Origin of the sequence: uncultured Novosphingobium sp., from assembly GCF_964277725.1 — a bacterium.
In the GTDB taxonomy this organism is placed as follows: Bacteria; Pseudomonadota; Alphaproteobacteria; order Sphingomonadales; family Sphingomonadaceae; genus Novosphingobium; species Novosphingobium fluoreni.
Genome location: NZ_CAXYKL010000202.1, coordinates 1 through 48,236 on the forward strand (window position 1 = coordinate 1; position 48,236 = coordinate 48,236).

At 64.8% G+C, this 48,236-nt stretch carries 46 protein-coding genes and 1 tRNA gene; 25 read left to right on the forward strand and 22 right to left on the reverse strand.

The features are described from left to right. Window positions 1-112: 112 nt before the first annotated feature. Window positions 113-203, reverse strand: a tRNA-Ser gene (locus ACHWRX_RS11425). Between the two features lie 74 nt (window positions 204-277). Between ACHWRX_RS11425 and ACHWRX_RS11430 the strand changes: the two genes are divergently transcribed. After that, window positions 278-1,456 (forward strand): peptidylprolyl isomerase, encoded by a 1,179-nt coding sequence (locus ACHWRX_RS11430; RefSeq protein WP_394659309.1) that lies wholly within the window; start codon window positions 278-280, stop codon window positions 1,454-1,456. Between the two features lie 116 nt (window positions 1,457-1,572). On the opposite strand, the gene ACHWRX_RS11435 is transcribed toward ACHWRX_RS11430, so the two are convergent. From ACHWRX_RS11435 to hemF, 3 genes are all read right to left on the reverse strand, one after another. Then, on the reverse strand, window positions 1,573-3,684 hold the full coding sequence (locus ACHWRX_RS11435; RefSeq protein ID WP_394659338.1) for a RelA/SpoT family protein: 2,112 nt from the start codon (window positions 3,682-3,684) through the stop codon (window positions 1,573-1,575). Window positions 3,685-3,767: 83 nt separating this feature from the next. Beyond that, window positions 3,768-5,222: a S41 family peptidase gene (locus ACHWRX_RS11440; RefSeq protein ID WP_394659310.1), complete on the reverse strand. Its 1,455-nt coding sequence runs from the start codon at window positions 5,220-5,222 to the stop codon at window positions 3,768-3,770. A gap of 104 nt (window positions 5,223-5,326) precedes the next feature. Beyond that, complete coding sequence (gene hemF, locus ACHWRX_RS11445) at window positions 5,327-6,190, reverse strand: oxygen-dependent coproporphyrinogen oxidase (protein WP_394659311.1); 864 nt, start codon at window positions 6,188-6,190, stop codon at window positions 5,327-5,329. A gap of 44 nt (window positions 6,191-6,234) precedes the next feature. Here hemF and pdeM point away from each other — a divergent pair, with 44 nt between their 5' ends. From pdeM to ACHWRX_RS11480, 7 genes are all read left to right on the forward strand, one after another. Beyond that, window positions 6,235-6,909, forward strand: coding sequence for a ligase-associated DNA damage response endonuclease PdeM (pdeM, locus tag ACHWRX_RS11450; RefSeq protein ID WP_394659312.1), 675 nt, complete (start codon window positions 6,235-6,237; stop codon window positions 6,907-6,909). Between the two features lie 164 nt (window positions 6,910-7,073). Further along, window positions 7,074-7,592: a translation initiation factor IF-3 gene (infC, locus tag ACHWRX_RS11455; protein ID WP_058736524.1), complete on the forward strand. Its 519-nt coding sequence runs from the start codon at window positions 7,074-7,076 to the stop codon at window positions 7,590-7,592. Window positions 7,593-7,705: 113 nt separating this feature from the next. Then, entirely contained in the window at window positions 7,706-8,482 is a 777-nt protein-coding gene (gene cobA / locus ACHWRX_RS11460; protein WP_394659313.1) for a uroporphyrinogen-III C-methyltransferase, read from the forward strand. Further along, window positions 8,479-8,775 carry a DUF2849 domain-containing protein gene (locus ACHWRX_RS11465; RefSeq protein WP_058736526.1) on the forward strand — a complete coding sequence of 99 codons (297 nt, stop codon included), beginning with the start codon at window positions 8,479-8,481 and terminating at the stop codon, window positions 8,773-8,775. Before cobA ends, ACHWRX_RS11465 begins: the two co-directional genes overlap by 4 nt. A gap of 1 nt (window position 8,776) precedes the next feature. Further along, window positions 8,777-10,405: a nitrite/sulfite reductase gene (locus ACHWRX_RS11470; protein ID WP_394659314.1), complete on the forward strand. Its 1,629-nt coding sequence runs from the start codon at window positions 8,777-8,779 to the stop codon at window positions 10,403-10,405. Between the two features lie 47 nt (window positions 10,406-10,452). Continuing rightward, window positions 10,453-10,881, forward strand: coding sequence for a DUF934 domain-containing protein (locus ACHWRX_RS11475; protein WP_394659315.1), 429 nt, complete (start codon window positions 10,453-10,455; stop codon window positions 10,879-10,881). A gap of 282 nt (window positions 10,882-11,163) precedes the next feature. Continuing rightward, window positions 11,164-11,988, forward strand: coding sequence for a phosphoadenylyl-sulfate reductase (locus ACHWRX_RS11480; protein WP_394659316.1), 825 nt, complete (start codon window positions 11,164-11,166; stop codon window positions 11,986-11,988). A gap of 9 nt (window positions 11,989-11,997) precedes the next feature. Here ACHWRX_RS11480 and ACHWRX_RS11485 read toward each other — a convergent pair whose 3' ends face one another. From ACHWRX_RS11485 to ACHWRX_RS11500, 4 genes are all read right to left on the reverse strand, one after another. Next, complete coding sequence (locus ACHWRX_RS11485; protein WP_394659317.1) at window positions 11,998-13,413, reverse strand: efflux transporter outer membrane subunit; 1,416 nt, start codon at window positions 13,411-13,413, stop codon at window positions 11,998-12,000. Beyond that, on the reverse strand, window positions 13,410-14,558 hold the full coding sequence (locus tag ACHWRX_RS11490) for an HlyD family secretion protein (protein WP_082667965.1): 1,149 nt from the start codon (window positions 14,556-14,558) through the stop codon (window positions 13,410-13,412). Before ACHWRX_RS11490 ends, ACHWRX_RS11485 begins: the two co-directional genes overlap by 4 nt. Continuing rightward, complete coding sequence (locus ACHWRX_RS11495; protein ID WP_394659318.1) at window positions 14,558-16,264, reverse strand: MFS transporter; 1,707 nt, start codon at window positions 16,262-16,264, stop codon at window positions 14,558-14,560. The genes ACHWRX_RS11490 and ACHWRX_RS11495 overlap by 1 nt, the downstream gene beginning before the upstream one ends. Before the next feature lie 149 nt (window positions 16,265-16,413). Beyond that, entirely contained in the window at window positions 16,414-17,310 is an 897-nt protein-coding gene (locus tag ACHWRX_RS11500) for an NAD(P)-dependent oxidoreductase (RefSeq protein WP_058736574.1), read from the reverse strand. 103 nt (window positions 17,311-17,413) lie between these two features. Between ACHWRX_RS11500 and ACHWRX_RS11505 the strand changes: the two genes are divergently transcribed. The 4 genes from ACHWRX_RS11505 to ACHWRX_RS11520 all read left to right on the forward strand — a co-directional run bounded on the left by ACHWRX_RS11505 (window position 17,414) and on the right by ACHWRX_RS11520 (window position 22,477). Next, window positions 17,414-18,730 carry a threonine ammonia-lyase gene (locus ACHWRX_RS11505; RefSeq protein WP_058736532.1) on the forward strand — a complete coding sequence of 439 codons (1,317 nt, stop codon included), beginning with the start codon at window positions 17,414-17,416 and terminating at the stop codon, window positions 18,728-18,730. A 45-nt stretch (window positions 18,731-18,775) separates the two neighbouring features. Next, complete coding sequence (locus ACHWRX_RS11510; protein ID WP_288486568.1) at window positions 18,776-19,549, forward strand: glucose 1-dehydrogenase; 774 nt, start codon at window positions 18,776-18,778, stop codon at window positions 19,547-19,549. A 194-nt stretch (window positions 19,550-19,743) separates the two neighbouring features. Further along, window positions 19,744-20,589: an arginyltransferase gene (locus tag ACHWRX_RS11515; protein ID WP_394659319.1), complete on the forward strand. Its 846-nt coding sequence runs from the start codon at window positions 19,744-19,746 to the stop codon at window positions 20,587-20,589. Between the two features lie 157 nt (window positions 20,590-20,746). Then, window positions 20,747-22,477, forward strand: coding sequence for an amidohydrolase (locus ACHWRX_RS11520; RefSeq protein ID WP_394659320.1), 1,731 nt, complete (start codon window positions 20,747-20,749; stop codon window positions 22,475-22,477). 57 nt (window positions 22,478-22,534) lie between these two features. On the opposite strand, the gene tatC is transcribed toward ACHWRX_RS11520, so the two are convergent. From tatC to argS, 8 genes are all read right to left on the reverse strand, one after another. Further along, window positions 22,535-23,335 carry a twin-arginine translocase subunit TatC gene (tatC, locus tag ACHWRX_RS11525; RefSeq protein WP_058736536.1) on the reverse strand — a complete coding sequence of 267 codons (801 nt, stop codon included), beginning with the start codon at window positions 23,333-23,335 and terminating at the stop codon, window positions 22,535-22,537. A 31-nt stretch (window positions 23,336-23,366) separates the two neighbouring features. Beyond that, complete coding sequence (gene tatB, locus ACHWRX_RS11530) at window positions 23,367-23,732, reverse strand: Sec-independent protein translocase protein TatB (protein ID WP_394659321.1); 366 nt, start codon at window positions 23,730-23,732, stop codon at window positions 23,367-23,369. 41 nt (window positions 23,733-23,773) lie between these two features. After that, on the reverse strand, window positions 23,774-24,052 hold the full coding sequence (locus tag ACHWRX_RS11535) for a twin-arginine translocase TatA/TatE family subunit (RefSeq protein ID WP_394659322.1): 279 nt from the start codon (window positions 24,050-24,052) through the stop codon (window positions 23,774-23,776). Window positions 24,053-24,253: 201 nt separating this feature from the next. Beyond that, the gene (scpB, locus tag ACHWRX_RS11540) at window positions 24,254-24,850 is read right to left on the reverse strand and encodes an SMC-Scp complex subunit ScpB (protein WP_394659339.1); all 597 of its coding nucleotides are present in this window, start codon (window positions 24,848-24,850) and stop codon (window positions 24,254-24,256) included. Between the two features lie 5 nt (window positions 24,851-24,855). Continuing rightward, entirely contained in the window at window positions 24,856-25,623 is a 768-nt protein-coding gene (locus ACHWRX_RS11545; protein ID WP_183617935.1) for a ScpA family protein, read from the reverse strand. Next, window positions 25,620-26,627: a beta-N-acetylhexosaminidase gene (gene nagZ, locus ACHWRX_RS11550; protein WP_394659323.1), complete on the reverse strand. Its 1,008-nt coding sequence runs from the start codon at window positions 26,625-26,627 to the stop codon at window positions 25,620-25,622. Before nagZ ends, ACHWRX_RS11545 begins: the two co-directional genes overlap by 4 nt. A gap of 184 nt (window positions 26,628-26,811) precedes the next feature. Next, entirely contained in the window at window positions 26,812-27,591 is a 780-nt protein-coding gene (locus tag ACHWRX_RS11555) for an SPOR domain-containing protein (RefSeq protein WP_394659324.1), read from the reverse strand. A 3-nt stretch (window positions 27,592-27,594) separates the two neighbouring features. Continuing rightward, entirely contained in the window at window positions 27,595-29,355 is a 1,761-nt protein-coding gene (gene argS / locus ACHWRX_RS11560; protein WP_394659325.1) for an arginine--tRNA ligase, read from the reverse strand. Window positions 29,356-29,432: 77 nt separating this feature from the next. Here argS and miaB point away from each other — a divergent pair, with 77 nt between their 5' ends. Then, complete coding sequence (miaB, locus tag ACHWRX_RS11565; RefSeq protein WP_394659326.1) at window positions 29,433-30,767, forward strand: tRNA (N6-isopentenyl adenosine(37)-C2)-methylthiotransferase MiaB; 1,335 nt, start codon at window positions 29,433-29,435, stop codon at window positions 30,765-30,767. A 79-nt stretch (window positions 30,768-30,846) separates the two neighbouring features. On the opposite strand, the gene ACHWRX_RS11570 is transcribed toward miaB, so the two are convergent. After that, window positions 30,847-31,338, reverse strand: a complete 492-nt coding sequence (locus ACHWRX_RS11570; RefSeq protein WP_058736545.1) for an RcnB family protein — start codon at window positions 31,336-31,338, stop codon at window positions 30,847-30,849. A 250-nt stretch (window positions 31,339-31,588) separates the two neighbouring features. On the opposite strand from ACHWRX_RS11570, the gene ACHWRX_RS11575 reads away from it, so the two are divergent. The 6 genes from ACHWRX_RS11575 (at window position 31,589) to ACHWRX_RS11600 (ending at window position 37,795) form a co-directional block, all read left to right on the forward strand. Beyond that, window positions 31,589-32,611, forward strand: a complete 1,023-nt coding sequence (locus ACHWRX_RS11575; protein WP_183617930.1) for a PhoH family protein — start codon at window positions 31,589-31,591, stop codon at window positions 32,609-32,611. A gap of 135 nt (window positions 32,612-32,746) precedes the next feature. Next, entirely contained in the window at window positions 32,747-33,067 is a 321-nt protein-coding gene (locus tag ACHWRX_RS11580; RefSeq protein WP_394659327.1) for a hypothetical protein, read from the forward strand. An 84-nt stretch (window positions 33,068-33,151) separates the two neighbouring features. Next, window positions 33,152-33,649, forward strand: a complete 498-nt coding sequence (ybeY, locus tag ACHWRX_RS11585) for an rRNA maturation RNase YbeY (RefSeq protein ID WP_394659328.1) — start codon at window positions 33,152-33,154, stop codon at window positions 33,647-33,649. A 15-nt stretch (window positions 33,650-33,664) separates the two neighbouring features. Beyond that, window positions 33,665-34,582: a hemolysin family protein gene (locus ACHWRX_RS11590; protein WP_394659329.1), complete on the forward strand. Its 918-nt coding sequence runs from the start codon at window positions 33,665-33,667 to the stop codon at window positions 34,580-34,582. Between the two features lie 46 nt (window positions 34,583-34,628). Then, window positions 34,629-35,513 carry a LysR substrate-binding domain-containing protein gene (locus tag ACHWRX_RS11595; RefSeq protein WP_082667966.1) on the forward strand — a complete coding sequence of 295 codons (885 nt, stop codon included), beginning with the start codon at window positions 34,629-34,631 and terminating at the stop codon, window positions 35,511-35,513. An 86-nt stretch (window positions 35,514-35,599) separates the two neighbouring features. Continuing rightward, the gene (locus ACHWRX_RS11600) at window positions 35,600-37,795 is read left to right on the forward strand and encodes a prolyl oligopeptidase family protein (protein WP_394659330.1); all 2,196 of its coding nucleotides are present in this window, start codon (window positions 35,600-35,602) and stop codon (window positions 37,793-37,795) included. Window positions 37,796-37,958: 163 nt separating this feature from the next. On the opposite strand, the gene ACHWRX_RS11605 is transcribed toward ACHWRX_RS11600, so the two are convergent. Then, the gene (locus tag ACHWRX_RS11605) at window positions 37,959-39,074 is read right to left on the reverse strand and encodes a hypothetical protein (RefSeq protein ID WP_394659331.1); all 1,116 of its coding nucleotides are present in this window, start codon (window positions 39,072-39,074) and stop codon (window positions 37,959-37,961) included. A gap of 72 nt (window positions 39,075-39,146) precedes the next feature. Further along, on the reverse strand, window positions 39,147-39,602 hold the full coding sequence (locus tag ACHWRX_RS11610) for a peptidylprolyl isomerase (protein ID WP_058737489.1): 456 nt from the start codon (window positions 39,600-39,602) through the stop codon (window positions 39,147-39,149). A 148-nt stretch (window positions 39,603-39,750) separates the two neighbouring features. Here ACHWRX_RS11610 and mgtE point away from each other — a divergent pair, with 148 nt between their 5' ends. After that, on the forward strand, window positions 39,751-41,178 hold the full coding sequence (gene mgtE, locus ACHWRX_RS11615) for a magnesium transporter (RefSeq protein ID WP_082668084.1): 1,428 nt from the start codon (window positions 39,751-39,753) through the stop codon (window positions 41,176-41,178). Window positions 41,179-41,207: 29 nt separating this feature from the next. After that, a complete protein-coding gene (locus ACHWRX_RS11620; protein ID WP_183617915.1) occupies window positions 41,208-41,615 on the forward strand; it encodes a DUF1489 family protein in 408 nt (135 codons plus the stop codon). A gap of 56 nt (window positions 41,616-41,671) precedes the next feature. Here the strand turns inward: ACHWRX_RS11620 and nudC are convergent, their stop codons facing one another. Genes nudC through mutY form a run of 3 tightly spaced genes read right to left on the reverse strand, consistent with a single transcriptional unit; the run spans window position 41,672 to window position 44,930 of the window. Continuing rightward, window positions 41,672-42,565, reverse strand: coding sequence for an NAD(+) diphosphatase (nudC, locus tag ACHWRX_RS11625; RefSeq protein ID WP_058737487.1), 894 nt, complete (start codon window positions 42,563-42,565; stop codon window positions 41,672-41,674). Between the two features lie 2 nt (window positions 42,566-42,567). Further along, window positions 42,568-43,869: a serine hydrolase domain-containing protein gene (locus tag ACHWRX_RS11630; RefSeq protein WP_394659332.1), complete on the reverse strand. Its 1,302-nt coding sequence runs from the start codon at window positions 43,867-43,869 to the stop codon at window positions 42,568-42,570. 2 nt (window positions 43,870-43,871) lie between these two features. Next, entirely contained in the window at window positions 43,872-44,930 is a 1,059-nt protein-coding gene (gene mutY / locus ACHWRX_RS11635) for an A/G-specific adenine glycosylase (RefSeq protein WP_394659333.1), read from the reverse strand. A gap of 29 nt (window positions 44,931-44,959) precedes the next feature. Here mutY and ACHWRX_RS11640 point away from each other — a divergent pair, with 29 nt between their 5' ends. From ACHWRX_RS11640 to ACHWRX_RS11655, 4 genes are all read left to right on the forward strand, one after another. Beyond that, window positions 44,960-45,562, forward strand: a complete 603-nt coding sequence (locus ACHWRX_RS11640; protein WP_394659334.1) for a DUF721 domain-containing protein — start codon at window positions 44,960-44,962, stop codon at window positions 45,560-45,562. Beyond that, the gene (locus tag ACHWRX_RS11645) at window positions 45,559-46,239 is read left to right on the forward strand and encodes a DsbA family protein (protein WP_394659335.1); all 681 of its coding nucleotides are present in this window, start codon (window positions 45,559-45,561) and stop codon (window positions 46,237-46,239) included. The genes ACHWRX_RS11640 and ACHWRX_RS11645 overlap by 4 nt, the downstream gene beginning before the upstream one ends. A 112-nt stretch (window positions 46,240-46,351) precedes the next feature. Continuing rightward, window positions 46,352-47,107, forward strand: a complete 756-nt coding sequence (locus ACHWRX_RS11650; protein ID WP_394659336.1) for a thioredoxin domain-containing protein — start codon at window positions 46,352-46,354, stop codon at window positions 47,105-47,107. A 24-nt stretch (window positions 47,108-47,131) separates the two neighbouring features. Further along, the coding region (locus ACHWRX_RS11655; RefSeq protein ID WP_394659337.1) for an AAA family ATPase at window positions 47,132-48,236 on the forward strand (1,105 nt) is incomplete at its 3' end.

Genomic DNA, 48,236 nt, shown 5'->3' on the forward strand with positions numbered 1-48,236 from the left:
GGGGTGCTGCCTCCATTATTACCAGACCAAGAGCAAGATGTTGGTTGGCATGTTGGTTGATCGTGGCGGTAACGGACAAATCCCAGCGATATCAATGCCTTACAAGAGCAGCTGGCGGAGCGGGAGGGATTCGAACCCTCGATACGCTTTTGGCGTATACTCACTTTCCAGGCGAGCGCCTTCGACCACTCGGCCACCGCTCCGCGTGCACTGGAAGGGGGCCCCTAGCGTGCGGCGGGGGGTTACGCAAGACGTGCGGGCGTGGCATCGAGCGATTATGGTTCGACGGGTCATGATGTTGGGTTGCGGGCTCCTCACGATCGGGGGTGGCGTGGGCTTTTCCGCCCTTGCGGAGGCAGGGTCTGATGGCGGCTTGAAGCCGGCACTGGCCTCAAAGACGCCCGCGCAGGTGGTTGCAGAGGCGCAGCCGGGCGAGTGGATCGCGATTCCGGCGGAGGATCTGCTTATCCTGGAGCTTTCCCCCGCTGTTGCCGTGCCGCTACAAGAAGCTGCGCCCGAAGCGGCATCTGTGGAAAAACCAAAGGGAGGGGAGGCCGTCGCCGCTCCGTCTTCGCCGGTTGCCCAGCGGGACAGCATTACACCGCGGGATATCGTAGTGACCGGGCCGGTTGCGCCTGCGATTGCACTTCAGCGGGTCGTGATCCAGTTAATCGGGCCGCCATACTCGCAAGGCTGGGTTTCGAACATTCGGTTGCTGGCCGCGCAGCATTGGTGGGACGGGTTGGCCATCGTCCGGGTTCAAGACAACTACGTCGTGCAGTGGGGTGATCCGGACGCGGCTGAGCCGGCGCTGGCGCGCGCGCTGCCCTCGCACCTCCAGAAAATGCCGCCGGCGGACTACGTGGCGGGTAAGCCGGGCGAGTGCGGACGCTTTGCCGAAATCTGCCCCCCGCAGTCGCTAGGCTACTTCACCACCGACGCGATAAAGGACGCCTATGCCGATAGCGCCGGCTTCGTGGCGGGCTGGCCGGTGGCGGTGCGGGGGGCGCGTAGCTGGCCGGCGCATTGCTACGGCACGGTCGGCGTGGGCCGCGAGAATTCGCCCGATACGGGTAGCGGGGCGGAGCTATATGCCGTGATCGGCCAGGCGCCGCGCCAGCTGGACCGCAATATTGCCGTGGTGGGCCGCGTGATCGAAGGCATGGAGCATCTCTCTTCACTTCCACGCGGAACGGGCGATCTGGGCTTCTATGAAAAGGCGGAGGAGCGCGCGCGCATCGTCTCGATCCGGCGTGGGAGCGATGTGCCGGACTTGCCCGGGTTTGAGTATCTTTCAACCACCAGTCCCAGTTTCGCGACATATGTACAGGCGCGCGCGAACCGGCAGGATGCATTCTATGTGCAGCCGGCCGGCGGGGTGGATGTGTGCAACGTACCGGTGCCAGTGCGACGTGTGGCAGTGCCGGAGGTGGCGTCGGTGAAAAAACGGCGCTGATCGTCCGGTTTTGAAGTCCGCCCGGAGGCCTTGGCTGCGCAACCGGTGTCTCGACTTCGCTCGATCCGAGCGGGGGCTTGTCTAAGCTCGTAAGACATCCCGCCGCAGTGGAATCCCTAAATGCGCTGAGCTTCGGAGACGGCGTCGCTGGCGCGCAGGGAGCCGATGATGCGTGTCAGGTGCGCCAAGTCAGACACCTCCATATCCACCTCGTACGTGCCGAATGGCTCATCGCGCTGGACCATCTGCAGGTTGACCACGTTGGCGCGGTTGCGCGCCAGAATATCGGTGACTTCCGCCAACGTGCCGGGGCGATTGTATAGCACCAGGCGCAGGCGTCCGATTGCACCGGTGGTGCGCTCTCCCCATGATACGTCCAGCCAATCGGCATCGACGCCGCTGGCCAGCGTCATGCAATCGATGGTGTGCACTTCCACCTTCTGATCGGAGCGGCGCAGGCCGACGATGCGATCACCCGGCACCGGGTGGCAGCACTCGGCCAAATGGAAACCCATGCCGGGCGTGAGGCCCTTGATCGAGATCGCCTGCTCCTGCACCGGCCAATCGATGTCCTCGGGCAGTTCCGCGGTGCTGCCGGGGCATATCGCTTCCATCACCTGCCGGTCCGTCAGGCGGGCTGAGCCGATGGCGACCATCAGTTCCTCCTCGTCCCGCAGGCCAAGGCGACCGACGCCGGCCGAGATCGCCTTCTTGCCGATCTTGCCAGGCAGGCGCGAGATAATCTCGTCCAGCAAGGTCGAGCCGATGGCGGCGATTTCCTGCCGCTCCTTGGCGCGCACGGCGCGGCGGATGGCAGCACGTGCCTTGCCGGTCACGACAAAGCCCAGCCACGCCAGCTGTGGCTCGGTATGCGTGCTGCGCACGACTTCCACGACGTCCCCGTTGGCCAGGCGCGTTCGCAGCGGCACGAGGCGACCGTTGATCTTCGCCCCCACTGCGGAGTTACCCAGCTTGGTGTGGACCGCATAGGCGAAATCCACCGCGGTCGAACCCTTGGGCAACTGGTGCAGCGCACCCTTGGGCGTAAAGGCGAAGATGCGATCGGCGTAGATCGCCAGCTTGGTATGCTCCAACAGTTCTTCGGCATCGTGGCTGGCATCGACGATCTCGATCAGATCGCGCAGCCAGCCGACCTGGCCGTCAGGCCTGATGGCGCTGCCAGGCTTGTCTCCACCCTGCTTGTAGGCCCAGTGCGCTGCCAGACCGAACTCGTTGGTGCGGTGCATCTCATGGGTGCGAATCTGCACCTCCATGCGCATCGAATTTTCGTAGATCAAAGCCGTGTGCAGCGATTTGTAGCCGTTGTTCTTGGGCGTTGAGATGTAGTCCTTGAATCGCCCTGGGATCATCTGCCAGGTCTGGTGCAGGATGCCGAGCGCCCTGTAGCAATCCCCTGGCGTGTCCACCAGGACGCGAAACGCCATGATGTCAGTGATCTGTTCGAACGTAACATGGCGCTCGCTCATCTTGCGCCAGATCGAATAAGGGTGCTTTTCCCGGCCCGCCACTTCGACGACAAGTCCCGCCTCGGCCAGCGCCTGGCGAACGGCGAACGCGATGGCGTCCACCTGCCCGCCTTCCTGGTTGCGGATCTGCGCCAGGCGACCGGTGATGATGGCGTAGGCCTCGGGCTCCAGCTGCTCGAACGCCAGCAACTGCATTTCACGCATGTATTCGTACATGCCCACGCGCTCGGCCAGAGGCGCGTAGATATCCATGGTCTCACGCGCAATACGGCGGCGCTTGTCTTCACTCTTGATGAAGTGGAGCGTGCGCATGTTGTGCAGCCGATCCGCCAGCTTGACCAGCAGGACACGCAGGTCCTCGCTCATCGCCAGCAGGAACTTGCGCAAGTTCTCCGCCGCCCGCTCATTCTCGGGCATGGCCTCGATCTTGGAGAGCTTGGTGACGCCATCGACCAGACGGGCCACTTCGGGGCCGAACTTTTGCTCGATCTCCTCCACGGTGACGAGCGTGTCCTCGACGGTATCGTGCAGCAGCGCAGTGATGATGGTCTGCTGATCCAGCTTCAGCTCGGTCATCAGGCCGGCCACCTCTATCGGGTGGCTGAAATAGGGATCGCCGCTGGCGCGCTTCTGGCTGCCGTGCTTCTGCACGGTATAAACATAGGCGCGGTTCAGCAGGGCCTCGTCGGCCTCTGGCGCATACTCAAGGACACGTTCGACAAGTTCGTACTGGCGCAGCATTCCCGTACCACCATGTGGCATTTTTCCCCACGGCGGCAAGGGTTATGTGCGCTGGCGCGATCCTCCGGAGGCTGCCCCGTTGCCTAGAACAGGCCGGGCACGTCCAGCTGCGCCGCGTTCGGCTTGGCAGGACGCAGCAGGTGCATGCCCGAACCGGCTGTGGCAGAGGCACTGGCGGTGCTGGAAATCGGGGTGCAGGAACGCCCCGCCAGGAAGCCTAGCGCGGCGCTGATGGATTGCTCCTGCGGATCGCCCAACGACCGGAAGATATCATCGCCCGCCTGGCAGGTGACCGCCATCTGGCTGGCGAGGCCAGAATAATACTCACCCTGCCGCGCGGAGTTCTCAGTTTTCAGGGCGACGGCGCGCAAGCGGTCGTCGCATTCCGAACGGTCGAGAGCGATCTGTCCTACCGGCTTGCCAAAGGTGTTGTCACCGATCAGCGCGACGTTGTTGCCCAGGAACGGACGTTGCGCGTTGATCACCAGCTCGCTGGCGGACGCGGTGCGCCGTGTGCCGATGAACGCAACCTTCGTGGCGGCGATCGCCTGCGGTTGCGAACCGATGATATTGGTGACGTTCTGGCTCGCCTTGGAAGGCCGGAACGTTTCGTAACTCAGCACTTGGCCGGCGCGTTGGGCGTTCAGCAATTCGCTGAACAGGTTCGCCACAGAGATCAGGCCGCCGCCGTTATAGCGCAAGTCCACGATCACTTCGGTGACCCCTTGCGCCTTGAAATTGGAAAAAGCTTCGCGCAGCGCACGGTCAGCAGGGCCAACGAAAGTCCGCAAGTTGATGTAGCCCACCTTGCGGCCACCATCGTCGATGATCCTGATGCCGAAGCGCGAGGAGATCGGCGGAATATCGAACGGACGCTTGATGATCGAAATAGTGATCACCGCAGAGTTCGGCTGACGGATCTGCAGGACGCGCCCGGTGCCGTCGGTATCTGGGCCCAAGGCATCGGACACCGCGTCCCATCCGCCCGCCTTCACCAGATCGGGTATCGTGCGAAGATTGCTGTTGCTGGTGCCGATCGCCAGGATTTCCGTTCCGCGATCGAGACCCGCCGACAGGCCCGGCGCACCTTCGTAGGCGTCCACCACAAACAGCTTGGGATCGGAATAGGCCTGGAACTGCACGCCGAACCCGGCCGAGGTGCCGCTGGAATAGAAAGCGTCCTCTTCCTTGATCGACGTCACGTGCGTGAAAAAGCGATCCTGCCGCTTGGCGCGCGCAGGTGCCACCAGAGCATCGACGTAATCATTGAGATCGCTGAAGCTGGCTGGGTTGAGGCCCTGCGCCAGATCGCCTGGAAACAGGTACCACTCGTTGAGCTGCCCCAGCGCCCATTGCTGGCGCGAGGCAAGAGAGCAGGCCGCGGAGGGAGTCGGCGTCGGACTGGGTGAAGGACTGGGCGATGGCGCCGGGCTGGCGGTGCCGCCAGAGCTGAAGGAACCGCCATCCCCGCCCCCGCCGCACCCGGACAACAGGGCCAGCGCCGCCATAGCCGAAGTGAACGTGCCCCTGTGCTTCATACCCGCCCTCAATGCCCTTGGGCATCAGGATTAGCGGCTGATATGCCCAAGTCAAAGCAGGTTATGTGACAGTCCGGAGTTTGGCCTCTCCATCGGAACTCACCTCAGCTCCAGGTGGCTTCGGGCGGCAAACTCATCAGGATCGCGTCGATGTTCCCGCCGGTCTTGAGGCCGAACAGCGTGCCGCGATCGTACACTAGGTTGAATTCGGCGTAACGTCCCCGCCATTCCAGCTGCCGCGCTTTATCGGCCGGAGACCAGGCCATGCCCAGGCGACGCCGCACGATGCGCGGAAAAACCGCCAGGAACGCTTCGCCCACCGCCTTTGTAAAGGCGAAGTTCGCCTTCCACTGCGCTTCATCCGCGCACTCACGGTGGTCATAGAAGATCCCGCCCACGCCGCGGTGCACGCCGCGATGGGGGATATAGAAGTATTCATCCGCCCAGGCCTTGTAGCGATCATAAGACCCGGGCGCGCCAAGATCGCACGCGGCCTTGAACGCGGCGTGGAATTCGGCCGTATCCTCATCATACGGGATCGGCGGATTGAGGTCCGCGCCGCCGCCGAACCAGGCTTTGGTCGTCGTAAGAAAACGGGTGTTCATATGGACCGCCGGAACATGCGGGTTCGCCATGTGCGCCACAAGGCTGATGCCGGTGGCGGTGAACGCATTGTTCTCGGCACTGGCACCGTGGACGCTGGCCGCGAAGTCCTTGGCGAAACCACCACCCACGGTGGAGACGTTCACGCCGACCTTTTCAAAGGCCTTGCCTTTCATAACACCGCGCGTGCCGCCGCCGGTGTCCCCCGCCTCACCTTCCAGCGCCTCGCGCTTCCACGGGGTATATTCGAAAGTGGCCTCGCTGCCGACCTCGCGCTCAATCGCTTCGAACTCGGCGCAGATCGCATCGCGCAAGTGCTCGAACCAGGTACGGGCGCGGGCGGTGAAGGGTGTCCAGTCGGTCATCAGGGGCGCTTGCCAAATCATGGCGGTTGCGGCAAGGGCGCTGCATGGTTCCCTTTTCGTTCTGTGGCGAGGAGATGCGGCTGGTCGGCCGTGCGCTTTACTGGCCGCGTGAACAGGCGCTGCTGGTCGCGGACCTGCATCTAGAAAAGGCCAGCTTCTTCGCCCGCGCTGGGCAGTTGCTGCCTCCTTACGACAGCCGGGAAACGCTGGAACGGCTGGCGCTTGCCATCCGCGAAAGCGGCGCCCGCCGCGTCTATGCCCTGGGCGATAATTTCCATGATGATGGCGGCTTCGGCCGGCTTGAGCCACACGCCGCCGGCATGCTGGCGGCGCTGACCCGGGCGGTGGAGTGGGTCTGGATCACCGGCAACCACGATCCCTCGCTGGAAAAGGCGGCGGGCGGCGATGTGGTCGAAGAAGCCAAATTGAGCGGCCTGATCCTTCGCCACAAGGCCTATCCTGGGGAAATCGCGCCGGAATTGTCGGGCCATTTCCATCCCAAGCTGATGATCGCCACGCGCGGCCGCCGCATTTCCCGCCCTTGCGCCGTGGCGAGCGAACGGCGGATGATCCTGCCCGCGTTCGGGGCCTTGACCGGGGGGATGGATGCCGGCTCGACGGAGATCCTGGCGGCGATGCAACCGGCCAGAACGATCGACGCGATTTTGCCCGCAAAAGGTCGTCTCGTGCAGTATCCCCTCTGGCGCGCGGCGGCCTGACACCCCATATTGCGGTCAGCAAAATCGAAGAAACAGCTGCGCGGGAACTGGACGCGCCATTTCGCACTTTGCTTGCACGTCAAATTCGCAGTATTGGCGCGCATTCCACCATAACGTGTAAACGACTCAGGAGAACGCATATAGCACCCCCACCCCGGCGCAGCATGGCGCCACCGGTCAAGAGCGGACCGCGCTACAACAATCTGATCCAGTCAGACAAAGTCCGTGTGATCGATGAAAACGGTGAGAACCTGGGCGTGTTGTACACGCGTGAGGCGATCGAACAGGCGGCGGCGGTAGGCCTCGACCTGGTAGAAGTTTCGCCGAACGCCGATCCGCCGGTGTGCAAGTTCCTTGATGTCGGCAAGTTCCGCTACGAAGCGCAGAAGAAGGCCAACCTCGCCCGCAAGTCGCAAAAGACGCAGGAGATCAAAGAGATCAAGATGCGTCCCAATATTGACGATCACGATTATGACGTGAAGATGCGCAACGTTGCGCGCTTCATCGATGATGGTGACAAGGTGAAGGTGACACTGCGTTTTCGTGGTCGTGAGCTTTCTCACCAGCAGTTGGGCATGGACTTGCTGCGCCGTGTTCAGGCCGATGTGGCCGAGACGGCGAAAGTGGAGGCCTACCCGCGCATGGAAGGCCGCCAGATGCTGATGGTCCTTTCACCCAAGTAACAGGTTTGCCCCCTCCTCGAAAAGGGGAGAGGGGCAACCCCTAAAGCCCACCTACAGACCGCTTAAGCCAATATGGCTGGCCCCGGTCGAGCGATCGGGGCATGGGCGCGATCATGGCAAGCACTCCATCCGAACCCCGCGTCGGCACTGTCCACTTGGTGGGCGCCGGGCCGGGCGACCCCGATCTCCTGACCTTGCGCGCCGCGCGTTTGCTGATGTCGGCTGGACTGATCGTGCATGACGGCCTCGTCTCGCCCGAAATCCTGGCGATGACGCGCGGCGGTGCCCGACTGGTTTCGGTCGCAAAGGCCCGCTCCAATCACACTATGAAGCAGGAAGATATCAACGCCCTCCTCGTGCGAGAGGCTCTGGCCGGGCAGGATGTCGTACGGCTGAAAGGCGGCGATCCTTTCATCTTCGGTCGCGGTGGAGAGGAAGCGGAGGCATGCCGCGCCGCCGGCGTGCCGGTGCAGGTGGTGCCCGGCATCACGTCTGCCCTGGGCGCTTCGGCCGCTGCCCAAATCCCGCTGACGCACCGCACCAGTGCCTCGATCGTCAGCTTCGTCGCCGGACAATGCAAGGGCTTGAGCGAGCAGAACTGGGCTGGCCTCGCCGGCAAGGATCGCACGCTGGTCATTTTCATGGGCCTCGCCACGGCGGCGCAGATCGCGGAAAAGCTGATGGCGGACGGCCTCGCACCGGAAACTCCGGTGGCGGTAATCGAGAATGCGACCCGTTCCGCGATGCGCGTTTTGCGCGGACCGCTTGCGGGATTGCCCGACCTGGTGCAGGGGCATCGCGTCCGTAGTCCCGCATTGATCGTCATCGGCGATGTGGCGGCGGAACAAGATACAACCGTGCGCGCGATCGCGCTGGAGGCAGCACAGTGAAGATCCTGACCGGCAACGACCTGAAGAGCGGCGCCGTCATCTGGTGGGATGGCCAAGGCTGGTCGCTCCATGTCAATGACGCCGCCGACGTGGCCGACCAGGGCGCGAACCTCATCGCGCGTGAGGAAGCGGCCCAGAACGTGTTCGCCGCCTACGTCATCGACGGCGAAAAGACGGCCGACGGTGTGCGCCCCGCGCACATCAAGGACCGTATTCGCGCGCTCGGCCCCACGGTCCGCCCCGACCTGACGCTCAAGCCCGCCGATCCTTCAGCCCTCAACTGGGTGATCTGATATGTACAAGTATGATCAATACGACCAGCAGATGGTCGACACCCGCGTCGAGGAATTCCGCGATCAGGTGCGCCGCCGCCTGTCCGGCGAGCTGACGGAAGAGCAATTCCGCCCGTTGCGCCTGCAGAACGGCCTCTATTTGCAGCTGCATGCCTACATGCTGCGCGTAGCGGTGCCCTATGGCACGCTCAGCAGCGCACAGATGCGGCTGCTGGGCGACATCGCAGACAAGTACGATCGCGGCTACGGCCACTTCACGACGCGCCAGAACATCCAGTACAACTGGATCAAGCTGGAGGACACCCCCGACCTGCTGGCCGATCTGGCCGGCGTTGAGATGCATGCCATCCAGACCAGCGGCAACTGCATCCGCAACATCAGCTCCGACCAGTACGCCGGTGCCGCCGCGGACGAGCTGATCGACCCCCGTCCTTACGCAGAGCTGCTGCGTCAGTGGTCCAGCTTCCACCCCGAATTTCTGACCTTGCCGCGCAAGTTCAAGATCTGCGTCATCGCCAGCGACACCGACCGCGCCGCGATGAAGCTGCACGATATCGGCATCCAGATGGTGCGCAGTTCCGCTGGAGAGATCGGCGCGCAGTTCTACGTGGGCGGCGGCATGGGCCGTACACCCATGATCGCGCCGATGATCCGTGACTTCGTGCCGTTGGATCAGTTGATCACGTACTCGGAGGCGTGCCTGCGGGTGTACAACCGCTACGGCCGTCGCGACAACAAGTATAAGGCGCGGATCAAGATCCTGGTCCATGAACTGGGCAAGGACGAATATACCCGCCAGGTCGAAGAAGAGTTCCAGCACCTGCTGAGCCAGGGCATCGAGCCGCCGATCGCCGAGCTCGATCGGATTAAGCAATACTTCGGCGACCCTGCGTTCGAGACCGGCCTGTCCGACGATCTGGACCTGTCCGACCCCGACTTCCGCCTGTGGGTGGAGCGCAACACGCAAAGCCACAAGCAGGCGGGCTACGTGATCGCCACGGTCAGCCTGAAGCCTGTGGGCGGCATCCCAGGCGATGCCACCGCCGACCAGATCCGCCTGATGGCCGAGATCGCGCGGGACTACAGCTTTGACGAGCTGCGCGTCACGCACGCGCAGAACATCGTTTTCCCGCATATCCGCAAGGCCGATCTCTATACGATCTGGCAGAAGCTGGACGCCGCGGATCTGGGCACCGCCAACCTCGACACCATCGGCGATATCATCGCTTGCCCCGGCCTGGACTATTGCAGCCTGGCCAACGCACGTTCGATCCCGGTGGCGCAGAAGATCTCCGAGCGGTTTGCCGAAAAGCAGGCCGAGCTGGGCGAGCTGAAGCTGAAGATCTCGGGCTGCATCAACGCCTGTGGCCATCACCACGCCGGGCACATCGGCATCCTGGGCGTCGACCGCAAGGGCAAGGAGAATTACCAGCTCCTTCTGGGCGGATCGGAAGGCGCGGATACCTCGCTGGGCCAGATCACCGGCCCCGGCTTCGACGAGGACGGCATCGTCGGCGCGGTGGAAAAGGCGACAGAAGTGTACTTGGCCCAGCGTGAAGGCGAGGAGCGCTTCCTCGATACTTATCGCCGCATCGGCATGGCTCCGTTCAAGGAGGCGCTCTATGGCTAAGTGGCCCGATCCCACCCGTCCCGCTCGTCCGTTCCGGAAGTCGCTCCATGTCTGATGTTCAGTTCCGTTTCCGCGATGACGAGCCGGTATCCGACCCTGCAGTTACAGTCGGCTCCTTTGCCGACCAGACCAACGCCACCGCCGTGCGGGTCGAGCCGGGCGATGATGCGCGCGAACTGCTGCCCCATCTCGATCGCCTGCGGCTGATAGAGGTGAATTTTCCCGCCTGGACCGACGGGCGCGGTTATTCCTCCGCGCGCGTTTTGCGCGAAGCCGGCTTCACCGGCGAAATCCGCGCGGTGGGTGATGTCGTGATCGACATGCTGAGCCACCTGAAGCGCTGCGGCTTCGACGCCTATGCGCCTGAAAAACCGCTCAATCCTGCCGATGCCCAGGCCGCGTTCGATCGCTGGGCGGACGTGTATCAAGCCACAGCCGACGGCCGTCAGCCGATCTGGGCCAAGCGTTACGGCTAAAGCAGAGTGGGCCTGGAAGCCCGCTATGTTTAGGTTGGGTATGCCTTCGACAGCCCTTCCGAACATCCCTCACCGAGAACCCGTTTGGAGGTTTCACTGCGTCGTTGCCGCCGTTGTGAAATAACGCAGTGGCACCGACGAGAAATCTCTACCGCCAATTAGCAGAAAATCCCGCTAAACCCGGTGTTCCTTTTTCTTCGTCGACTCTGGCTGCTCCGCAACCCATGTGAACGTGACTAGAAAAGCCCGTGTCGATTTCACGGGCCATTCGGGATCGACATCATGTTCAAGGATATCGAAGCCAAGCTGGAGCCGCAAAGCGCCGATCGTATTCGCGATCGGCTGGACACGTCGGCACGCTTCAACGAGGCGGATGCGCTGCGGCTGAACGGCCTGTTTCGCGGCACCGACACTGTCGAGATGCTGGAAACCCTGCTACGTGAACAAATGGCCGGCGATGTGGCGATCGTCTCCAGTTTCGGCGCGGAAAGCGCGGTACTGCTGCATCTGGTCAGTCGCATCGATCCCACCGTACCGGTGCTGTTCCTCGATACCGGCAAGCACTTCCCAGAAACGCTGGCTTATCGCGATGCCCTGATCGCCCGGCTTGGGTTGACCGACGTTCGCAATCTCACCCCCGATGCGAATGACATTGCCAAGCGCGATGAGACGGGCCTGCGCTGGTCCTACGATCCTGACGGCTGCTGCGAAATCCGCAAGGTGAAGCCTTTGGCAAAGGCGCTAGCGCAGTTTGACGCCACCATCACCGGGCGAAAGGCGTTCCAGGCGGCCACGCGCTCCAGCCTGCCCCGCTTCGAGATCGACAAGACTGACGCTCAAGGCCGCTTGAAGATCAACCCACTGATCGACTGGTCGGCGGAGGACATCGCTGCCTACGTCGCCGCGCATGATCTGCCCCCGCACCCGCTGGTGGCGGAAGGCTATCCTTCGATCGGCTGCTCGCCCTGCACCAGCAAGGTCGCGCCGGGCGAGGATGCCCGGTCCGGCCGGTGGAAGGGCTGGGACAAGACTGAGTGCGGCATCCACGTCGGCGGCGTCAGCAGCGTTTCCACAGACCTGCCTCCGGGATACGATCCGGTCTTCTAAGACCTGGTATTACTCCCGGCGGCCTACTCCGTGCAGCGTTTCGAGCAGTTGCGTTTCAGTCCATCCACCGCCAAGCGCGCGGTAGAGGGTGACGCGGGCGTTTAACGCATCGCTGCGCGCCTGTACCAGAGACAGTTCGGCTGACAGCAGCCCACGCTGGGCGTCCAATTGCTCCAGGAAAGGCGAGTAGCCCGCGCGATAGCGGTTGCGCGCGAGGCGGTAGCTTTCCGCCAGGGCCGCTCGCTGCGCGCGATTGATACGCAACTGCTCATCCGCGCTCACCACCCCGGCCAGTGCGTCATCCACCTCGCGAAAGGCGGTCAGCGCGGCGCGGCGATAAGTTTCCGCCGCTTGGTCGCGCTGCGCCGCCGCGCTTTCCACGCCGGCCTGCAACCGCCCGCCCTGGAACAGCGGTGCCAGCACGCTGCCGCCAATCGACCAGATCGTGATCGGGTCTCCCAACAGAGACGAGATCGCCAGACCGCCCGCGCCCGTCAGCCGCACGCTGGGCAGGAAACGCTTGCGCGCCGCCGCCAGCGAGCGGTCCGTGGCGACCAAGCTGGCTTCCGCTTGCGCCACATCGGGCCGCCGCGCCAGCAACTGCGATGGCAGACCTTCCGGAACCGGAGCGGTAAGCAGGGCATCGAGCGAGGCCCCCCGCGTCACGGGACCGGGTAAATCGCCGGTCAGCAGCTGCAACGCATTCTCCTGGCGCACGATAGCCTCTCGCGCGGCAGGGATCAGACGTGCGGCGGCCTGATAGTCCGCCTCCGCCTGCTCCAATTCCAGCTTGGGTGAGTAGCCCGCTTCCACCCGCCGGCGGATCAGTCGCAGCGAATCGGATCGCGCGGCCAGAGTTTCTCGCGTTACCTTCAGCCGACCGTCCAGCGCGAGAAGCGTGACGTAGCCGCTCGCGGCGGTAGAGGCGACCGATAGCCGCACCGCATCGCGCGCGGCCTGGCTGGCGATCCACTGCGCCCGTGCGGCTGCGCGGCTGTCCGCCAGGCGACCGAACAGATCGATCTCCCAAGCGGCCTGGACCTGCGGCTGCGCGCCCGTAGACTCGCTGGGCTGTCCGAAAGCATTGACAGTTCGCGCCTGGCTGACCCCGACCGACGCATCCAGCATCGGCAGCAGCGCGGCGCGAGCGTTCAACTCCGCCGCGCGCGCTTCACGCACCCGGCCCGCCGCGATCGCGATATCCGGGTTTCGCTCCAGCGCGCGCTCGACGACGAGCGACAACTTCGGATCGCCGAAGCCCTGCCACCACTGCGCCTCCAGCGTGGCTTGCGCAGCCAGCGGCGTACGCCAGCCGGACGGCGGCGTGACCGGCTCTACCGCGACCGTCTCGACGCGTGGCCCCGTGCAGGCAGCAAGCCCGCCCGTCAGCACACCCGACAGCGCGAGGGCAAGGGCCTGTCTCACTCGCCGGTCGCCACGCGCACTTCCACCGACATGCCGGGTCGCAGCCGCTGCGCTGCCGCTTGGCCAGGCTCGATGCGAATACGCACTGCGATACGCTGCGCCACCTTGACGAAATTGCCGGTGGCATTGTCCGATTTCAGCACCGCGAACTCCGATCCCGCAGCTGGTGAGACGCTCTGGATCCGGCCACGCAACCGGGCTCCGTTCAGCGCATCGACCTTGAAGGTCACCGCCTGCCCGATCCGCATCGCGTGGGTCTGCCCCTCCTTGAAGTTGGCGATCACCCACAAGTCATGCGGCACCAGAAACATCAATTGCGTGCCGGACGTGACATAGGCCCCCTGCCGCACGCCCACTTCCGACAAGCGGCCATCCGTCGGCGCTCGGATACGCGTGTTGTCGAGATCGATCTGAGCAAGACGCAGGGCAGCGCGGGCATTCTCGACGCCCGCCTCCAGCCCGCCGCGCCCGACGATGACGGATTGCACGTCCTGCTGGCCGACGCCTTGCTGCGCCTGCGCCTGCCGAACTGCCGCCTGGGCCGCAAGCAGCGCCGCGCGCGTCTGATCGAACTCCCGCGCGGAGATCGAACCGTCGGAAACCAGCGCCTGGGCGCGGCGCATGTCGGCCTCGGCGCGCGCTTCTTGGGCTTGCGCGCTGGCCACGCCGGCGGCTTGACCGGCCAGCGCCGCCTGGCGTGAACGCTCGGTCTGCTGCGAATTGGCGAGCGAAGCCAGTTGCGCAGAAACGTTCGCCTTGGCTTGCGCCACTCGCGCGGCGTAGATCCGGTCATCGATGGTGGCCAGCACTTGCCCGCGCTTCACGGTCTGGAAATCCTGCACCGGCACCGCGGTGATATAGCCGTTCACCTGCGGCGCGATCACGGTCACCTTGCCGCGCACATAAGCGTTGTCCGTCTCCTGCGCCCAGCCCGCGAACGGCGGCAACTGCCAAGCGTAGAGAATGGAAAATACCGCCGCGATGCCGATCGCGATGATCGCCACGAGCGTGATCCCGGTTCGGGCGGGCGGGCGCCAGCCGGTGGGCTCGGGCGTCTCGGGCGGCAATTCGGCCGCCGTGGGGACACCGGAAGGGGCATCGGCCGCGAGAGTGGCGGCGTCGGCATCGCGCTGTTCCTCGGCCATTAGCGGGTGCTTTCCTCAGCCGCCGCCGCTGCTGCGGCCTGCGAGCGTTGCTGCAACTGGATCACGGGCGAAGTCTCTCCACGGCGGCGGATGCTCGCCCTGATCGACAGGCTCCACAAGAAGGTCAAGATCGCCAAAACTCCAATCAGCAGGAACACATCGTTAAAGGCCAACACGTTCGCTTCGCGGCTGACGGTGCGGGCCAGCAGCGCGGCGCCTTCGGCATTGGTGAGAGTAGGATCGCCAATGACGTTGGCGACGCTGGCACTGGTGCCCCGTACGCGCGCGGCCACGAGCGGATCGGTCAGCACGATCGACTGGACCAGTTCGTGCGAGTGGAACTTCTCCCGCACGATCTGAAAGGTGCCCAGCAGCGCCGTACCGGCGATGCCGCCCAGGCTCTGGCTAAGGCCAAACAGCACCACGAAGCTGACGAAATGCTTGGGCCCCGCCAGCAGGGTCCGCGATATGCCGATCACCATGGCATGGGCCAGGAACAGCATCGAGGCAAAGCCGATCAGCGCCTGGCTGAGATAGAAACTGCTGGGCCGCGAGAGGCTGGTGGCGCTCGCGTCCATGAACGCGCCCAGCGCGATCAGCAGCACGGCCAGCGTGATCGCGCGGCTGGGATCGGCCGGATCGAACGAGAACACCGCGGTGACGATCCCCGCGATCGAAGCGATGATGATAACGATGTTCAGCGTCACCATCTGGTCGTTGATCATACCCAGCGCCGTCAACAGGCCGACCGATCCGAAAGCCTGCTCTGACAGCAGGATACGCACCGCGATGGCAACCAGGATCAGGCGCATCATCTCACGCGTGCCTAGCCAGCGCACGTTGATCAGGGGGTTGGCACGGCGAGTCTCAATCAGCAGCGCCGTTCCGACAAGGACGAGGCTGGCCGCCAGGCCCCAGCCCATCCATGCCCGCTCGGTCCACCATTCGATCCGGCCTTCGGTCAACACCGCGATCAGCAGCCACAGCCCCGGCGCCAGCAGCGCGAAGGTCAGGAAATCGCCTCTCTCGAAAGACTTTGTGCGTTCGCTCGGCGGCAGCGGCAAGCTCATGATCGCGGCTAGCGACGCCAGCGTCAGACCCAGTTCGCACCAGTAGAGCATATGCCAATCGCCGCTCACCAGCAGGCCGGGCGATAGCGCGCGCGCCAGCGGCATCGCCAGCTGCGGCACCGAAATACCCATCATCACCCCGGCCAGCCGCTTCGGGGCCGACATGCTCTGCATGATGTAAAGCAGCGTCAGCGTCGACATGGCGGACGCAGAAAAGCCGCTAGCGGCACGCACCGCGATCGACGACCAGAAGCCGTGCGCCACCAGATGCAGCATCGTGGCCGCCGCATAGATCGGCAGCATGTAGCGGATGAACGGCTGCAAGCCGAACTGCTGGCGGTACTTCACCAGCAGAAGGTTCGCCGTGGTGTTGGTCATTAGATAGACCGCGGTCAGCATTGCCGCCTGGTCACTGTCGAGGCCCAGCGTCCCTTGCGCAAAGTTCAGGTTCACGCCCACCAGCGCGTTGCCCAGGCCACCGGTGATGCCGATGAGGATGCCGATCGCGAAGTAGGCGATGCGCCGGCCTCCGGGATGGGCCGGGTTGGCGGGCGAGCCGGGCATCGTCGGCCGCTCATGCGCGGCGAACTGATATTCGGCGGTAGCAGGCACGGCGGCGCGGCGGCGGCGGATCATCGTCCGCAGCCTGTCTGTAGCCGCCGCAGCGACTTTGAAATGCGGCGTCCCCCTGCCATCCGCGCACAAACGCACGAAAGGCGGCGTAGTGTCCAGGCGTGGCGCACAGGATTCAGGACGCGAGCACTCCCCTGCCTATTTAATCTTGTCTATTTGATCCCCTTGCGCGGAAGCCGCTTGATGATGGCGCTGGTATCCAGCCGCCCGCCGCCCAGCGCCTGCACATCAGCGTAGAACTGATTGATCAGCGCCGTCATCGGCAGGGAAACGCCAAGCCCCCGGCCTTCGTCCATCGCAAGGCCTAGGTCCTTGCGCATCCAGTCGATCGCGAAGCCGAAGTCGAACTCGTCGGCGTTCATCGTCTTCCAGCGGTTGTCCATCTGCCACGATTGCGCCGCCCCGCCGGAGATCGCCTCGTAAACCCGATCCATGTCGAGGTGGGAGGCCTGGGCGAAGCGCACCGCTTCGGCCAGGCTGGCCACGATGCCGGCGATGCAGATCTGGTTGGCCATCTTCGCGGTCTGGCCCGCCCCTGCCTTGCCGACGTGGACGATCCGCTGGGAATAGGCCTCCATCACCGGGCGCGCCGCCTCGATCGCGGACTTGCGGCCGCCGCACATCAGCGTCAGCGTGCCTTTTTCTGCGCCGATCTGCGATCCCGTCATCGGGGCGTCGATACAGTGGACTTGCAAGTCCCTCGCCTCGACCGAGATCTGCCGGGCGATCCGCGCCGAAACCGTAGTGTGATCAACGAAGACGCCGCCCTTGCGCAAGGATCGAAACACGCCGCGCGGGCCCAGCACGACATCGGCCAGATCGTCGTCATTGCCCACGCAAGTGATCACGATGTCCGCGCCCTCGGCAGCGTCCGCCGGACTGGTCGCGACGCGCGCGTCGAGAGCCGAATTCACCGCGCGCCATGATTCGATGCGACTGGGCGAGCGGTTGAAGATCGTCAGCGCATGGCCTGCCTCGCCGATGTGCCGCGCGATCGCGCCGCCCATGACGCCCAGGCCGATGACGGAAACGTTCTTGGCATCGCTCATGCTAACCATCTCTAGCGCATTCGCGGCGAAAGCAAACTGGTTGCGGGCTGGCGATGGCCCGAATGCTTTCCAATCCGCGTCAATTCCGGTACCGCGCAGAGCCATGGACCAGCAGCTTCAGGAAATCGCCGCGCCGTCCGCTCAAGATACTCTTGGCGAGGCCGCGCTCACGCTCGATGACGTACGGGCGGCGGCGATGCGAATTTCGGGCGCGGTGGTCCGCACCCCCACGCTGCACAGCAAAACGCTGAGCCGCATCGTCGGCGCGGACGTGTGGCTGAAGTTCGAGAACCTGCAGTTTACCGCCGCGTACAAGGAACGCGGCGCGCTCAACAAGCTGCTGACCCTGCCGCCCGACGTGAAGACGCGTGGTGTGATTGCGGCCTCGGCGGGCAATCACGCGCAAGGACTGGCCTATCACGCAGGGCGGCTGGGCATCCCCGTCACTATCGTGATGCCCAAATCCACGCCGATCGTGAAAGTGCAGCAAACGCGCGGGCACGGCGCGGAAGTGGTGCTGGATGGCGATACCTTCGACGAGGCCTACGCCATCGCCTGCCGCATCAAGGAAGAACGCGGACTGATCTTCGTCCATCCGTTCGACGATCGCGAGATCATGGCCGGGCAAGGCACCGTCGGGCTGGAGATGCTGGAGGACGTGCCGCAGCTCGATACGATCGTGGTGCCGGTCGGCGGCGGCGGACTGATCTCGGGCGTGGCAGTAGCGGCCAAGGGCTTGAAGCCGGATATCCGCATCGTCGGCGTCCAGTCCAACCAGTATCCCGCGATGTACCTGCTCAAGCGCAACGAGCCGGTGGCGGGTGGTGGCGACACGATCGCAGAAGGCATCGCGGTGAAGGAGCCGGGCCTTCTTACCCGCGCCGCCGTGGCCGAACATGTCGACGAGGTGCGGATCGTCTCCGAAACGCGAATCGAGGAAGCGATCTCGCTGCTGCTGGATATCGAGAAGACCGTTGTCGAAGGCGCAGGCGCGGTCGGCCTGGCCACGCTGCTGCCGCTAAAGAACGGTACCTTCCGGCCTGAGTTCGCTGGGCGCAAGATCGGTGTCATCCTGACCGGCGGCAACATCGACCCGCGTTTTCTGGCGAACGTCATCCTTCGCAACCTCGCCCGCTCGGGACGCATCGGGCGGTTGGCGATCCTCCTGAACGACAAGGTGGGCGAACTTGCGAAGATCGCGGAAATCTTCACGCGCAACGATGCCAACATCATCGAGGTGCAGCATCAGCGCATCTTCGGTGTCCTGTCTGCTAAGGGCAGTGAGGTGGAGATCGAATACGAAATCCGAGACAAGCATGCGCTTGAACCGCTGCTGATGGATTTGGATGCAGCGGGTTATACCTATGAGGTGATGACCATCTCTGGCAGGCGGCCTGGGCGTTCGCAGCGACCGGGATAATCGACCGGCGCGAAACCGGGAGCCGCCCGGCACGTTGCGCCTTTCATGGACCTTTCGAATCAAAGCGCCATCGTCACCGGCGGCAGTTCCGGTATCGGCAAGGCCTGCGCACTGGCTCTGGCCAAAGCAGGCGCGAACGTCGCCATCACTTACCTCTCCAGCGAGGATGAGGCTGACGCAATCGTCGCCACCATCCGCGACGGCGGCGGCAAGGCGATCGCGGTGAAAGCGAACGTGGGGCACGAGGACGATGTGAATCGTCTCTTCGCGGAGGCCGAAAAAGCGTTCGGGCCCATCGGGCTGCTGGTCAATTGCGCCGGGCTTAACATGTCGGGCACGCCGATCGCCCGGATGGAGCTTGACCAGTTCGATCGCGTGCTGCGGGCGGACCTTTACGGCCCGTTTCTCACCTGCCGGCGCTTCGTGCGCGGACTGGAGGGTCAGAAATCCGGCGGGCGCATCGTCAACATGTCCTCCATCCATGAACGCGCCCCGCGTGCGGGCGGCGCGGATTATGACAGCGCCAAGGGCGGTCTGGCCCAGTTGACCGCCACGCTGGCGCTGGAACTGGCTCCCAATCGCATCGCGGTGAACGGCGTCGCGCCCGGCATGATCCTGACACCGATGAACCAGTCCGCCCTGGACGACGCTGCGGAACGCAAACGCAAGGAGGCGATCATCCCCTGGGGCCGCGCCGGCAAGGCGGAGGAAGTAGCCGATCTGGTGGTGTTCCTCCTCTCTCCCACGGCGGACTATATCACCGGTACAACGGTCACGATCGACGGCGGACTGACGCTGCTGACGGCACAGGGCGCGTGATCGATCACTCGCCAGCCTTGCCCGAAACGGGACGGCCGATACGCTAAAGGTTCAACGCTGCACAAATTTTACGATGGCTGCCGCGCTTTTGTGGTTAAGACACTTTCAACACCCCGCGTCGGTAGGCATATCGACTGCACGCGGGGTCGAATGGCTCAAGGTCGCATGGCTCTAGAAGGAAGAGGCACTCAAAGGTGACGGCACCGGTTCGGTTTCCACGTTTCTTTGTGACCAGCCCCGCGCCGTGCCCGTATTTGCCCGGCCGCAGCGAACGCAAGGTCTTCACCGAGTTGAAGGGCCCGCACGCCGATTCGCTAAATGATGCGCTGGGCCGCATCGGCTTTCGCCGCAGCCAGACGGTAGCGTACCGCCCCTCGTGCCTCGATTGCCAGGCCTGCATCTCGGTCCGCGTGGTCGCAGGCGAATTCTCGCCTTCTTCCACGCAAAAGCGCAACCTGAAGCGCAACAACGATCTCGTGGCCACCGTCTGCCGGCCCTGGTCCACCAGCGAGCAGTTCGAGCTTTTGCAAAAGTACCTTGGTGTGCGGCATCCCGAAGGGGGCATGACCAGCATGGACGAGGTGGATTTCGCCGACATGGTGGAGCACACGCCGGTCACCAGCTACATCATCGAATATCGCGAACCTTCGGCGGACGGCGTATCGCTGGGCCGACTGGTGGGGGCCTGCCTGACGGACAAGCAGTGCGATGGCCTATCGATGATCTACAGCTTCTACGATCCCGATCATCCCGCCCGCCAGGGCCTGGGCAATTTCATCATCCTCGATCACATTCGCCGCGCGGCCGACATGGGCTTGGCCTACGTTTACCTGGGCTATTGGGTCGAAGGGTCGCCGCGCATGCAATACAAGGTGAGATATCGCCCGCTGGAGACACTGGCTCGCGGCGGCTGGACCCGGATGGCGGAGGGCGAACAGGATCGCCTGATCGCCGTCGCTGCCAGCAATCCGCGCAGCGTGGGCGGCGAAGCGTCGGGCAAAGACGGTCTGGCGATGAACGGCGGCTGCTCGGTCGGCTAAGACCCATCGGCTGGCCCGTTACGCAAGCCCGCTTGTTCTTGCGCAACTCGCAGCGCTAGACACGCTGGCCCATCACGTTTCGTGCAGCCACAGCGCGCGCCGCGCGTTCGCACCTCGCCCACCTGCGTGCACCCGGGGCGGGTTTCGAAAGGAAGTTATGCCAGCCTCATCTCGTTGTCGCCGCCCTGCCCTCAGCCGCTGGCTTTCGACGACGATTGCCTTACCGCTCCTCGCTGTGGCATTGTCGGCCCACGCGGACGTTCTGGTCGATAACGTCATCGGGCTGACGCCGGATGGCAAAGGCGGGCTTGAGCGCTTCACCGGGCTGCTGATCGATGATCAGGGCAATATCTCGGCCGTCTATCACGACAAGGAGAAGCGCCCGAAGAAGGTCGCCTACAAGGTGGACGGCAAGGGGCGCTACGTGGTGCCCGGCATGATCGATGCCCATGTCCACATCATGGACACCGGCTTTGCCAAGATGACGCTGGACCTGTCTGGCGCGCGATCGCTGGAGGAGGCGCTGGTCCAGGTCCGCGCCTATGTGCAGGCGCATCCGGATCGCTCCTGGATCGAGGGTAATGGCTGGAACCAGGCGAACTGGGGGCTCGACCGCATGCCCACCGCCGCCGAGCTGGACCGCGTGACCGGAGGCAAGCCCGCCTATCTTTCCCGCGTGGACGGCCACGCTGCATGGGTCAACTCTGCCGCACTCGCCGCCGCCGGTGTCACGGATAGCACCGCGGACCCGGCTGGCGGCCGGATCGAGCGTGCCGCCGGTTCGCGCAGGCCCGCAGGCGTGCTGGTCGATGCGGCGCAAGATCTCGTGGCCGCCAAGGTGCCCCAGCCCCGCCCGTCAGATCGCGACACCGCGTTCGGCGAGGCCCAGCTGGAATTCCTGAAGCAAGGCGTCACCGCTCTGGCCGACATGGGAACCACGATCCAGGATTGGCAAGCTTATCGCCGCGCGGGCGATGCTGGCAACTTGCGGGTCCGCATCGTCTCTTATGCCCGGGGGACGGACGATATGGCGCTGATCGGCGGCTCTGGCCCGGGCGGCTGGCTCTATGGCGATCGGCTGAAGATCCAGGGCGTGAAGCTTTACCTTGATGGTGCGCTGGGTTCGCGCGGGGCATGGCTGAAAGCGCCCTACGCCGATGCGCCCGAGACCAGCGGCCTGCCCCGCATGAACGAGACGCAACTGGGCAACCTGATGAGCCGCGCCGCGATCGACAACTTCCAGGTCGCGGTCCACGCCATCGGCGACAAGGCGAACGAGACTGTGCTCGACACGATCGACCAGCTTTCGCAGACCTACAAGGGCGATCGTCGCTGGCGGATCGAACATGCCCAGGTCGTCGCCCCCGCCGATGTCGTCCGCTTCGGCCAGCATGGCATCGTTGCCTCGATGCAGCCGCAGCATGAAGCGAGCGATCGCACTATGGCCGAAGCCCGACTGGGCCCAGCGCGGCTCGCGGGAGCCTATGCCTGGAAATCCATCGCCGCCACCGGCGCACCGCTGGCCTTCGGCTCAGACACTCCGGTCGAACCGCCCGCGCCGTTCGTCGGCCTGGCGGTCGCAATCAGTCGGCAAGGCGCTGACGGTCAGCCCGTGGGCGGCTGGCAACCGCAGGAGAAGCTGACGCTGGGACAGGCCTTGGCCGCTTACACCAGCGGCGCGGCTTATGCGATGTTTGCCGAGGATCGGCTGGGCCGGCTGGCGCGTGGCATGAAGGCCGATTTCCTGTTCGTCGACCGCGATGTGGCGACCGCTGCGCCAGAAGCGCTGCGCCAGACCAAGGTGGTGGAGACCTGGATCAACGGCCAGCAAGCCTGGAGCGCAGCGCGCGGCGTGGCGAAGCCGCTGACAAGCGGAAAAGCCCGCTAGACCCGAACGCAAAATGGTGTGCCCGCCTATGACGGGATAGCATGAGGCGGCGCGATGTTACTCCGCCGCCTGGGCGGACGCTCCCTCTGCCGCCTTCTCGCGCTCAGCGCGGCGTTCGGTGAACCACATCAGGATCAGCGTCCCCTCGAATAGCATTAGCAACGGTATAGCCAGCAGCAGCTGCGAGATCACGTCCGGCGGCGTTGCCACGGCAGCGACGATGAAGATGCCCACGATCGCGTAACGCCGCGCAGCAACGGTCTGCGCGCGCGTGATGATGCCGGCCCGGTTCAGCAGCATCAACAACACCGGCAGCAGGAAGCTGATGCCGAAGGCCAGAATGAATTGCATGACCAGCGCCAGATAGTCGCCAGTGCCGGGCAAAGCCTCCAGCCGCAGACCGCCTTTCTGCCCCTCGAACGTCAGGAAGAAACGGAACGCGGTGGGCATCACGACATAATACGCCAGCGCCGCGCCCATGGTGAACAGCACCGGCGTGGCAATCAGGAACGGCAGGAACGCCCGCTTCTCCTTGGCGTAGAGACCCGGCGCGACGAAGGCCCAGATCTGGTTGGCAATCACGGGAAAGCTGAGGAAAAACGCCGCGAAAATAGCGATTTTCACTTCGACGAAGAATGCCTCGTAAAGCTTGGTGTAGATCAGCACCCCCTGCCCCGGCGGAAACGCCTCGGTCAGCGGACGGACGAGGAACGCGAAGATGTGATCTGCGAAATAGAAGCACACAGCGAACGCCACGCCGAATGCCAGCAGCGCGCGCACCAGTCTGGCGCGCAGCTCGATCAGATGATCCAGCAACGGGGCCTGGCTATCGTCGATATCCTGGATGCGGAATGCCATGCTTATCGTCCCACCCGCGAGATAGGCCCGATCATGGCGGCGGCAACGGCAGTTGCGGCTCTGCCTCGGTGCGCTTCGGATCGTGGGGCTGCTGCTCCAGGGAAGCCAGCGCGGCTTCGGCAGAGGTGGGCGGCGGCCCCATATCTTCGGCTGAGGGAAGCTGCGGGTGCGCCTTCATGATGGCTTCGTTTTCCTCGCGCCACTTGCGCTCCATTTCCTCCAGCTCGGCCTCGCGCACCATGGCGTCAAGGCCGGCGCGGAAGTGATTGGAGACACGCCGCATCTTGCCGATCCATCGGCCCGCGGTGCGCAAGGCCATCGGCATGTCCTTGGGTCCGATGACCACGATCGCCACGATCACGATCAACAGCAGTTCGGATCCGCCAACGTCCAGCATGTCTATCCAGGTCCGCCTAAATCAGGACGCGCGCAAGCGGCTCAGACGCCGGTCTTCGTCTCGCCGGGAACGGGCGCGGGCGTTGGCGTGACTGCCGGCGGCTGCTCTGCGGCGGCCGAATAAGGCGGGATCTGGGCCGGAGGCACAGGCGCGGCAGGCGGCGGCGCCGGGCGAGTGCCGCTTTCCTCGTTGATGCCTTCCTTGAAGCTTTTGATGCCCTTGCCGAAATCACCCATGATATCGGAAATGCGGCCACGGCCGAACAGGATCAGCACGACCAGAAGGACGATGATCCAGTGCCAGAGCGAAAGGCCACCCATAATTGCGACTCCAAATGCTTGCGCCGGTGCGCGGCGCGGGTTTCATCTAGTGCTTCGTACGCTTGCGCGCCAGTGCGATCAGCGCCCGCGATGGTCCGCTGACAACGGCCATGTCGCTGATCCGCTACCCCAGCGCGTGTCTCACGATGCGCCAATGCCGCCGCTTTATGTCGACCGCGTGACTATTGGGCGATTGGTCGCTCAGTCAGGATCGCCATCAGCCCCGCGCCCGCTTTCGCCGGTGATGACCATCTGTATCATGTCATCGTCCACCGGGTCGAGCAGGCCCGCTGCGCGCATTTCATCCACGCCGGGAAGTTCGCGCAAAGACGCGAGGCCGAAATGCGCCAGAAAATCGGGGGTGGTTGCGTAGATTACCGGGCGGCCCGGCACCTCGCGTCTGCCCGCCACGCGCACCCAGCCCGCCTCCATCAACACGTCGAGCGTGCCCTTGGCGGTCTGGACCCCGCGAATCGCCTCGATCTCGGCGCGGCTGACCGGCTCGTGATAGGCAACGATCGCCAGCACTTCGGTCGCGGCACGGCTGAGGCGGCGAACTTCTTCACGCTCCCGGCGCAGCAGATGGGCAAGGTCCGATGCGGTTTCGAAATGCCAGCGGCCACCTCGTTCGACCAAGTGGATACCGCGCGAGGCATAGTGTGTCTGCAACTCGTCGAGCGCGGCTGCCACCGCGATCCCGTTCAGGTGTGCGGAGATCGCTTCCGCCGTCATCGGTGCTTCCGCCGCGAACAGCGTCGCTTCGACGGCGCGGACCAGGTCGTCCGGAGCTTCGGCCATCGCGCTCATCGCGTGGCCGCCTTGAGCCGCAGGGGTCCAAACGTCTCCTCCTGCGCCAGTTCCGCCTTGCCGGTACGCGCCAGTTCAAGCGCGGCGACGAAGCTAGAGGCGAGCGCCGAGCGTCGCAGGCGTGGATTGGACCATTCGCCCTGGCTTGCAGGCGGCAGAAATTCGCGCAGTTCCATCCAGTCCAGCGAGATGCCCAGCAGCGATGAGACCCGCGCAATGGCGCTGTCCAGCGTCATCACCATGCGCTCCCGCACCATGTGAACCACCGGCTGGCGGCGCACTTTAATGTCTCCATAGGCGCGTACCAGGTCGAACCATTCGCACCGCCAGCGGCTGAGGCGATCGACCCGCAAGCCTTCGGGCGCACCCCGGCGGAAGACATCGCGGCCCAGCCGGTCGCGCGCCATCAGCCGGGCGGCACCTTCGCGCATGGCGCTCAGCCGCTGGAGCCGCAATTGCAGCCGCAATGCCAGTTCCTCCGGGCTCGGATCCTCCTGCTCGTCCCGCGGAAGCAGCAACGCGGACTTGAGGTAGGCCAGCCAGGCGGCCATCACGAGATAGTCCGCCGCCAGTTCCAGCCGTAACGCCTCCGCCTGGGCGATGAAGCCCAGGTACTGGTCCACCAGTTCGAGGATGGAGATACGCAGCAGGTCTACCTTCTGCCGGCGTGCCAGGTCCAGCAGCAGGTCAAGCGGACCCTCCCAGCCGTCGATCTCCAGGTAGAGCGCCCGGTCCTCCGCCGCCGCGCTCGCTCCCTCGGTCATGCGGTCAACGCCAGAAGCGTGTCGCGCTTGGCTGCCAGATCGGTCCAGCTGGCTGGCGCCGGATCATTGGGCAGGCTCAACGCACGTTCCAGCCGCTGGGCGGTGATATCAGGCATCTGCGGACACGCCTTGGCGATGCCCACCATATCGTCCATCTTCGCCCAGCAATTGAGCGCGATATCGCAGCCCGCCGCCAGCGCCCGTGCGGCGCGTTCCGGCACGGAGCCGTCCAATGCCTGCATGTCGAGATCGTCGGTCAGCAGTAGCCCGGTAAAGCCGATGCGGCGGCGGATGATCTCCTCCACCACGAAAGGGGACAGCGTGGCCGCGTTCTGGGCGTCCCAGGCGGTGTAACGCACATGAGCGGTCATCCCGATCGGCGTATGGGCGAGGCGCCGGAACGCGCCAAGGTCCTGCTCCAGTTCGGCGTCGGTGGCGGTGACGGTGGGCAGTTCCTTATGGCTATCCGCCATCGCGCGGCCGTGTCCGGGCATGTGCTTGATGCAACCGACCACGCCCGCCCGCGCCAGACCGTCCAGTGCCGCACGACCCAGCGCGGCGACGCGCATCGCGTCCGCTCCGAATGCGCGATCGCCGATCACGTCATGCGCGCCGGGCTGACGGACATCGAGCGAAGGATAGCAGTCCACGGTGATGCCCGCCTCCGCCAGATCAAGGCCCAGCGCGTGGGCATTGCACCGCGCCGCCTCGATCGCGCTGGAGGGAGCGATCTCATACAGCCGATCGAACGCCTCGCCGCTTGGATAAGAGGCCCAAACCGGCGGCTTCATCCGGGCGACCCGTCCGCCTTCTTGATCGATGCAGATGAACAGCCGCTCGCGACCGTGGATTGCGCGCAGCTCATCCGTCAGCTTGCGGACCTGCGCCCGGCTGTCGATATTGCGGCCGAACAGGATGTAGCCCGCCGGATCGGCGTCACGAAAGAAAGCGCGCTCGTCGGCTGTTAGGGTGAGGCCGGACAAGCCGAATATTGCAGGGACCATCGCTGCGGGTTCGCAGAAATGCCCCAAGGGTGCAAGTTGCTCCGGCGGAGTTTGCGCGGCTGCGAGAAGCAGGAGCGTGCCGTCGCCACTTCACACCCTGCCATTCCCGAAAAGGCGGGAATGGCGATACGAGGGCTAACTACGGTTTGAAAACAGATCGGTACTTACGCTCGGCGCCCGGCCCTCAGCGCTTGACCTGGCAGCTCAATCCCGCGGCCTTCAGTGTGCCGCACAGGCGGTTCGCCGCCGCCGCATCGCCCGGTACGGCCTGTAGGCGATAGACCGTGCCGATATCCGCCCGGCCCTCGACGATGCGATACGTCACGCTCGCGAGCGCCTCGTACTGCTGGGACAAGCGCGTCCAGCCCTTCTCGGCCGATTCGCGGTTCGAATAGGCGCCCACCTGCACACCAACGCCGCTGAGTTCGGCAGGTGCCGGAGCAGCCGCGCTGGCCGAAGAGCTGGGAGCAGCCGATGCAGCAGCCGCGGGTGCCGGTGCATCCTGGTTGCCCATGCGGACCTGGCGCGTCTGACCCTCGGCAACGGCGAAGCTGGTGTCCCCCGTACCGGCGACGACTTCTCCACCGGGGTTGGCAGGCCGGGTCTTGTAAGGCGTCTTGGGCGCGGCGATTGTCTCGCCATCGGCAACCAGCGTTTCGTCGGGGCGATCGCGCTGCAGCCACCAGATCCCGCCCACGATCAGCACCAGCGCAACGATGCCAACCAAAATCAGCGCGATCAGCGGACCGTTGTTGGCCCTGGCCTGCTCATCGTCGTCATCATCGCCTTCCAGCCACGGCAGGCGCACATCTTCCTCGCCCAGATCCAGCTCGCCCGGCTGTTCGAAGCGATTGTCGAACTTGCGCTCACCCTCAGGGCTGGAATCCGGACCGTCGTCTCCGGTGCCGGGCTCGCGGCCGAACCCGAGCTTGTCGTGATCACCCCCTGGAAACGACATCGCCATACATCACATTTCCTCTACCGCCTCGACACCCAGCAGGGCGAGACCATTACGTATCAGCTGCCCGATCTGGGCCGCAAGGAAAAGCCTAGCGCCGGTAAGGTTACCATCTTGTGCCACGACGAACCTCTTTTCGACGCGATCGTTGCCCACGTTCCAGTAACCATGGAACGCGGCCGCCAGATCCTGGAGGAAGAAGGCGATCCGATGCGCCTCGCGCGCCGCCGCCGCCGCCTCGACGATGCGAGGGAACTGCGCGGCAAGTTTGATCAGCTCCAGCTCTTCCTCGCCCAGCAGCTCCACATGCTCGCCTGACGGGGCAAAGCCTTCCGCCGCGCCCTTGCGCAGCGTCGAGCTGACGCGGGCATGGGCGTACTGCACGTAGAACACCGGATTGTCCTTCGACGCTTCGACCACCTTGGCGAAGTCAAAGTCCATCTGCGCCTCGGGCTTGCGCGTCAGCATGGTGAAGCGCACCACGTCCTTGCCCACTTCGCGCACGACATCCGCCAGCGTGACGAAGTTGCCCGAGCGCTTGCTCATCTTCACCGGCTCGCCGTTGCGCAGCAGCTGCACCATCTGGACCAGCTTGATTTCGAACGGCGTCGGCTCGCCAGTCGCCCCGGCACCATCCCCGCCGGTGAGCGCGGCGACGGCGGCCTTGATCCGCTTGACCGTGCCCGCATGGTCCGCACCCCAGATGTCGACCAGCGCGTCGGCGCTCTGGGCCTTCTGGAAGTGGTAGGCCAGGTCCGCGCCAAAGTAGGTCCAGCTGCCGTCCGACTTTTTGATCGGGCGATCCTGATCATCCCCAAACTTGGTAGAGCGGAACAGCGGCAGCTCCACCGGCTCCCAATCGTCCAGCGTCTTGCCCTTGGGCGCTTCCAGCTGACCGTCATAGACCAACCCACGCGCCCGCAGGAACGCCTCGGCCTCCTCGGGCTTGCCGGCCGCCTGCAACTCCGCTTCAGAAGAGAACAGGTCATGGCGAATGCCCAGCAGCGCCAGGTCATCCTTGATCATCACCAGCATCGCGGCGACGGCCCGCGTCCGGAATAGCAACAGCCAATCGCCCTCAGGCGCGGCGACGTATTTGTCGCCGTATTCCTTCGCGAGTTCCTGGCCGATCGACACAAGATAGTCGCCGGGATAGAGCCCTTCCGGGATCGTCACCGTCTCGCCCAGCGCCTCGCGGTACCGCAAGTGGACAGAGCGGGCGAGCACGTCGACCTGCGCACCGGCATCGTTGACGTAGTATTCGCGTATCACCTTGTGCCCGGCGAATTCCAGCAGCGTACACAGCGCGTCACCCACCACCGCACCGCGGCAATGGCCCATGTGCATCGGCCCGGTCGGATTGGCGGACACGTACTCGACGTTGACGGTGCTGCCGCCGCCCATCGTCGAGCGGCCGTAGTCCGCGCCCAGATCGGCAATCGCGCGCAATTCGGTGAGCCAGGCGGCGGGTGACAGGCGCAGGTTGATGAAGCCCGGCCCGGCAATCCCCGCCCCGGTGACTTGCGGCAGCTTGGTCAGTTCGCCAACCAGCGCGTCCGCCAGATCGCGCGGCTTCAGGCCTGCCGGTTTGGCCAGCACCATCGCCGCATTGGTAGCGAGATCGCCGTGCGCGGGATCGCGGGGAGGCTCCACCGTGATCGCCCCTCGCTTCAACCCGCCGGGCAGAACGCCCGCCGCTTCCAGCGCATCGAGCGCGGCGTGAAGGTGCCCGGTGAAGGCGGCGTAGATGGTCTGGTTCGCAATGCTCATGCCGCGCGCGGTTAGCGGGTTTGCGAGCGCAAACCAACCTTCTTCAAAAGCGGCCCGGTTTCCTGTAGAGGCGCGCGATGCCCCAAACTTCTGCCCCCAAGACCTACAAGGTCAAGAGCTTCGGCTGCCAGATGAACGTCTATGACGGCGAGCGGATGGCCGAATTGCTGGCCGATCAAGGCATGACCGCGGCGCCGGAAGGCACTGATGCCGACCTTGTGGTGCTGAACACCTGCCATATCCGTGAGAAGGCGGCGGAAAAGGTCTATTCCGACATCGGCCGCCTCAAGCGTGACGATGGCTCCACGCCGCTAATCGCCGTCGCCGGGTGCGTGGCGCAGGCCGAGGGTGACGAGATCATGGCGCGGGCGCCTTCGGTAAAGATGGTGGTCGGCCCGCAGGCCTATCATCGCCTGCCCGAAATGGTGCGCGAAGCCGCTGCCGGCCGGTCTTCCACCGATACCGACATGCCCGCCGAAACCAAGTTCGCCAGCCTTCCGGCTCGCCGTCGTTCGGGGCCGAGCGCGTTCCTGACCGTGCAGGAAGGCTGCGACAAGTTCTGCACCTATTGCGTGGTTCCCTATACGCGCGGCGCGGAAGTTTCACGCCCATACGCGGACCTCCTGGTTGAAGCGCTGCGCCTTGTGGAGAGCGGCGCCCGCGAGATCACGCTGCTGGGTCAGAACGTCAACGCCTGGACCGGAGAGGATGCCAGGGGCCGCCCGGTCGGGCTGGACGGGCTGATCCGAGACTTGGCCGCGATGCCGGATCTTGCCCGCATTCGCTACACGACCAGCCATCCTAATGACATGACCCCCGGCCTGATCGAGGCCCACGCGACCGAGCCCAAGTTGATGCCGTTCCTGCACTTGCCGGTGCAGTCAGGGTCTGATCGGGTGCTGAAGGCGATGAACCGCAGTCACACGGCCGAGAGCTATCTGCGCATTCTGGAGCAGGTCCGCGCGGCGCGGCCCGATATCGCGCTGTCGGGAGATTTCATCGTCGGCTTTCCGGGTGAGACCGATGCCGAATTCGAGGAGACGCTGCAGCTGGTGGAGGCTGTAGGTTATTCGCAGTGCTTCAGCTTCAAGTATTCGCCCCGCCCCGGCACTCCCGCGGCGACGATGGCGGACCAGATCGTGCCCGAAGTGATGGACGAGCGGCTGCAACGGCTGCAGGCGGCGCTGAACACCACGCAGTTGGCCTTCAACCGCGCGAGCGTCGGGCGATCCTGCGAGGTTCTTGTGGAGCGTCGGGGCAAGCTGCCTGGTCAGTGGCTGGGCAAGTCGCCCTGGCTGCAATCAGTACACTTCATCGGCGATGCCGCGATCGGCGATCTTGTGCATGTGGAATTGCTGGAAGCAGGGCCCAACTCTCTTTCGGCGCGGGCGGTGGCGCTGGAAGCGGCCTGAGGGCGCGCGTGGATATTGGGAACAGTAAACTAGACGACGAAAACGAAAGGGGCCCGGCCTTCGCCGAGCCCCTCGCGTCTTACCAGAAGAACTGGTTGTAGACCTGGATCACCCGTCCGGTGCGCATGTTCACCAGGGCGACGTCATTGCCATAGCGAACCCAGCGTGCGCCGCGGGCCGGCGCGGGCAGGCGATAGGCGCTATAGTTGTTCACCCAGTAACGGTTGCCATAGTATTCCGGCTGGAAGCGGTAGCCGACGTTTACTGGGCGATAGGCATAGCCGCGCGGGCCGACATAAGCGGGGCGGCGATAGGCGTCGCGATGGCTGCGGCGATAGTCGCGCCAGTCTTCTCGCAGTTCACGGCGCGAATCACGCACGTCGCGGCGGGCGTCCCGCACATCGCGGCGATCACCATAGCGCTGTGCCTGGCGCAATTCACGCTGATCCTGGCGCAGATCACGCTGGCTGTCGCGCACTTCACGTGCGCTCTGCGCCTGCGCGGCGACCGGGACGGCGATGGCAGGGATCATGGTGCTGGCAGCCAGCGCGGTCATAATGAACTTACGCATTGCTTCACTCCTATTCAGGTGCCCCGGCGAGCGGGCAACGAAGCATTATCTGCGCCTCTCCCGCTGAATGGCCCGGGAACCACAACTTCAGGTGACATGCAGAAGTGTCGCAGCGTGTATTCGGTTGCAGCCATTGGAGGCGCGGTCGCGACTGCGTCTGTGGAAAGCTCGGCATGCCGGTGCTTGCGCCCGCCGAAACGAGGCATAGATTAGCCAGACCTCCCGAAGCGCTTTCACATGAAAGGAGCGCATGGCCCGCAAGATCGCGCAGCGTCCTGAGCCGACGCATTTCCGGCCCGAGCATCCCCGCCGTGCCCGTATAGAGCTGGAATATGATGAGCCGGCGATGCTGGGCACCTTGTTCGGCCAGTTCGATGCGAATTTGGTCCAGGTGGAGAACCGTCTCGGCGTCTATATCGCCGCGCGCGGGAACCGCATCCAGGTCGAAGGACCGGAAGACGCCGTAGCCCGCGCGCGTGAGACGCTAAATGGCATGTACCATCGGCTGGAGCAGGGTCACGCCCTCGACTCCGGCGCAATCGAATCGTTGATCACCATGTCTGCCGAACCTACCCTGGAGGGGATCATCACCGGGGATGCCGCCGGTAATCCCCCGATCATGATCCGCACCCGCAAGAAAACGATCGTGCCGCGCTCGGCGATGCAGATCGACTACATGCGCTCGCTGACCAAGGCCGACATCATCTTCGCGCTGGGTCCAGCGGGAACCGGCAAGACCTATGTCGCGGTGGCGCAGGCCGTCAGCCAGTTGATGACCGGTTCCGTCCAGCGCCTGATCCTCAGCCGGCCTGCAGTGGAAGCGGGCGAGAAGCTGGGGTTCCTTCCCGGCGACATGAAAGACAAGGTCGACCCCTACCTGCGCCCGCTGTACGATGCGCTGTATGATTGCATGCCGCCGGAGCAGGTCGAGCGGCGGCTGGCCTCGGGCGAGATCGAGATCGCGCCGATCGCCTTCATGCGCGGTCGCACGCTGGCCGATGCCTTCGTCATCCTCGACGAAGCGCAGAACACCACGCGCGAGCAGATGAAGATGTTCCTCACCCGCTTCGGCCAGAACAGCCGCATGGTTGTGTGCGGCGACCCTCGCCAGGTCGACATCCCGGGCGGTGACCGCATGAGCGGGCTGGCCGATGCCGTGAGCCGGCTGGAAGGCGTGGAGGGTATCGATGTGACCCGCTTCACTTCGGCGGACGTGGTGCGCCACCCTATCGTTGGGCGAATCGTGGATGCCTATGAAGGGCCGGACGCCTAATTGACGGGCTGCGCGCGCGGGCGTGGTGCATCATGCTCACGCCCGCGCGCAAACCTACTAGCAACGGGTTGAGGGCCGCATCGTTCTGTTCAGGACCGTGCCGCCCTCTTGCGGAGGCGGCAGGAAGAGGACAGCATGAAAGCTCTTGCCGCAACGATCATCGGGGCCCTAGCCCTCAGCGCCTGCGCCGCGCCCGCCACGCGCATTTCCACCTCGCTGCGGCGCTACGGGCTGGACGAACAGCGCTCCGATTGTGTTGGCACCCAACTGCAGAGCGGGCTCTCGCTGGGGCAGCTGCAACAGCTCGCCCGCGCGGCAAAAGCCTATCGCAACAACGACACGACGCCCGGCGTCCTGACCACGAGCGACTTGGTGCGAGTGGCGAGTGAACTGAAGGACCCCGAGATTGCGCTGGTGCTGGGAAAGGCCACGCTGGCCTGCGGCGTCACGCCCTGAGCTTGCCGTTGCGCTGCCATTGAAACGAGCGGCTTTCGTCGTTCCGGTCTAGGTGCTGTGCCGGGCTTGCGCTAAAGCGCGGCCATGCAGCTGGAAATTGACGTCGAAGATCCTTGGCCCTCCGCCGGTGACTGGGAATTGCTGGCCCAGCGCGCCGCGCTTGCCGCCGCGCAAGTCGCGCCGGAACTTACGCAGGAACGGCTGATCACCAGCTTGCTGTTCACCTCGGACGCGGATGTCCACGCCCTCAACGCCGAATGGCGCGGCAAGGACAAGCCGACCAACGTGCTGTCCTTTCCAATGCTGGAGCGTTCCGAACTGCTCGATCTCGCGCCCGAAGGCCCGCCCGAAATGCTGGGCGACATCGCCCTCGCCCATGAGACTTGCGCGCGCGAGGCGGCGGAAAAGGGCATGCCCGTAGATCATCACGCCGCCCACCTGATCGTCCACGGTCTGCTCCATCTGGCGGGCTACGATCACGAGATCAGCGAAGCGGATGCCGATGCAATGGAGGCGCTGGAGATAAAGGCTCTTGCGGTCCTGGGCCTGGCAGACCCATATGGCCGCGAACTTGAACAGTAGGGGCTGAATCACACGATGGCCGAAAATGGCCGGCATACCGACACTGCGTCGGGAGAAGGGGACAGTAGCGGCACGCTGTGGCGTGTCATCCGCAAGATGTTCGTATCAGACGTCGACCAATCGCTGCGCTCGCAGATCGAGGACGTCATCAACGAGCATGAGGGTGAGAGCAGCCAGGACCAGACCGGCGACCTTACGCCGCTGGAACGGCAAATGCTGCGCAACCTGTTGCATTTCAGCGAACACGATGCCGACGACGTGGCTGTGCCACGCAGCGACATCATCGCCATCCCCGCTGCGGCGACATGGGACGCGGTGGTGGAATCCTTCGCTGAGCATGGCCACAGCCGGATGCCGGTCTATGGCGAATCACTCGATCAGATCCTGGGCATGATCCACATCAAAGACGTGTTCCCCATTCTGGCGCGTGGCACCGAGCCACCGGCGGACTGGACGACGTTGCTGCGCCAGCCGCTGTTCGTGCCCCAGGCGCGCGGCGCGCTGGACGTGCTGGCTGACATGCGCGCCAAGCGCATCCATCTGGCCGTGGTGATCGACGAATATTCCGGCACCGACGGGATCATCACCATCGAGGACCTGGTCGAGGAGATCGTGGGCGAGATCGAGGACGAGCACGACGACGCCCCCGAAATTCTGTTGGTATCGCTGGGCGATGGCATGTGGGATGCCGATGCCAGACTGGAACTGGACGAGGTTGCCGACAAGATCGACCCCCGCCTGGCCGAAGTGGAGGAATCTGTCGATACGCTGGGCGGTCTCGCCTTCGTGCTGGCCGGGGAAGTGCCGCAAGTCGGGACGATCCTGGAACACAGCAGTGGCTGGCGCCTGGAAGTGACGCAAGGGAACGAGCGGCACGTCTCGCGGCTGCGGCTGCATCCGCCGGTCGCCGTTGTTGAAAATGAGCCCGAATAAGTTGCGCCGCGCCGCCGCTTCATCGACAAACGCCTAGAGACACGACTTGGTAGTACGCCGCCTTCCCCCCTTGCGCGCCCTTGAGGCTTTCGTGCGCGTGGTTCGCCTGGGCTCCGCCAAGGCCGCCGCGAACGAACTTGCCCTCTCGCCGTCCGCCCTGTCGCGGCGGGTGGCGGCGCTGGAGGATTTCACCGGCAAGCGCCTTTTCACGCGCCAGCATCAGGCGATGAAACTGACGGACGAAGGCCAGGCGTTCTACAATGCCATCGCGCCCAAGCTGGAGGAACTGGCCGAGGCGGTGGAATCACAGATCGACAGGGGACAGGTGCTGCGCTTGCATCTGGGGGTACCATCGCTGTTTGGCAGCCAGCGGCTGTTCCCCCGCCTGCCCGAACTGCGCAAGTTGCACCCGCGCCTGCACATCGACATCGAGACCGCACCCAATCTGGAAGGGCAAGTCGGCGATTCGCTGGATGCCGCGATCATCCTGGCCAAGCTGCCCGACCCCTCGCTCTATTCCGTGCAGCTGGACCACAACCGCATCTACGCCATCGTCTCGCGCGAGATCGCGGCGGAACTGGGCGACGTGCCTGATCGCGCCAAGCTTTCCCGCCAGACGTTCCTGATCCACAACGACCTGCCTGACAGCTTCGACGCGTGGAAGGTGGCGGTGGGGATGAAGAAGCTGGAGCCCGCTTCGGTCGACCGGTTCAACTCCGGCCAGCTGGTGCTGGAAGCGGCGGCGCAGGGCCTGGGCATCGCCATCATGCACGACGATCACTTCCGCCGCGCGGGCGATGAACGGCTGGCGGTGCTGTACGACATCAATGTCGAAAGCCCCTACCGGTACTGGTTCATTTGCCGTCACAAAGACCTGGAAGCACGGCCGGTAAAGATCTTCCACGAGTGGCTGCTGAACGCCGGGTTATAGTGCGCCCGCCGCGCCGATACGCCACTTTCGATTTCGACAGGTCGAGCGTATCGTGCGCTGTGTTCAAAACCACAGGGGAGTATTTCATGGCCCGTCGTCCGCTTTTGGCCAGTCTGTTCGGCAGCGCCGCGATCATTCTGCTTACGGCCGCCGCGCCACCCCCGCCCCCCGTTTTCCCCACCGGCCAGACGACCGACACCATCCAGGGCCAGCAGATTGCCGATCCCTATCGCGAGCTGGAAAACGCCGCCGATCCCAAGGTGAAGGCGTGGAGCGACGCGCAGAACGCCCGCACCCGCGCTTATCTGGATAATTTGCCCGGCCGCGCCGCCATTTCCGCAAAGCTGACGCAGATGTTCAAGGACCGCTCAGCCGCGTTCTCCGGTCTGGAGCATCGGGGCAACCGCACTTTCGCCGCCTACACCGATCCGGCATTGCAGCAGACGATGCTGGTCACCCTGAACGGCGCCGCCGATCCCGCCACGCGCAAGCCCCTGGTCGATCCCAACACGATGGACCCAAGCGGCCATACCGCGATCGATTGGTACGTGCCCTCGCCTGACGGCAGCAAGGTGGCCGTATCCATCTCTCAGAACGGCAGCGAAGATGGCACGCTGCACATCTACGACGCGGCGACCGGCAAGGAGATCGAAGCGCCGATCGATCGTGTACAGTATCCCACTGCCGGCGGATCACTGGCTTGGACGGCGGACGGCCAGGGCTTCTGGTACACCCGCTTCCCCGATCGCAAGACCAGCCCGGAAAGCGAGTGGCACTTCAACCAAAACGCCTATCTCCACCGGCTCGGCACCGCCGCGGCCACTGACAAACTGGTGCTGAGCGACAAGGACGGCATTCCCCGCACCGCTGAAATCTTCCTCAGCAATGCGCAAGGCGGCCAGGCGGCTCTCGCGTCCGTGCAGTGGGGCGATGGTGGCCAATGGCTGCACTATGTGCTCTCTCCCGATGGCAAGGCCACCAAGATCGCCGAATATTCCGACCGTGTGATCGGCGGTGCGGTGATCGCCAAGGACGGCACCGTCTACGGTGTTTCGCGCAAGGACGCGCCGATGGGCAAGGTGGTGAAGCTGGCCGCGCCGTACACCGGCGGCTTCGCCAAGGCGCAGACGATCATCACGCCGCGCACCGATGCCGCGATCGTCGACGGCGGCCAATCCGATGCGCCGCTGGTGCTTGGCGAAGGCAATCGCCTATTCGTGACGCGCATTGCTGGTGGCCCGAACTCGGTGGGCATCTACGATCTTTCCGGCAAGGACCTGGGCGCACTGGACGTGCCGCCGATCTCTTCGGTCAGCAACATCGTCGCCCTGCCCGGCGGCGACGTTCTGTACGACGTCAACGGTTATACAGAGCCGCCGCACTATCTGCGCTGGAACGCAGCGAGCAACAAGTCCGCCGCCACCGCGATCAAGATGACCACGTCGGTCTCCTACGCCGATACCGACGTGAAGCGCATTTTCGCCACTTCGAAGGATGGCACCAAGGTGCCGGTCACGCTGGTGATGAAGAAGGGCACACAGCTGAACGGCCAGAACCCGCTGCTGCTTTACGGCTACGGCGGTTACGGCGTGAACATGACGCCCGGCTTCTCCGCCGCGCGCACCCGCATGCTGCTGGACGGCGGCGTGATCTATGCCCTGGCCAACATTCGCGGCGGCGGCGAATATGGCGAGACCTGGCACGAGCAGGGCATGCTGACCAAAAAGCAGAACGTCTTTGACGACTTCACCGCCGCCGCCGAGGATCTGATCAAGCTGGGCTACACGAGCCATGACAAGCTGGCGCTGCAGGGCGGCTCCAACGGCGGCCTGCTGATGGGCGCGCAGATCACGCAGCACCCCGGCCTTGCCAAGGCAGTGGTGAGCCAGGTGGGCATCTACGACATGCTGCGCGTGGAACTCGATCCCAACGGCGCGTTCAACATCACCGAATTCGGCACGGTGAAGGACCCTGCGCAGTTCAAGGCGCTCTATGCCTATTCCCCGCTGCACCACGTTACCAAGGGAACGGCTTACCCGGCGGTCCTGCTGATGACCGGCGCGAACGACGGGCGCGTGAACCCCTTCCACTCGCGCAAGTTCGCTGCAGCGCTGCAAGCGGCAACTTCATCCAAGGCGCCGATCCTGCTGCGCACCTCGGAAAGCTCGGGCCATGGCCAGGGTTCGTCGCTGAACGAGGTGATCGCGCAGCAGACGGACGTGACGATGTTCCTGTTCGATCAACTGGGCGTGGACGCGGTGAAGGCGGCGACAGCGAAGTAGCGGTCGCCCCTCAGCTGGGAAACCAAGCTTTCGTCGCCCAGGATTGGATCCGGGGGCCCGCTTCTTCTGCCATGCTGGTCGCGATAGAGGATAAGCGGGATCCCGGATCAAGTCCGGGATGACGGGCGGGGGAATTGGTGACGTAGCGGGGGAACCGCCCGCCTTACTTCGCCTGCGGCGTCGCCGTCGGCTCCGGCACGGGAGCGGGCTGCAGCGCCGATTTATTGCGGCGCTCCCGCCGGATCGGCCCGGCTTCCTTGGCCGCTTTTTCTCGCGCATCCAGCTTCGCCGCCTGGGCCTTGACCTGGGCATCGGCATCAGGATCGGGTGGCAGGCCCCAGCGCAAGTTGGCGACCTCACCCTCTGGCTGGATAAGCTTGTTCGTGGCGATAGAGGCCTTCGCCCCGGCGTCGCCCTTGCCTGCGATCCAAGTGACGCAGGCGGCCAGATCGCGAATCGCGTGGGCTTTCACCCCGCCCTTGGTGGGGCGGCAATTGATGACCAGCATGTCCTGGCGCACCGGCATCGAGCGATTGCGCAGCACTTCCAGAATGTCACCCCGCTCTGAAATCGCGACGCGACGGTTGGCGTTGGGCTGGATCAGCGTGTAGCGCGGAGACGTGTTGAATACATAGGCATCCACGCCCGGGTTCTCCAACGAGACCTGGATCGCGATCGCGCCGCCCAGAGAATGCCCGGTTACCGCGATCGGCACGTTCTTGCCACCTTCGGCGTCCAGCTTCGCCCGCTCTTCGCGGTAAAGCGCCAGCCCTTGGTCGCGCTGGGTGCTGCCGAGGTTACCATAGAACCAGTCGGCCAACTGCTTGCTGTCGGTGCCGCGAAACGCGATCACGCGCCGTTCGAGCGCACCGGCGGCGTTGCGCTTGTCGTAAATGGCGTAATTGAAGCCATGGGTCTTCAACTTGCTTTCGGCCTTATGGATCGGCTTCAGCTTTTCCTTGGCCGCCTTGTCGCCACGTGATGCCGCCCGTTCCAGATCGCACACGTCCTGTGTGGGCAAACGGCGGATCACGGTGTAGCCGGCGGGCAGCTCGAAGATATCGTTGCTATCGCAATAAGCATTGGTCGCCAGTTGCCCGTAAGGCCACGAAATGGTGGCCGTGTCGCGCGTGAACCCGCACCAGCCGCCATCCTGATCGACGCATGGGCCATGCGATTGCGTCAGGTCGGGCAAGGCGCGCGTCACGCAGCCGCTCAGACCAAGCGCAAAGGCCACCACGGCGAGCAGCCGAACCTTGATGTAAGATGTATTCCCCATGGGTGACGCTCTGCCACAGAGCGTCACCTGTAGGAAACATGTTTCAAATACTCAGCCGAGTATCAAAATCGCTCAGCCTTCGCTGACGGTCGCCTTCACGATCTTGCCCGGCTCACGCGGGGGCTCACCCTTTGGCAGCGCGTCGACATTCTCCATGCCTTCCACGACCTGGCCCCAGACGGTGTACTGCTTGTCGAGGAAGGTGGCATCGTCGAACACGATGAAGAACTGGCTGTTGGCCGAGTTCGGCGCGCTGGTGCGGGCCATCGAGCAGACGCCGCGAACGTGCGGCTCGGCATTGAATTCAGCTTTCAGGTCGGGCTTGTCGGAGCCGCCCATGCCGGTGCCGTTGGGGCAACCGCCCTGCGCCATGAAGCCGTCGATCACGCGGTGGAACTTCACGCCGTCGTAAAAGCCTTCGCCGGCCAGTTCCTTGATCCGCTCGACATGCCCGGGGGCGAGATCGGGGCGCAGCTTGATCTTCACGTCACCGGTGGTGAGTTCAAGGTTCAGGTATTCGTCAGCCATGGGGCTCTCCTCAGGGATTTGCGCGCGGGATATAGGGGCTTGCGGTAGAATGTCACGCCGTAGCCGATCTTGCCTTTTTTCCTGACGGTCACGCTGCAACGCACCAACGCCGGTTGCTTTTCGGGGCTAGCCGCTTAGACCCCGCCCTATGGCAGCCGAGCATCTTGAGGACGAACAGGTCCACAGCGTCATCGCTGAGGAGACGTCCCAGGAGAACGAGCACCATGACGAGGACAACCGGCTGAAGCCCGAGTTCCTGCGCGCCGTTCGCGAAGCGTTGGACGAGGAAGACTTCGAGCGGGTCTACGACTTGGTCGAACCGCTGCACCCGGCCGACATCGCCGACTTGTTCGAGCTGTTCGACGAAGACCAGCGCCTCGATCTGGCGCGCGCTATCCGCGACCTGATGGGCGTGGAGGTCATCGCCGAACTCAACGACTGGGTGCGCGAAGCCCTGATTGAAGGCCTCCCGGCCGACGTCGTTGCCGATATTGCCGAGCAGCTCGACACGGACGACGCCGTCGCCATGATCGAGGATCTCGATCGTGAGGACCAGCAGGCGGTCCTGGCCGAGCTGGACCCCGAAGACCGCGCCGCGATCGAGGCCGCACTCGCTTACCCGGACGAGTCCGCCGGCCGTTTGATGAGCCGCGATTTCGTCGCGGTGCCCGAATCGATGTCGGTGGGCGATCTCATCGATTTCCTGCGCGAGCAGCGCCACCTGCCGACGGACTTCTGGGAAGTCTTCATCGTCGACGCGATGCACAAGCCGGTCGGTACGTGCGCGCTATCGTGGATCCTGCGCACCCCGCGCTCAATCCCGCTGTCAGACGTGATGAAGCGCGAACAGACGCTGATCCCGGTGATGATGGATCAGGAAGAGGTCGCGCTGCGCTTTCAGAAATATGCGCTGATCTCCGCCGCCGTGGTGGACGAGGCCGGGCGATTGGTCGGCCAGATCACGGTCGACGATATCGTCCACATCATCCAGGAAGAAGCCGGCGAGGACGCCCTGCTGCTGTCCGGCGCAGGCGATGGCGACATCAACGAGCCGATCCTGCTGACGGTGCGCACCCGGCTGATGTGGCTGGTGATCAACCTGGGCACGGCGATGATCGCGGCCTCCGTCGTGGGGTTGTTTCAAGGCGCGATCGCCCGGCTGGCGCTTCTGGCGGTGCTGATGCCGATCGTCTCGGGAATGGGCGGCAATGCCGGCACGCAGACGCTGGCGGTTGCGGTGCGTGCACTGGCGACGAACCAGCTGACCAGTTCGAACACCCGGCGTATGATCCTGCGCGAATTCCGCATCGCCCTCACCAACGGCCTGGCGCTGGGCACGCTGATCGGCACGGGCACGGCGATCATCTTTGGCATGCCGATGCTGGGGCTGGTGATCGCGATGGCCATGCTGATCAACAATCTGGTCGCGGGCCTGGTCGGCATTCTCGTCCCGGTAACCCTCGATCGATTCGACATCGATCCGGCCGTCTCCTCCGCCGTATTCGTGACGACGGCGACGGACACGATGGGCTTCTTCAGCTTCCTGGGCCTGGCCGTACTTATGGGCCTCGCCTGAGCGGATCGGCGTACCTATCTGAAGCTGCGATGCCGCTTCACATGACCAAGATCGCCTACAGCGCCGAGAGCCCCGCCAGCCTCAAGGCGTGGCTGGAAAGCCACCAGACGGCAAATGGGGGCGAGGCTCTGCTGACCACCCGCTACCTGCCCAAACGGCATGAGGAGATGACGGGCGGATCGCTCTACTGGATTTTCGAGCATACGCTGATCGGGCGCTCCCCGCTGCTGGGCTTCATCCAGCGCGAGGATGGGCGCTGGCATATCCGGCTTGAGCCGCGGTTGATCCCGATCCACACCCGCCCCCGCCGCGCACATCAAGGCTGGCGATACCTGGATGGACAGGACGCGCCCCCCGATCTGGGCGACGATGAAGATGCAAGCGACGTGCTGCCGCCCCGCCTGATTGGCGAGCTGGTACGGCTGGGGCTGGTCTGAACGGGTTCCGCACCTCCCGTTCGTGTCGAATCAAGCGCTGACTGGGTTGTGGCAGGTCAGCCCCGATCCAGCCACCACCGCATCAGCACGTTGGCAATCGCCGTAGTGGGCGGGGCGCCAAAGGCCTTGCCCATGCCCCCCTCATTGGCGGCGTCGATAGCCTCGGCCACGTCATCGCGCGTGAACCACCGGGCATCGTCCAACTCGGTCCTGTCGATCGTGATCGCGCCGTCGTCAGCATAGGCGTGGCAGCCGATCATCAGCGAGGACGGGAACGGCCAGGGTTGGCTGGCCACATACGTCACATCGCGCACCCGCACGCCCGCCTCTTCAAACACCTCGCGCGCGACGGCTTCCTCGATCGTCTCGCCCGGCTCCACGAAACCGGCCAGCGTGGAATAACGGCCCGCCGGGAAGCGGGGCTGGCGGCCCAGCAGCACTTGCCCCTGATGCTCGACCAGCATGATCGTCACCGGGTCGGTGCGGGGAAAATGTTCGGCCTTGCAGGCGGGATCGGTGCACGTGCGTTGCCAGCCGCCCTTGTCCAGCCGAGTGGGATGACCGCTCACCGCGCAAAAGCGGTGGCGCGAATGCCAGTTCACCAGCGCCCGTGCCGCGCCATAAAGCGCCAGTTCCTCCGGCGGCAGTACGGACATCGCCTGCCAGCTGCGCGGCCCAGCGAACAGCATCCCGTCCGGCGATCCGGCAGGCACTTGCACAAAGCAGCCCCGCCCATCGCGATCTGGATCGATACCCAGGAAGATCAGCTCCGCCTCGACAGGTACGTCGGCCACCGATGCCCAGGCAAGGTCGCCCTCCTCGGTCATCACCGGATCGAGACCCTCCATGCGCAGCAGGCGGCCTTCCGCATGCAAGGCCTCGATCGCGGCGGGGTCGGAGCGGATGTGGTCGGCGCGATCGATCCGCGATCCGGCAAAGGCGATAGGCATGCTCAGCGCTTCTCCAACAGGGCCATGACATCGGCTTTCAGCGCGGACTGGAATTCGGGCAAGAGGTTAGTCGCATCCGCAGGCATGAACTGCGCGAAAATCTGCGAGCGCAAGCCGCGCACCATGTCGACCATGCCCACTGTCCCGGCCGCACCCGCCCAGCCGTAGATCCCGGCCTCCGCGCCAAGGCCAACGCGTCCACCCGCGGCAAAACCGCCGACCGGCCCCATGATCGCCGGGCCAGTGACACCTTTGGGCAGCAAGTTCGACGCGCCCAGCCGAACGGCCTTTTCAGGCAGGATACGCCTGCCGTCGATCTGGCCGAACTGCGCCAGCATCCGCAGGAAGCGGTCATAATCGCGCGGCGTGCTGACCAGACCCGCACCACCGAACGGCGCGGCGGGCTTTTCCAGAAACAGCGACTTGTTACCCTCATCGATGGCGACGAAGATGCCCTGGATCACGCCATAGTTGGTCGCCAGCCGCCCTGCATCGGCACGGGGCACCTGAAACACGGTGTCCTTCATTCCGGCGGGGCCAAAGATCGTCTGCTGCAGGTATTGGTCGAACGCCTTGCCGGTCACCACTTCAATCACGTGGCCCATCAGGTCCAGCCCCATCGAATAGCTCCAGCGGGTGCCGGGATCATTGACCAGCGGCACTTGCGCCAACGCATCGGCAAAGGCCTTCAGCCCCTGGATCGAGCGGGCGCGGGTGAAACCGTTGATCGGCAGCCGCGTGACCTGGCCCGGAATCAGGCCCCTTTCCTGCATCATTTTCACGATCGGCCCCTGTTGCACGATCGCATAGCCAAGCCCCGAGGTATGCGTCAGCAGATGACGCATGGTGATCGGGCGCGGCGCGGGGTGCAGCGCGGTAACGGAGCCGTCATACGTGTTCTGGACCATCATGTTCCGGAACTGCGGCAGGATTTCATATACCGGCTGGTCCAGCCCGATCTTCCCTTGCGCAATCAAGCCCATCGCCGCCATGCCGGTGATCGGCTTGGTCATCGAATAGATGCGAAACAGCGTATCGGGCGTCATCGGATCGGGATCGGTGAAGCCCTGACTGCCAAGCGCGACGAACTCTGTCGCCTGCCCCGGCCGACCCAAAGAGGCCACCAGACCAGGGAACTTGCCCGGACCCACCCAGCGGGTGATCAGCGCTCGCACATTCGCCATCAGGTCCGGACGGGTGGCCGCTTGCGCCAGGCTGGGGAGCAAGGCGCCCAGCCCCGCCGCCGCGCCCAACTGCAACAGCGCACGGCGATGGATGACGGCTTCGAACAAGGGGGACGGCATGGTCAGGCATCGACTCCGGTTGTGGCCAGCGCGAGCCGCACGGCCTTGGCGAACAACGTCGGCAACCCGGCATCGGCCAAGGCGTCCACTGGCCACCATTCGCCGCCATCAGCGCCCGGACTTACCGTTTCGTTCCCGCGATAAGTGGCCACGTGCAGATCGAGCCCGAAGTGGGTGAAGCCATGGCTGACGACGCCGGCGGGCTCCCATGCGCCTTCTAGCGGAGCCTTGCCGCTGCCATCCTGTCGCGAGCTCCAACCATCGTCGGGCAGCGCGCGCATCCCGCCCAGCATTCCCTTGCCGGGGCGGCGCACCAGCCAGACCGCGCCCTCTTGCTCGATCCAGAAGGCGCGGCCCTGCCGCTGTGGGCGCGCCTTCTTCGCGGCTTTCACCGGAAAGCGCTCCGGCTCACCCGTGCGGCGCGCAACGCAGACGGTGGACAGCGGGCATAGCAGGCAGCGCGGGTTGCGTGTCGTGCAGATCGTTGCCCCCAGATCCATCATCGCCTGCGCGAAGTCTCCGGCCCGCTCATCCGGCGTGATCGTATCGGCGTGGCGGCGGATCGATGGCCGCGAGCCTGGCAGCGGCTCCTCGATCGCGAACAGGCGCGAAACCACGCGCTCCACGTTGGCATCCACCACCACCGCCCTTTGCCCAAAGGCGATCGCGGCCACGGCGGCGGCAGTGTAGGCCCCCAGCCCCGGCAGCGCGCGCAGGCCGTCCTCGGTTTCCGGAAATGCACCGCCCCGCGCCGACACCTGTTGCGCGCAGGCCAGCAGGTTGCGCGCCCGCGCATAGTATCCCAGCCCCGCCCATGCGGCCATCGCCTCGCCCTCAGGCGCATTCGCCAGATCGTGCACCGTGGGCCAGCGGCGGGTAAATTCAGCGAAATAGGCCTTCACCGCCGCCACCGTGGTCTGCTGCAGCATCACCTCGGACAGCCAGACGCGATAGGGATCGGGCGCACGGCCACCGGGCGGTGACCGCCACGGCAGCTTCCGCGCGTGAGTATCGTACCAGGCGAGCAAGTCGGCTGCGACATCATGCGATCTGGCGTCCATCTCTCCGCTATGGCATTGGCGGCGACGCAATGGAACGGCCCGAACGTGTGACAGATCGCAAGACCGGCAAAGCGGGGCCCGATACGCCCGCTCGCGCCAAGAAGGCGGGCGGCGTCGCCCCCAAGCTCAAGCCCTACGAACGTCCGCGAGGCGGGCAGGCGCGTGCAATCAGCGATCTGATGCCCGAAGTGGGCCGCACCGCGTTTCGGCGCTTCGGCTTCGTCCAGTCCAGCGTCGTCACCCGCTGGCCGGAAATCGTCGGGGCGAAGCATGCCCGCATCTGCACGCCGGAATCGATCCGCTTCCCACCGGGCGAAAAACATGACGGCATCCTGCAACTGGTGGTGGTCCCCGCCCATGCCCCGCTGATCCAGCACGTCATCCCCGAGATCATAGAGCGCGTGAACCGCTTTTTTGGATACAATGCCGTCGCCCGCGCCAAGATCCGGCAAGGTGAGGTAAAGCCACCCGCCACTACTACCCCCAAGACCACGCCGCCCTCGCTCAAGCCTATCCCGATGGAGCTGGGCGAATCGCTGCGCGATATCGGCGACCCGGAATTGCGGGCCGTGCTGGAATCCCTCGCCCGCAGCATGGGCGCGGCCAAGGACAGGAACGAGGACAAGACGTGATCCACCGCAGCATCCGCCTCACCGCTCTTTTCGCCGCAGCCACGCTTGGCATCGCGGCCTCGCCCCCGCACCCCAACTGGAACGCCACCGTCGGCACCGCCGCGCAAGGGGCCTACACGCTGGGCAATCCGGCGGCAAAAGTGAAGCTGACCGAATACGTCAGCTATACCTGCCCCCACTGCGGGCACTTCCACAAGGAAGCCGATCCGCGCCTGCGCCTGACTTACGTTCCGCAGGGCAAGGTTTCGGTGACGGTGCAGCAAGTGGTGCGCAATCCGGTGGACCTGACGATCGCGATGCTGACCAACTGCGGCGATCCCAAGGGCTTTTTTCCGCGCCACAACGCCTTCATGGGCGCGCAGGACCAGTGGCTGGGCAAGCTGGAGACCTTCACCTCCGCGCAGACATCGCGTTGGTCCAATGGCGAGGTGCCCACGCGGTTGCGCGCCATCGCATCAGACCTCGATTTCTACGCGATCATGGCCCGCTTCGGCCGGTCCCGCCCGCAAGTGGACGTCTGCCTGGCCGATGGCGCGGTGATGAAGCGCGTGACCAGCCAAACCGAAGCCGCCTCTGCCGCCGGGGTACAAGGCACGCCCTCCTTCGCCATCAACGGCGAGCTTCAAGACGCGCATGACTGGGCATCGCTCGCCCCGCTGATCGACGCCAAGCTTTAACCGCCCCCATCAACCGCGAACTGTGGAGAGCCCGCGTCTGTGCCACTCGTCGCGCTTTGCTCCCGCCGCGCTCTGCGCTAGCGCAGAGCCTCTTGTGAGAAGGACCGCCTGCATGCCTTTCCGGATTCGCACTCTTGCCCTGTCCGCCGCGGCGTTGCCATTCGCGCTCGCGCTGTCTGCCTGTGGCGACAAGAAAGCCGAAGGCACCGGCCCCAGTGGCGAACCGGTGGCCAATGTGGCTCCGCCTGCGGGCAAAGCCTGGACCGACATCGTCAGCAAGACCGACGAAGGCGGCTATCGCATGGGCAACCCGGATGCGCCGATCAAGCTGGTGGAATACGGCGCGCTCTCCTGCTCGCACTGCGCGGAGTTCGCGAAGGAGAGCAACGAGAAACTACAGGGTGACTACATCGCCAGCGGCCGGGTCAGCTATGAACTGCGCTACTTCATGCTGAATGCGTTCGACGTCCCCGCCTCCCTTCTGGCGACGTGCGGCACGACCGAGGCGGTGATCCCACTGAGCGAGCAGTTCTGGGCCTGGCAGCCCAATATGTTCAACAACCTGCAAGCCGCTGGCGACGCCAAGTTGCAGCAGGCGGCGGCGCTCCCGGCCAACCAGCGCCTGCAGGCCATCGCCCAGCTGGCGGGCATGACCGACTTCTTCGCCGCGCGCGGCATCTCGCGTGATCAGGGCGCTGCGTGCCTGGCTGATACCGCCAAGGCCGATTTGCTCGCCAAACAGACCGAAACCGCTTCCACCAAGTACAACGTCAGCGGCACGCCCACCTTCTTCATCAACGACGCGTCGGTGGGCACGGCGGACTGGGCAACGCTGGAAGGCAAGCTCAAGGCCGCAGGCGCGCGCTGATGCGCCGGGATAGCTGAGACGGCGATGCACTTCCGACGGCTGAAGCTCAGCGGGTTCAAGAGCTTCGTCGAGCCGGCGGAACTGCGCATCGAACTGGGGCTGACCGGTGTCGTCGGCCCTAATGGCTGCGGCAAGTCCAACCTTCTGGAAGCCATCCGCTGGGTCATGGGCGAAAGTTCGGCCAAGTCCTTGCGCGGCGGCGGCATGGAAGACGTGATCTTCGCCGGCACCGCAAGCCGTCCGCCTCGCGCCTTTGCCGAAGTGGTGCTCTCGGCCGGAACCGCCGCGGGCGAAGACCTTGAAGTCGTGCGCCGGATCGAGCGTGGCGCGGGCAGCGCCTACCGCGTCAACGGGCGGGACGTGCGGGCCAAGGACGTCGCGCTGATCTTCGCCGATGCCGCCACCGGCGCGCATTCGCCCGCGCTCGTCAGCCAGGGGCGCATCGCCGCCGTCATCAACGCCAAGCCGACCGAACGCCGGGCGATGCTGGAAGAGGCCGCCGGGATCGCCGGCCTGCACGTGCGCCGCAAGGATGCGGAAACCAGGCTGCGCGCCACCGAGACGAACCTCGCCCGGCTGGACGATCTGATGGCAGGGCTCGACAAGCAGGTCGCCAGCTTGCGGCGTCAGGCTCGCGCGGCCGAGCGGTATCGCGCGATCTCCGACCAGATCAGGGTGGCCGAAGCGCGCCTGGTCTTTGCCCGCTGGCGTGACGCCGCGGCCGCCGCCGAAGCCGCCCGCAAGGACGCGGAGGCGGCGGAAGCGCGAGTCACCGCCACGCAGCAGGCCGCGCGAGACGCCCAGGCGTTGCAAGCCGTTGCAGCCACCGCACTTGCCAAAGCGCGTGATGACCTGGCGGACCGGCGCGACGATGCCAACGCGCACGGCCATCGCATGACCACGCTGGTGGGCAAGCTGGAAGCGGCGCAGCAGCGCCTGAACGATTTAGACAGACAACGCTCCCGGCTGGAGCAGGACAGTCGCGATGCGGATCGGCTGACACACGATGCCGCGCAGGCGCTCACTCGGCTGGAGCGTGAACTCGCCGACACAGCCGAAAAGCTGCAAGTGGCCGATACCGGGCGCCCCGCTTTGTCGCTGGCTCTCGACCGGGCAGAAGCCGCATCGC

Excerpts from the sequence above, each read along its gene's own strand:
- ACHWRX_RS11430 (WP_394659309.1), top strand. The coding sequence starts at position 278 with ATGGTTCGACGGGTCATGATGTTGGGTTGCGGGCTCCTCACGATCGGG.
- ACHWRX_RS11435 (WP_394659338.1), bottom strand. The coding sequence starts at position 3,684 with ATGCTGCGCCAGTACGAACTTGTCGAACGTGTCCTTGAGTATGCGCCA.
- ACHWRX_RS11440 (WP_394659310.1), bottom strand. The coding sequence starts at position 5,222 with ATGAAGCACAGGGGCACGTTCACTTCGGCTATGGCGGCGCTGGCCCTG.
- hemF (WP_394659311.1), bottom strand. The coding sequence starts at position 6,190 with ATGACCGACTGGACACCCTTCACCGCCCGCGCCCGTACCTGGTTCGAG.
- pdeM (WP_394659312.1), top strand. The coding sequence starts at position 6,235 with ATGGTTCCCTTTTCGTTCTGTGGCGAGGAGATGCGGCTGGTCGGCCGT.
- infC (WP_058736524.1), top strand. The coding sequence starts at position 7,074 with ATGGCGCCACCGGTCAAGAGCGGACCGCGCTACAACAATCTGATCCAG.
- cobA (WP_394659313.1), top strand. The coding sequence starts at position 7,706 with ATGGCAAGCACTCCATCCGAACCCCGCGTCGGCACTGTCCACTTGGTG.
- ACHWRX_RS11470 (WP_394659314.1), top strand. The coding sequence starts at position 8,777 with ATGTACAAGTATGATCAATACGACCAGCAGATGGTCGACACCCGCGTC.
- ACHWRX_RS11475 (WP_394659315.1), top strand. The coding sequence starts at position 10,453 with ATGTCTGATGTTCAGTTCCGTTTCCGCGATGACGAGCCGGTATCCGAC.
- ACHWRX_RS11480 (WP_394659316.1), top strand. The coding sequence starts at position 11,164 with ATGTTCAAGGATATCGAAGCCAAGCTGGAGCCGCAAAGCGCCGATCGT.
- ACHWRX_RS11490 (WP_082667965.1), bottom strand. The coding sequence starts at position 14,558 with ATGGCCGAGGAACAGCGCGATGCCGACGCCGCCACTCTCGCGGCCGAT.
- ACHWRX_RS11495 (WP_394659318.1), bottom strand. The coding sequence starts at position 16,264 with ATGATCCGCCGCCGCCGCGCCGCCGTGCCTGCTACCGCCGAATATCAG.
- ACHWRX_RS11500 (WP_058736574.1), bottom strand. The coding sequence starts at position 17,310 with ATGAGCGATGCCAAGAACGTTTCCGTCATCGGCCTGGGCGTCATGGGC.
- ACHWRX_RS11505 (WP_058736532.1), top strand. The coding sequence starts at position 17,414 with ATGGACCAGCAGCTTCAGGAAATCGCCGCGCCGTCCGCTCAAGATACT.
- ACHWRX_RS11510 (WP_288486568.1), top strand. The coding sequence starts at position 18,776 with ATGGACCTTTCGAATCAAAGCGCCATCGTCACCGGCGGCAGTTCCGGT.
- ACHWRX_RS11520 (WP_394659320.1), top strand. The coding sequence starts at position 20,747 with ATGCCAGCCTCATCTCGTTGTCGCCGCCCTGCCCTCAGCCGCTGGCTT.
- tatC (WP_058736536.1), bottom strand. The coding sequence starts at position 23,335 with ATGGCATTCCGCATCCAGGATATCGACGATAGCCAGGCCCCGTTGCTG.
- tatB (WP_394659321.1), bottom strand. The coding sequence starts at position 23,732 with ATGCTGGACGTTGGCGGATCCGAACTGCTGTTGATCGTGATCGTGGCG.
- ACHWRX_RS11535 (WP_394659322.1), bottom strand. The coding sequence starts at position 24,052 with ATGGGTGGCCTTTCGCTCTGGCACTGGATCATCGTCCTTCTGGTCGTG.
- scpB (WP_394659339.1), bottom strand. The coding sequence starts at position 24,850 with ATGGCCGAAGCTCCGGACGACCTGGTCCGCGCCGTCGAAGCGACGCTG.
- ACHWRX_RS11545 (WP_183617935.1), bottom strand. The coding sequence starts at position 25,623 with ATGACCGAGGGAGCGAGCGCGGCGGCGGAGGACCGGGCGCTCTACCTG.
- nagZ (WP_394659323.1), bottom strand. The coding sequence starts at position 26,627 with ATGGTCCCTGCAATATTCGGCTTGTCCGGCCTCACCCTAACAGCCGAC.
- ACHWRX_RS11555 (WP_394659324.1), bottom strand. The coding sequence starts at position 27,591 with ATGGCGATGTCGTTTCCAGGGGGTGATCACGACAAGCTCGGGTTCGGC.
- argS (WP_394659325.1), bottom strand. The coding sequence starts at position 29,355 with ATGAGCATTGCGAACCAGACCATCTACGCCGCCTTCACCGGGCACCTT.
- miaB (WP_394659326.1), top strand. The coding sequence starts at position 29,433 with ATGCCCCAAACTTCTGCCCCCAAGACCTACAAGGTCAAGAGCTTCGGC.
- ACHWRX_RS11570 (WP_058736545.1), bottom strand. The coding sequence starts at position 31,338 with ATGCGTAAGTTCATTATGACCGCGCTGGCTGCCAGCACCATGATCCCT.
- ACHWRX_RS11575 (WP_183617930.1), top strand. The coding sequence starts at position 31,589 with ATGGCCCGCAAGATCGCGCAGCGTCCTGAGCCGACGCATTTCCGGCCC.
- ACHWRX_RS11580 (WP_394659327.1), top strand. The coding sequence starts at position 32,747 with ATGAAAGCTCTTGCCGCAACGATCATCGGGGCCCTAGCCCTCAGCGCC.
- ybeY (WP_394659328.1), top strand. The coding sequence starts at position 33,152 with ATGCAGCTGGAAATTGACGTCGAAGATCCTTGGCCCTCCGCCGGTGAC.
- ACHWRX_RS11590 (WP_394659329.1), top strand. The coding sequence starts at position 33,665 with ATGGCCGAAAATGGCCGGCATACCGACACTGCGTCGGGAGAAGGGGAC.
- ACHWRX_RS11600 (WP_394659330.1), top strand. The coding sequence starts at position 35,600 with ATGGCCCGTCGTCCGCTTTTGGCCAGTCTGTTCGGCAGCGCCGCGATC.
- ACHWRX_RS11605 (WP_394659331.1), bottom strand. The coding sequence starts at position 39,074 with ATGGGGAATACATCTTACATCAAGGTTCGGCTGCTCGCCGTGGTGGCC.
- ACHWRX_RS11610 (WP_058737489.1), bottom strand. The coding sequence starts at position 39,602 with ATGGCTGACGAATACCTGAACCTTGAACTCACCACCGGTGACGTGAAG.
- mgtE (WP_082668084.1), top strand. The coding sequence starts at position 39,751 with ATGGCAGCCGAGCATCTTGAGGACGAACAGGTCCACAGCGTCATCGCT.
- ACHWRX_RS11620 (WP_183617915.1), top strand. The coding sequence starts at position 41,208 with ATGCCGCTTCACATGACCAAGATCGCCTACAGCGCCGAGAGCCCCGCC.
- nudC (WP_058737487.1), bottom strand. The coding sequence starts at position 42,565 with ATGCCTATCGCCTTTGCCGGATCGCGGATCGATCGCGCCGACCACATC.
- ACHWRX_RS11630 (WP_394659332.1), bottom strand. The coding sequence starts at position 43,869 with ATGCCGTCCCCCTTGTTCGAAGCCGTCATCCATCGCCGTGCGCTGTTG.
- mutY (WP_394659333.1), bottom strand. The coding sequence starts at position 44,930 with ATGGACGCCAGATCGCATGATGTCGCAGCCGACTTGCTCGCCTGGTAC.
- ACHWRX_RS11640 (WP_394659334.1), top strand. The coding sequence starts at position 44,960 with ATGGAACGGCCCGAACGTGTGACAGATCGCAAGACCGGCAAAGCGGGG.
- ACHWRX_RS11650 (WP_394659336.1), top strand. The coding sequence starts at position 46,352 with ATGCCTTTCCGGATTCGCACTCTTGCCCTGTCCGCCGCGGCGTTGCCA.